Source organism: Plantactinospora sp. WMMB334 (assembly GCF_049179095.1).
Classification (GTDB): Bacteria; Actinomycetota; Actinomycetes; order Mycobacteriales; family Micromonosporaceae; genus Plantactinospora.
Genome location: NZ_JBMHME010000002.1, coordinates 2125385 through 2183055 on the forward strand (window position 1 = coordinate 2125385; position 57671 = coordinate 2183055).

The window sequence follows — 57671 nt, forward strand, 5'->3', positions numbered from 1 at the left end:
CAGATCCGGGACGGTTCGATCCTGGCCACCCTCGCCGCCAACGACGCCGACATCGGTGTGGTCGGTTACGAGATGGCCAAGCTGGCCAAGGCGGCCGGTGAGATGTTGACCCCGGCGCTGCGGGCCGAACTCCAGCAGGCGCTGCCCCGCTGACCGGTGGGCGGGGATCGTCGCCGGACCGACGGTGTGGCGCCGGCCGCCGACCGAGGTACGTCCGTCGGCGACCGCCGGACGTGCGGCGCCGACCGCCGGGCGGCTCATGCCGGCGAGGCCCGGTCGAGCCGGCCGAGCTGGGCGTCGAGCTGCTCCGCGAGCCACCGTTCGTACCCGGCCCGCTCGGGACCGTCCCAACCCCGGGTGGCACCCTCGATGCACATGATGAGAAAGAGATAGATCGTGTAGAGGATGAGCCGGCGGCGGGCCGACGCCGTCAGCTCGATCCGGTCGTGCCCGGCCGAGGCGTAACCGGCGAGGATCTCCGGTTCGTCCGCCAGGTCGCGGAAGAGCGTCATCGAGACCAGTTCGGCCAGCGGATCGCCGAAGAAGGCCCGTTCGCCGTCGATCAGGCCGGTCACCCGGACCGTGCCGGACGGGTCGGCGGCGACGAAGACGTTGCCGTCCCAGAGGTCGAAGTGGACCAGCGCGGGGCGGCGTACCTCGTCGAGGAGATCGGCATGCCGGCGCATCATCGCGCCGATCCGGTCCGGCGGGGCGGGTAGCCGGCTGCCCAGCCGGACGGCGTCGGCGAGGATGTCGTCGACCATCGCCCCGAACGCGGCCCGCCAGGACGGCTGCCAACTGCGGCTGCCGCGCAGCGGATAGCCGTACGCCGGGCCGGTGACCGTGTGCAGCCGGGCCGCGTGCGCGGCGATCTCACCGCGCACGGCGGCGAGCTGCGCCGGGGTCAGCTCGTCGCGGCTGTGCTGCAGGTCCGTCCCGGCCACCCGGCTGAGGAAGACGAAGTCGGTGCCGACCAGATCCCGGTCGAAGTCGGCGTAGACCACGTCCGGCACGACGCTCACCACCCGGGCGGCCCGCCGGTAGAAGTCGACCTCGGTACGCATCAGGTCGACCTCGTGGCTGAGCAGCTTCAGCTCCGGCGGAGGTGCGACCTTGAGTACGAGTTCGGTGCTCTCGCCGAGGGTGACCGCGTAGGCGGCGTTGTAGGTGCCGCCGGTCAGTTCCTGCCAGGAGGTGATGCCGGTCCGGTCGCCGAAGCCGCGGTGGACCAGCGACCGGAGCTCGGTCTCGGTGACGTGCCTTCTGGTGGAACTCACCATCTCCATGATCAGATGCAGTTCTGCGCGATCACCCGTCGGTACCAGTGTGCGCTGCGCTTGAGGATCCGCCGCTGGGTGGGGAAGTCGACATAGATCAGCCCCCAGCGCTGCTCGTACCCCTCGTTCCACTCGAAGTTGTCCATCAGCGACCAGACGTGGTAGCTCTCCAGCGGCACGCCGTCGGCGATGGCCCGGTGCACGGCGGCGAGGTGGTCGCGGAGGAAGGCGATCCGGCCGGGATCGTCCACCGTGCCGTCGGTGCCGAGCCGGTCCGGGGTGGGCAGGCCGTTCTCGGTGATGGTGAGCGGCACGTCGCCGTAGTCCCGGGTCACCCGGGTCAGGATGTCGTACATCCCGTCCGGGAAGATCTGCTGCCAGCTCGCCTCCGAGGTCGGCCATCTGGTGATCGTGCCGCCGTCGGCGGTGACGTAGATCGGTGTGTAGTACTGCACGGCGAGCAGGTCCACCGGTGCGGAGATGATCCCGAGGTCGCCGTCCCGGATGCCCCGGACCATCCGGTCGTCCGGGCCGAGGTCGTCCAGCACGTCCGCCGGGTAGGCGCCCCTGAAGATCGGGTCGAGGTAGAGCCGGTTCTCGTAGCCGTCGTAGAGCCGGGTCGCCGCCGCGGCCGCCGGGGTGTCGTCGGCCGGATAGCAGGGGTGCAGGTTCAGCGCCGGGCCGATCCGCGAGCCGCTGCCGGTGGCGCGCAGCGCGCGTACCGCCAGGCCGTGTGCGAGTTGCAGGTGGTGCGCGACCAGGTAGGCCGCGGCGGGCTCGCGCAGGCCGGGGGCGTGGTGACCGCCGAGGTAGCCGTTCTGTACCACCGTCTTGGGTTCGTTGATGGTCAGCCAGACCGGCACGCCGGCACCGAGCGCGTCGAAGACCGCCTCGGCGTAGTCGGCGAAGCGGTAGGCGACCTCCCGCGATTCCCAGCCGCCGATGTCCTGCAGCGCCTGCGGCAGGTCCCAGTGGAAGAGCGTGGCCATCGGGGCGATGCCCCGGTCGTGCAGGCCGTCCACCAGCCGCCGGTAGAAGTCCAGGCCGCGCTGGTTGGGCGTGCCGGTGCCGTCGGCCTGGATCCGGGGCCAGGAGATGGAGAAGCGGTACGTCCCCAGTCCCAGGTCACGCATCAGGTCCAGGTCCTCGACGTACCGGTGGTAGTGGTCGGCGGCCACGTCGCCGGTGTCGCCACCGCGGACCCGGCCGGGGGTGTGGCTGAAGGTGTCCCAGACCGATTCGCCGCGTCCGTCGTCCTTGGCCGCGCCCTCGATCTGGTACGCCGAGGTCGCCGCGCCCCACCCGAAGCCGTCCGGAAAGCGGAGTCCGAGCTGCGCCTCGGGCGCCGTGCGCCGCTCGTCGTCGGCCTCGGAGTCGGCATCGCAGCCGGCCGTTGCCGCTGCGCCGGTGACGCCAGCGGTCGCGGTGCCCATCGGCAGGCGCCCGGCCGGGACGGCACTGGCGGATAACGCGGCGTGGCGCAGCAGATGCCGCCGAGTCAGTACGGACATGCTGTCTCCTCGTGAGTGGGGCCCTCCACACGACGCCCGGGAGCGCTCCCATAGGGGAGCCTAGCGATCCACCTGGCGATTGCGTAGAGGATGTTCGGGTGGCAATGGCGGGTCTGGGCCTCGTCCATTGCCCGTCCCCACGTGCAGCACGACCACGGCGACCGCTCGTCGCGTCGCGACGATGCCGGTCGCCGTCCGTGATGCCGATGACGCAGCCGATCAACCGGTTCGGCGTCGAGACGCTGTACCGATGACCGATTTTCCCGTCGTTGGCGGGGGTTTAGTGTGGGGACGGGGAGGGCAACCCCCGTCCCCACCGCGAGTTACAAGCACGCACGAGCGGAATTGGCGTCCAGGTCGTGCGTGCCGCGCGGGAGCCGGGCCACGCGAGTGGCTCTGGTTCCACCTCCTTCCGAGCGGTGGTGGCTGGCTGACGGCGGAGTCCGGGCTGGCCCGCCGTCAGCCCTGTGGCTGAGCGGTCGGCGAGCTACGATCTGGCGTAGCTCACCCAACAGGGTCTGTGCGGTCCGGCGGGCCGGACCCTCGCAGCCCCAGGTGGTGCGATCAAGCTACTTACACCTCGATCGATGGAAGCGCTCCCATCGACGTTGGTTGGACTGTAGCCCGCGTCACGGCTTTGTGAAAGACCCAAAATAAGATCGAAACATCGGGCCAACGCCGGCGAAATCGTCCCGTGGTCCGCTCGATCGACTCTCCGGGCAGGTCAGTGCCCTTCTCCGACCGTACGTAGTGGACCGGAAATCCGGCTCTACTTGCTGCGGGAGCGCTCCCATGCAACACTGTCGAACTATCGCGGTAGGGAGCCACAAGCTGACGCGATCGTGGGCCGCCAGGGCACCCGAGTTCCTCGGTACGGCGCCCCTGCACCGTTCGGAGCCGCCACGTCCGGCGCCTCCTCCGGCCTCCGCCGACCCCCGGTCCGGGACGGGTTGATCACCACCATTCCGGCGCCTACCCACCAGCGCGCAGCCACACACCGACGCGCAGCAGGCGCCCCAGCCGCGGCAGCACCGCGGCCCGGTCCGCGAGGAGAACTCACGACATGAAGTTGAGGTTAGCGAGACGCCGAGTGGCGATGGCCGCCGCCGGCATTCTGGTGGTCGGAGGTGTTGCCGCCGTCCCCGGCACCGCCTACGCCGCTCCCGGCTGCGACGTCACCTACACCGCCAACAGTTGGGGTTCCGGGTTCAGCGCGTCCGTCACCATCCGGAACGTCGGCGATCCGTTGACCAGCTGGAGCCTCGGGTTCACCTTCCCCGGCAACCAGCGGATCACCCAGGGCTGGTCGGCGAACTGGACCCAGTCCGGCGCGAACGTGACCGCCACGAACCTCTCCTGGAACGGCAACCTGGCCACCGGCGCCTCGACCAGCATCGGGTTCAACGGCTCCTACTCGGGGACCAACACCAGCCCGACCGCCTTCACCATCAACGGCAACCCCTGCAACGGTGCCCAGAACACCGCGCCCACCGTGGACATCACCAGCCCGGCCAACGGCGCCAGCTTCACCGCACCGGCGAACGTCACCGTCTCCGCCACCGCCAGCGACGCGGAGGGGCCGGTCGAGCGGGTCGAGTTCTACCGCAACGGCATGCTTGTCGGCACCGACACCAGTGCGCCGTACAGCTACACCAACAGCGCGCTGCCGGCCGGGTCGTACACCGCCCAGGCCCGCGCGTACGACAGCGCCGGGCTGAGCGCCATCGACGAGGTGGCCTTCACCGTCACCGGCAGCAGCCAGGCCAGCGTGGTGGTCCCGGCGACGCTCACGGTGCCCGAGGGCGGCAACGCCGCGCTGAACGTCCGGCTCAGCGCCGCACCGACCGGCAACGTCACCGTCAACCTGGCCAGGACCGGCGACGCGGACGTGACGCTCGGTGCCAGCACCGCGACGATCACCCCGCAGAACTGGAACACCGGGGTCAACGTCCAGGTCAACGCCGCGCAGGACAGCGACGACGTCAACGACACCGCGACCATCACCGCCAGCGCCAGCGGGCGTACCCCCGGCACCACCCAGGTGACCGTCACCGACGACGAGGGCGGCGGGCCGGCCGGCGAGTACGGCGAGGAGTTCCTGGAGCTCTACCGGAAGATCAAGGCGCCGGCCAGCGGCTACTTCAGCCCCGAGGGCGTGCCGTACCACTCGGTGGAGACGCTGCTGGTCGAGGCTCCGGACCACGGCCACGAGACCACCTCCGAGGCGTTCAGCTACTGGCTCTTCCTGGAGGCCATGTACGGCCGGACCACCGGCGAGTGGGGGCCGTTCAACGACGCCTGGCGGATCATGGACCGGTACGTCATCCCGTCCGAGACCCAGTCCAACTACAACGCGAGCGACCCGGCGGACTACGCCCCCGAGGCGAACCGGCCGGACCTCTACCCGCAGCAGGGCGGCAAGCTCGACTCCAGCGTGAGGGTGGGTCAGGACCCGATCGCCGCCGAGCTGCAGTCGACCTACAACAGCGGCCGGGTGTACGGCATGCACTGGCTGCTCGACGTGGACAACGTCTACGGCTACGGAAAGTGCGGCGACGGCACCACCAAGCCGGCGTACATCAACACCTACCAGCGCGGCCCGCAGGAGTCGGTCTTCGAGACCGTGCCGCACCCCTCCTGCGAGACCTTCGCGCACGGCGGCCCGAACGGCTACCTGCCGATCTTCATCGGTGACTCCTCCTACGCCCAGCAGTGGCGCTACACCAACGCTCCCGACGCCGACGCCCGGGCCGTGCAGGCCGCGTACTGGGCGCTGAAGTGGGCCAAGGAGCAGGGCGCGCAGGGCCAGATCTCGGCGACGATCCAGAACGCCGCCAAGATGGGCGACTACCTGCGCTACGCGATGTACGACAAGTACTTCAAGCAGCCGGGATGCGCCTCGCCGTCCTGCGCGGCCGGCACCGGCAAGAACAGCGCCGCCTACCTGCTCTCCTGGTACTACGCCTGGGGCGGCTCGCAGGGCGGCAGCAGCAGCTGGTCCTGGCGGATCGGTTCCAGCCACAACCACGGCGGCTACCAGAACCCGTTCGCCGCGTACGCCCTCTCCACGGTCTCCGAGCTGATCCCGCGGTCGCCGACCGCACGGACCGACTGGGCGACCAGCCTCACCCGGCAGATCGACTTCTACACCTGGCTGCAGTCGGCCGACGGTGCGATCGCCGGTGGCGCGACCAACAGCTGGAACGGCGACTACAGCGCCCGCCCGTCCGGCGTGCCGACCTTCTACGGCATGGTGTACGACGTCAAGCCGGTCTACCACGACCCGCCGTCGAACCAGTGGTTCGGCTTCCAGGCGTGGAGCATGGAGCGGGTCGCGGAGTACTACCACGAGAGTGGTGACGCGCGGGCCAAGGCGCTGCTCGACAAGTGGGTCAACTGGGCGCTCGACCACACCACGGTGAGCGGGTCGAACTACGAGATCCCGTCGACGCTGAGCTGGAGCGGCCAGCCGGGTGGCAACTGGACCTCCGGCACCACCTCGGTGAACAACAGCAACCTGCGGGTCTCGGTGGTCGACTACACCCAGGACGTCGGGGTCGCGGGCGCCTACGCCCGTACGCTGATCTACTACGGTGCGAAGGCCAACCACGCCGAGTCCAAGACGACCGCGAAGGCGCTGCTCGACGCCGTCCTGCAGCACAAGGACAGCCTGGGCGTGTCGGTGCCGGAGACCAAGGCGGACTACAACCGCTTCGACGACGCCTACAACTCCAGCACCGGCCAGGGCCTCTACATCCCGTCCGGCTTCTCCGGCACCATGCCGAACGGCGACCCGATCAACTCCAACTCCACGTTCCTCAGCATCCGCTCGTTCCTCGAGGACGACCCGGACTGGCCGAAGGTGGAGTCGTACCTGAACGGCGGCCCGGTGCCGACGTTCAACTACCACCGCTTCTGGGCGCAGATCGACGTGGCGATGGCGTTGCACGACTACGACCGGCTGATCGGCTGATCCCGGTCACCGAGCGGGCCTGATTCCCACGGTCAGGCCAACCGTGGCGGGCCGGCCGGATTGGCCAACGCAGCGATCCGGCCGGCCCGCCACTCCCGCTCCGGCGACGGCGGGAGCGGCAACCACTGCCCTCCGGGCGGGCGGCACCATCCGGGTGCCGCCCGCCCGGCGCGTTCCCGGACCTCCGTCAACCCGAGCCCGCCGCATGGCGGGAATCTTCGTGGCGCGACCCGGTAAGGAACTGAGTTTTCAGTCAGCCCCGGGGTGCCCCGGAGGTCAATCCGGAGTATCCTGTCGGTAGTGGGAGGGGCCGCTTCCCCCGTGGCGGCCCCTCCCGCTTCTTGTCTTCTCCCGCCCACCGTCGGACGGTGGTGCCGCGTCAGCTGTGCCGGGTGCGTCCGATACGGTGTCCCGCGTGCGTGGCCGAAGCGTCATCCTGACTGCGTCCTGGTTGGTCCTCCTGACCGCCGCGCAGATACTCGCGTTCGTGGCCGTCTGGCGGTTCGCGGTCGGCACCGAGCAGGGCCAACTGCTCGACACGATCGCCCTGACCGGCAACTCGATCGGGCAGCGCCGGATCGAGGGCATCGTCGGCGGCGTGCTGAACGCCGTCTCGCTGCTCTCGCTGCTGGTCGCCACGGCGGTCATCGGCTTCATCGCGCTGATCCGGGTCAGGATCACCCTCGCCGTGGTGACCGTCCTGCTGATCCTGGGCGCGAACCTCAGCACGCAGGCGCTCAAGTTCTTCATCGAGCGGCCCGACTTCGATGTCGACGAGGCCCGGGAGGCGGCGGGCAACAGCCTGCCCAGCGGGCACGCCACGGTGGCCGCCTCGGTGGCGATCGCGCTGGTCATGGTGCTGCCACCCCGGGTGCGGGGCTGGGGCGCGCTGGTCGGCGCCGGATACGCCGCGGCGGCCGGCGTCGGGACCATGTCGGCCGGCTGGCACCGGCCCAGCGACGCCGTTGCGGCGCTGCTGGTGGTCGGTGCCTGGGCGTCGGCGGCCAGCCTGGTGCTGCTGCTCACCCAGCGAGACACGGCCCAGGTCGCCCCCGAGGACGGGAACCGCCAGGTCACCGCGGTGCTGGCCGTCGTCGGCCTGGGACTGCTGCTGGTGGCCGCGGTCGCGCTCGGCTGGACCGACGGGATGCGCGCGACGCCGATCCCCGACTTCGACCGGCGCCAGCTCCTGGTCGCGTACGGAGGCAGTGCGGCGGGGATCGCCGGCACCGCGGCCCTGGTGACCGCGCTGGTGTTGCTCACCCTGCACCGGGTGGTGCCCCGGCACACCGGTCGGGGCACCGTCCCGCCCGCGGACTGACGGTCCCGCCCGCCGACTGAGGTCCCGCCCGCCGACTGACGGTCCCGCCGGGGTCTGCGCTCCGGCCCGCCGGCCAACCTGGCCCGGTGCGGATCGACGGGACCGTCCGGAAACGGGCCGAGAATTCGGCGCGTATGCCCGGCGCCCGGGACGGGCGGCCCGTCAGAACTGGGCGCGCAGCTGGGACAACACCACCGGATCGATCCGTGCCGGCGCCAGTCGCTCCTCCAGGTTCTCCACGCCGGCCCAGGCGGCGAGCCGGGCATCCAACCCGGCGCCCTCCTCCTCCGGATAGCCGAGCCCGGCGAGCAGCCGCGACACCTCGTCGGCCAGGTCGCCGCTCAGATCCAGCAGCATCTCCGGGTCGGGCCGCTCGAAGAGCATCCGGTGCACCTCCAGCAGCCGGGCCAGCTCGGTCACCGGGTCGGGGTGGTCGTCGACCCTCAGGTCCACCACCACGTCGCTGCCGCCGCCGTACCCGCCGCCCCGGCCCACGACCAGCAGCGCGGCGCTCTGCCGGCCCCGCCGGTCGCCGCCGGCCAGGTCACCGGCCCGGAGCGCGCCGAGCAGCCGGTCCGGAAAGTGCCGGCCCGCACCGGCCAGCCAGGCGTCCCGCATCTCGTCGACGACCTCCGGGCCGGCCAGGATGTTGCCCTGCACCGCCCAGCCGGCGCCGGCCTGTCCGCCCGCCCAGTCGTGGCACTCGGCGCCGGTGTAGGTGGCACCCGCACCGGCCGCGTCGACCATCCCGATCTGCCGCTGCGACCGGTCCGGGTCGGCCGCGACCAGTCCGGCCAGCACGTCCCCCGCAGCCAGGCCGGTACGCAGGAAGGCGAGGCCCTGCGGCCGGTAGGCCAGGTTGGCCCGCGCCTGGGTGGCCAGGGCACCCACCTCTGCCTCGGCGGCCGGCACCAGGGCACCGACGGCGAGGAACTTGCTCGCGACCGCGACACCGTGCAGCCGGCCGTCGTCGGATCGCGCCACGATGGAGAAGGTCACCCGGCGAGGCTACAAGATCTGACGGTGCCGCTGGCCGGCCGCGATCTGACGATGCTGTTGCCCGGCCACGATCAAGCGGGGACGATCGATCCGATGACTACACGCTGGGGGATGACGGTGCCGCTGGGCGGCGTGCCGCTCGACGGGCACGACGCGATCTATGCCGCACTCGCCGAGTCGGGCTTCACCGATCTGTGGTCCGCCGAGGTGGCCGGCAGCGATGCCTTCACCCCGCTGGCACTCGCCGCCGCCTGGCAGCCGGCGCTGCGGCTGGGCACCGCCGTCGCCCCGGTCTTCACCCGAGGCCCCGGGCTGCTGGCGATGAGCGCGGCCGCGCTGGCCGAAGCCGCGCCGGGCCGGTTCTCGCTCGGGGTCGGCGCCTCCTCGGCGGTACTGGTGCAGGAGTGGAACGCGACCCGATTCGAGGAGCCGTTCCGGCGTACCCGGGATGTCCTGCGCTTCCTGCGCGCGGCACTCCGTGGCGAGCAGGTCGACGAGGTCTACGACACTTTCACCGTACGGCGGTTCAGGTTGGAGCGTCCGCCGGCGGTACCGCCGCCGATCCTGCTCGCCGCGCTGCGTCCCCGGATGCTGCGGCTGGCCGGCGCGGAAGCCGACGGAACGATTCTCAACTGGCTCGCCGACGGCGACGTGCCGACGGTGCTCGCCGCACTGGGGGAGCGCCGCCCTGGCTTCGAGGTGGTGGCCCGGATCTTCGTCTGTCCGACCGAGGACGCCGGGTACGCCCGGAAGCTCGCCCGGCGCCTGATCGCCACCTACCTGACCGTGCCGGCGTACGCGGAGTTCCACCGCTGGCTCGGCCGGGAGCCGGTGATCGCCCCGATGTGGCGGGCATGGGCGGCCGGCGACCGCCGGGGTGCCGGGGACCTGGTGCCGGAGGAACTGGTCGACGCCCTTGTCGTGCACGGCAGCCCCGAGGTCTGCCGGACGCGGGTGCGGCGGTACGTGGCGGCCGGAGTGGACGTCCCGGTGCTCGCCCTGCTGCCGACCCCGGAACTGGCGGCCGGTGGTGCGGCCGCGTTGACCACGATGATCGCGCAGCTCGGCCCGGCGACCGCTCCGGCCGGCGGATCGGGCCCGGCGGCTGGCGGATCGGCTCCGGCGTCGCTCGGCGGATGCGGTCCGGCGTCGCCTGGGCGACCAGGCCCGGGTTCTCCGGAGGCCGCCGGTGGCGGCCCGGCAGCCCTTCCGGTGGCCTGATCCGCCCTTCCGGTGGCTGATCCGCCCTGCCGTCGTCGGTGTTCCGGTCAGCGGCGCCAGCGGAGCGGGCCGGGGTGCAGCGACCAGAGCAGCCGTCGCCACCACGGCCGACCCGCCCGGAGTGCCGCCGCGTACGCCACGGCCAGCTCGCCGGCCCGCCGAGCCTGGTCGTCGGCGGCGTGGCCTGGGGCGAACGCGGCCAGGTTGACCAGCGTGGCCAGGTCGTCGACCGTCGGCACCGACCGACGCAGCGGACCCGGGACCCCGGAATCCGGCCCGGCCCGTCCGGTCCCGGGTTGTTGCCCTGCCCCCGGTTGTTGCCCTGCACCGGCTTCCTGCTCTGCCCCGGGTCGCTGTGCCGGCGTGCCGTCCAGGCTGGACCGGGCGTGCTCGGCGACCTCGGTGGCCGCCAGGTGCTCCGGAACCGGCCGCCCGGCCAGGCGTAGCGCGTCGGTCACCTCCCGCCAGGCCCCGGCGATCCGCTGTGCCGGCGACCCCTCGGCGAGCCGGCGGCGCCGCTGGGCCCGGCGCAGCCCGACGACCAGGGCGGCCAGCCCGGCCAGCAGGAGCAGCAGGCCGCCCGTGCCGCCCCCGACCAGCACCGGAGTTCCCGGACCGGTGCCCCGGCGCGGGGCCGACCGCGCGTCGGGGGTGGTGCTCGGCGTGGCCTCCGGGCTCTCCGTCGCCTCCTCCGGTGGTGGGGTCGGATCCTCGGGCTCCGGCCTGAAGTCCTGCTCCACCGGCTTGGGGCGGGTGTTCGGCTTCGGCAGCGGGTCGAACGACACCCAGCCGAGCCCGTCGAAGAGCACCTCCGGCCAGGCGAGGGCGTCCGCACCGCGTACCGGCCCGGTGCCGGACGGGGGTCGGAAGCCGACCACCACCCGGGTGGGCAGCCCGGTCATCCGGCCGAGCACGGCGAACGCGGCGGCGAACTGTTCCGAGGTGCCGCGCTGACCGCCACCGTTGACCGGGCCGAAGAGGAAGAAGTCGAGGTTGGGATAGGCATGGCCGCTGGGCGCGTCGGCGACCAGCCGGTAGTGCTCGGCGAGGAACGTCGCGATCGCGTCGGCGCGGGCGTACGGCGCCCCGTTGTCCTCGGCGAGCTCGGCGGCGAGCTGCTGCATCTGCTCCGGGGCACCCGGCTCGACCCGGAGGAACCGGGCCACCTCCGCACCGGCGGGCACGCTCGCCGAGGGCAGCAGGCCGTAGTCGGTCTCCTCCCGCCGCGAGGCGACCGAGTAGGTGAGCCCTCGGCTCAGCCCTTCCGGCCGGATCAGCGTCCCGCTCGCCTGGTCGTACGCCACCCGGGCGCCGGTCACCTCGCGCGGGGTGGGCACCGCCGGAAGCAGCCGGCCGGTCAGACCGTCGACGACGATCCGCTGCACGACCTCCGTCACCCGGGCGTCGGGCAGCGGCTCCGGCTCGGGCAGCACCCGCCCGGCGTTCCGGTACGTCGCGCCGACCCGCCAGGTCACCCCGTCGTAGTCGCCGAGCACGGCGAGCCGGATCCGGCGGCCGGCCTGCGGATCGTCCTCCCCGGCGCCGGGTTCCTCCTCACCGGTGGGTTCCCCGTCCTCGCCGTCGGGCGGCGGCGCGGCACCGCCGGCCGGCGCGGGCGCGCCCGGCCCGGCGGTGACCACGTCGAGCAGCTTCTGGTCGGGGTTCAGCGCCCAGCCGGATATCCGGATCAGCGGGTTCTCGTCGAGGCTCTCCACCTGCGGCGGCTGGACGTAACGGCGCGGGTCGACCGGGGTGGCGCCGACCTGCCGGGCCACCACCGGAGCGACAAGCGCGGCGAGCCCGAGCACCACGACCAGGCCGAGCGCGGTGCTGGCCAGCGTCCGGGCCCGCAGGGCGGCCCGCACCCCGGGTGCCAGGCCGTCGTCCGGTTCGGGCGCGCCGGTCCGGCCCGGTCCGGCCGGCCGTCCCCCGGCGGCCAGCGCCACCGCACCGGCGGCGGCGAACGCGACCGTCAGCCAGGGCGTCGAGTCGGCGTTCGGACCGACCACGTAGAGGGCGCCCGCGTACAGGGCGACGGGGGCGGTCAGCCCGAGCAGCACCCGGTCGGCCCGGATCCCGACCTCGGCACCGGCGAGCCCGGTCAACCAGGCGGCGACGACCGGCACGATCACGGTGTCCGGCATCGGCTCGACCGGAATCAGCGCGGTGAGCAGCCGGGGGATGCCGTTGCGGGCGGCATCCGCCGCCACGGCGCCGAGCGGGCCGGACAGGTCGGCCCGCTGCGCGGTGAACCAGAGCGCGGCGGCGGTGTAGCCGAGCAGGCCGAGCACCGAGAGCGGGGCGACCAGCCAGGACGGGAGCCGCCGGGCGGCCAGGCTGACCCCGACGGAGCCGACCGCCGCGCCGAGGACGAGCCGGCTCGCCAGCGGGTCGGCGTAGACCCCGCCGAGCACCACGCCGGCCAGACCGATCATCGCCACCAGGGCCAGCGGCATCGGCAGCGCCCGGAGCACCCTCACCACCGGCGCACCCCGTCCCACTCGGCCGCGAACTCCGCCCCGTCGGCCGCGTCGATCACGACCAGTCCGGCGGCGCCGGCCGGGGTCTGCCCGTCGGCCCCGAAGACCCCGGCGACCACCGACGGGTACGCCGGCCGCAGCGCGCCGACGTAGCCGAGGTCGGCGGCGGCGCCGGGACCGGTGAGGAAGACCAGGGTGTCGCCGAGCCGTTCCTGCCGCAGCCGCAGGGTCGTGGTGCGCAGCGGGTCGCCGTCGGTGCCCTGCGGCCCGCGCTCCAGGTCGGCGGCGGCGAGCCGGTCCAGGAACTCCCCGGAGCCGTCACCGTCGGCGACCAGCAGCAGAGTCACCGGCAGCTCCTCGCGGCGGGCGGCGACCACCACCGACGCGGCCGCCTCGCAGGCCGACTCGAACGTCTCGGCGACCCCGTCGACCCGCCCCGGATGGGCACCGGCCCGGTTGTCCAGCAGGACGACGATCCGGGGCAGGCTGGTGTCGAGCTGCTCCTTCACCATCAGCTCGCCGACCCTGGCGCTGGTGCGCCAGTGCACCCGGCGGAGCTCGTCGCCGACCACGTACTCCCGGAGCGAGTCGAAGGTGATGGAGCCCTGCGGCACCCTGTCGATCCGCCCGTCCATGCTCCGGGCCACCCCGGCCGGCACCGATGTCAGCGGATGGATCCGGGGGTGCACCCAGACCTGCGCGGTGTCGCCGTGCGACCGGGCGACGGTGACCAGCCCGAGCGGGTCCCGCCCGGTGACCCGCAGCGGCCCGACCGCGATCACCCCGCGCCGGGAGGTGGGGACCGGATAGCTGACCGTGGTGTCCCGGCCGGGCCGGAGCCGGAGCAGCGGCACCGGCACCGCGCGGTTGCCGCAGCGGTCCTCGGCGATCAGGTTGGCGGAGCGGAGCCGGGCGTCGTTGCGTACCGTCAGGGTCATGCTGGCCGGCTCGCCCCGGCCGACCCGGTCGGGGTCGGCGACCCGGGTGACGTCGAGCCGGGGCCGCCAGGCGGCGTTGCCGGCGGCGCAGCCGACCGCGATCGCCGCAGCGGTGCCGAGCAGGGCGAGCTCGGGATAGCCGAAGCGGAAGCCGGCGACCAGGAGGATGCCGGCACCGACGAGCAGACCGATGCCGCGCGAGGTGATCGTCATGATACGGGGTGCGCCGTCTCCGTCATGGTGCGGTCAGGTGCCGGCCGGGGCGAGCTGCCCCGAGGGGAGCGGGACCGGCACCGACGCCACCGCCTCGCGCAGCACCTCGATCGGGGTGACGCCCCGGACCTGTGCGTCGGGGGAGAGCAGGATCCGGTGCGCGAAGACCGGCTCGGCGAGCGTCTTGAGGTCCTCGGGCATGATCCAGCCGCGCCCGTCGATCAGCGCGTACGCGCAGGCGGCCCGGGTCAGCGCGATCACGCCCCGGGGACTGACGCCGACCCGCACCTGCGGGTGGTTGCGGGTCGCCGAGGCGAGCCGGACCGCGTACGCGTAGAGCGGGTCGGCGATGTGCACCTGCTGGGCCATCCGCACCATCTCCCCGACGGTGGCAGTGTCGGTCACCGGCTCCAGCGCCTCGGGGGAGCGCACCGGGGCGCCCCGGAGCACCTCGATCTCGACCAGCTCGTCGGGGTAGCCGACCGAGAGCTTCACCAGGAACCGGTCGAGCTGCGCCTCGGGCAGCCGGTAGGTGCCGTCCATCTCGACCGGGTTCTGGGTGGCGACCACGAGGAACGGCCGGGGCACCGGATGCCGGACACCATCCACTGTGACGTTGCGCTCCTCCATCACCTCCAGCAGCGCCGACTGGGTCTTCGGCGAGGCCCGGTTGATCTCGTCGGCGATGACGATGTTGGCGAAGACCGGGCCGGGGTGGAACTCGAAGCCCCGGCTCGCCTGGTTGAAGATGGTCACCCCGGAGACGTCGGCGGGGAGCAGGTCGGGGGTGAACTGGATGCGCCGCCACTGCCCGTGCACGGTCGCCGCGATCGCCCGGGCCAGGGTGGTCTTGCCGACCCCGGGCACGTCCTCCAGCAGGACGTGTCCCTGGGCGAAGAGCGCGGTGAGCGCCAGCCGGACCACGTGCGGCTTACCCAGCACCACCGAGTTGATGTTGTCAGCGATCCGGGCGGCCAGGCTGGCGAAGCCCTGCACGTGCTGCGGCGTGAGCGGCTCGTGGTTGGTCACGGTCGTGCTGCTCCCTGCGGTGCCGGAGGTGCCTCCCTGCTATCGGCCGGGCCGGTCAACAGGTCGGCAGGACGTTGATATTGTCGCCCCCCTCGAGGTTGAGCCAGGCGAACGGGATGTACGGCTTACCGCCGTTCCACTCGATCCGGACCCACCAGGTGCTGCGCTTGTCGTCGTTGTAGACGAACGCGTAGACCTCCTCGCCGGACTTCTTGCAGAGCGCCTTGATCCGGGTGCCCGGCTTGGCCCAGCCGGCCTGCTGGTCGTCGTCCTGCCGGGTCACCTTGAAGATCTCGTTGCCGTTGCGGCCCGGCCGGTCGGAGTTGCAGTAGGTCCGCTGGTCGCCGGAGGAGCCGTTGTTGCAGGTGGCGATGCCGTAGACGGCGGCGGTCGCCCGGCTGGCCGACGCGGTGCCGTTGCCGGCGGCGTTGGTCGCGGTGACCGTGAAGCTGTAGTCGGTGCCGGGGGTCAGCCCGGTGACCCGGATGCTGGAGCAGTTGCCGTTGACCTTGGCGCGACCGTTCGGGGTGACCGAACAGCTCGCCGTGCCGCCGCCGGCGTCCACGGTGAAGGTGACCGTCACGCTGGTGGCGTCCGAACTGGTGCCGGTGACGGTGACCCTGGGTGCCGCCACGGTGCTGGCGGTGTCGGTGGCGGCGGCGCCGGGGCCGGCCTCGTTCACCGCCTGCACCCGGACGGTGACGGTCTGCCCGTCACCCAGCCCTCCCACGGTGGCCTGGGTGTCGGTCACCTCGCTCTTCCTGCCGCCCGCGTCGACCAGGTATTTCGTGATCGGCCGACCGTTGTCGGCGGGCGGGCTCCAGCTCATCGAGACGGTGCCGCGCGAGCCGCCGACCGTCCTCGCCTGGAGGCTCTGCGGTGCCTCCGGCGTGGTGAACGGGACGACGCTGTTGCTGGCCGGTGAGGCGGTCGAGCCGGCGCCCTTCTCGTTGATCGAGACGACGGTGAAGGCGTACTGGTTGCCGTAGTCGAGCTCGCCGGCCGGAATCACCAGCTCGGTCTTTGTCGACTCGCCCACGGGTGCGTTGGCGCCGGCCGAGATGGCGGTCACCGCGTACTTACGGATCTTGTAGCCCTGGCCGTTGGCGGCCGGCCACCTGACCAGCACCGTGCCGTCCGGCCGTTCCTCGGCGGTGACACTGGCCGGCGGATCCGGCACCTCGGAGGTCGGCACCACCGGGTTGCTCTTCTTCGCCGGCCCGGCGCCCTTGGCGTTGACCGCCTGCACCGAGAACTGGTAGGTCTCGCCGTTGGTCAGGCCGGTCACCTCCAACGACCGCTGTTCGGCGCCCACCTGGAAGGTGCGGCCGGCGCCCTCCACCACGTACCGGGTGATCGCGGCGCCGTTGGCCGCGGCCGGTCGCCAGCTCACCCGGGCCTGGGCGTTGCCGGCGGCGGCGGTGACCGATTTCGGTGCGCTCGGCTTCCTGACGACCGGCTTCGGTGGCGGCGGTGGCGGCGGCGGGTTCGGCGGCGGGTCGCCGCCGAGGATGTCGTTGGCGTACTTGTTGACGGTCTTGACCCGGTGCTTGTCGTCGACGACCCGGGCGAGGGCCGAGTTCGGGGCGTTGATGAAGAGGTGGTTCTCCCGGACCTCCAGCTCCAGCGGCCCGTTGGCGCCCGGGATCTCGAACTTCTCGAGCAACTGCCCCGCCGGGTCGAACGAGTAGACCGTGCCGGTGTCGTCGTCGGCGCAGTAGAAGCGGTTGGCCCAGGCCACGGCCGGGCTGAGCCGGGTCCCCGCACCCGGCACCCGGAACTGCTGGCCGACGGCACCGTTGTCGGCGACCACGATGTTGCGGTCGTCGAGCACGGTCACCGGGACCCGCAGGCCGGTGGTCCGCGGCGGCATCGCGCCGGGCCCGGTGAGCGGCAGCGTGACCGGGCTGATCGCGTCGCCGATCAGCGTGGTCAGGGTGCTGGTGGTCCGGTCCAGCACCGCGACGCCGTCGTCCAGGGTGGAGATCTTCAGGTCGTGGTTCGGGTCGGCGACGGCCTCGCTGCGGATCTGCTCCGGGCTGACCCCGCCGCCCGTGCCCCCGCTGCCGGACTCCGGCAGCGTCGCGGCGGTGATGGCGGAGACCGTCCCCTCGCTGGGCACCGCGATCCAGAGTCGACCCTCGCCGTCGAACTCGCCGCCGGTGATCCCCAGTGGATAGTTGATCTGCTCGCCGACCGGGGTCAGCGACCGGGGGTCGAGCTGCCGCACGATCCCCTGCACCGCGTCGACGACGAAGGCCGCGTCCTCGTGCAGGGCCACGTTGACCCCGATCCCGGCGGTGGTCCTGGTCGTCGCCATGATCTGCAGGGTGGCCAGGTCGAGCGAGCTGACCTGCCCGGTGTTGAGGTCGCGCAGGATCAGCAACCGGTCGGTCTGCACGACCTGCATCCGGTGGCTGCGGCCCTGCGGGACCTGCACCCGGGTGTCGACCCGACCGGTGACCCCGTTGACCCGGGCCAGCTCGCTCTTGGCCGAACTCCAGAGCCAGGAACTCGCGTCGAAACTCGCCACGGCGTTGTCCGCCGCACCCAGACCGAGGACCGTCAACCCCATCGCGGCGGCCAGCGCCACCACGGTGGCGATGGTGACCACTCCGCCCCGGAGGCGGGACCGGCGGCGGGCCGGTGGCGCACCCGGCGTCACCCCGGCGGGTTCGCTTCCGCCGCCGCCGTCACTGCCCGTGAAGCCGTTGCCTGTGGTGACCACAGCCGGCCGCCTCCCCACCCCGTGGACGGTCCTGTCCGACCGCCGTCGTCAGCGAATCTCTCCCGAAACCGCGTGCCATCATAGGGCCCCGGGCTTTGCCGGCGGGGACCCGAAACGTGCCGTTGTGGACAACGCGAGCGCGAATTGTGGATATGGCTGCTGATCGTCGACCGTCTTGCCAGGTCAGTGCGGTAGGGGCGGTTGTCGAATTGTGATCAGCGCGGGCTTGCGCCCGCACCGTCCCGTTCCGTGCAGACAAGATCCGACGGCGCGAATTCGTTGGTCGAATAGACGGCGAGCACCGAGAAGCAGTAATCGAGCTTGGGGTTCAACGCGTTCACCTTGAACGTGGTCTCGCCGGCACTGAGCGTACTCATCGGCTTGGTCTGCTGGCCCGCCCGGGCGCCCGCCACGACGAACGGCACCGTCCCGCCGCTCGGATCGGACCAGGTGATGGTGATCGCCGAACCCTCGTCGAGCAGCTTCAGATCGGTCGGCGGTTCGCCCGCGACGACCGGTTCGCCGCGCTCGTCGACCGGCCCGGTCTCCGGGGAACCGCCCCGGTCGACGAGCACGGCGACCACCACGACGATCGCGGCGACCACGGCGGCGCCCGCCGCGATCGCCGCGGCGACCGTCGACGCACGACCCCGGCCCGACTCGCCGGCAGCAGCCGGTACCGGAACCGGGGCGGGTGCGGGTGCCGGGGCGATCGGGTACGACGCGACCTGCGCCGTCGACTGCGCCGAGTACGGCGGGAATCTCGACGACGCCGGCCCGGCGCTGCCCGAAACGTACGCCGAGACCGGCGATTCGGCCGGACGCTCCGGCACGCTCCCGGCGCTCGGCAGGTATGCCGGCGAGGTGGCCGCCGACCGGAACAGCCCGCCACCGGCCGGCCGGCCCGCCGACGCACCACCGGGCGGCGGCGCGACCGGTGGCGGCGCCAGTGGTGCCGGTGGTGCCGAGATCAGGGGCGGCGGTGCGACGGGTGCCGCGACCGGCGCGGGCCCGACCGGTTGCGGGTGGAGATTCGCCCCGGGGGCCTCACCGAGATAGTCGCGGGCCGCCCGGACCTGCCAGTGGTCGTCGCCGAGCACACCAGGCCCGATCGAGGCCACCCGGCCGAAGTTGCGGCGGGCTTCGTGCCGGTTGCCCAACTCCTCGGCGACCGCCCCGAGCTCGAAACTGAGCGCCAGCATCAACGGGTCGGCGTCGCCCCGGTGCTGGCCGTCCATCAGCGCCTCTTCGAGGAGGCGTCGGGCCGTCGCCGGGTCGTCGGCCTCCCGGTGCCACCGGGCCAGCACCTGGGTGGTGGCGAGCACCTGCGGGTGATCCTTGCCGTATGCGGGCCGGGCCGCGTCGAGGGCCTGTGCGAGCAGCCGCCGGGCGGCCGGATCGTCGCCGCCGTCGCGAAGTGCCCGGGCACGGTCCTGCACGGCGGCAAGTTGTGGGGGCTGAGACACGCCCGCCATGCTGCCCCCTCGACGGGGTGCCGCGCCAGCCCGGACGCCGGGCGGCCGCCGACCCGGCCGCCGCCGAACCCGGCCGCCGACCCCATCGACGCGGATGGGGCCGGCGGTCGGGTTCGGGCCCGGCACCGCCGCGCCCGGACCCGGTGCGGCTCTGCCGGCCGGTTCGGTGCTCTGCCCGCCGGCTCAGCGGCTCTGTAGCGCGTCCAGGCCGATCGCCATCGCGATGACCAGCCGGCGGTCGAGCTGCGGCAGATGGATGTCGACGACGTACCGGTCGCGCAGGCCCCACTTCTTCACCACGGAGAACGCCGGCTGGCCGTCGATGGTGAAGTCGAAGTGGTACGGCAGCCAGGAGAGCGACTCGACGAACCGGCGCAGCAGCGCGACCGGCAGGCTCCGCTCCTGGCCGACGGCCCGCCCGAGACCGGGCTGCTCGACGTGCCAGGTGGAGCGGAGCAGCGACGACTTGAAGTCCTTGCGGAACAGCCCGATCGGGGTGCCGTCGGCGTCGGTCACGTCGTACGTCGCGCCGAGGTCCATCACCTGGCGGGCCTTGAAGCCGAGCACCGGCTGCTGCTTGCTGTCGTCCGTGTAGAGCGTCACCTGCTCCTTGAAGGCGAGCCGCTTCTGCTGGGCGAAGGCCAGCAACTCGCCCTCGGAACCGTCCGGCGTGACGGCGTGCACCTGGTACTGGTTGACCATCAACCGGATCCGCTGCCGGACGTGGAACTGGCGCTGGGACTGGAGGACGTCGAGTTGCATCGCGGAGGTTTCCTTCGTCTGGAGGTGACCGGTATCCGGGTGACCGGCGCGGTGTGGCCGGCGGACCGGGATCGGGCGCAATCGCGCCTCGGAGTGTGGCACACCGGGTCATCCGCCGCGGCCCACGCCCACCGAGCGACCGACCGGGGACCGGCTGGTCGGCCGGCCAACTGCCCACCATGGTGCCGGTGTCCGCATCGACGGGTGCCTGGCGGCCTGCTTGGATGGGAGGTCGGTGCGATCCCGGTCGGTGGTGGGGCCGAGGAGGGAGCAGGGCTGGTGACCCGAGAGGACCGTTGGGACTTCTTCATCGCGTACGCGAATCCGGACCGGGCCGCCGCCGAGGAACTGTACGGCCTGCTCCGCCCGCACTTCCGGGTCTTCCTCGACCGGCGGAGTCTGCCGCCCGCCGACGGCAACGGCAACCGCCTGCCGGATGTGCAGCGGCAGGCGGCGATCACGCTGGTGCTGCTCTCGGCCGGCCCGGACCGGGCCTACGCGGAGCGGGAGGAGATAGTCCGGGCCATCGAGGTGTCCCGCCGGGAGAACGGACTGCGTCGGGTCGTCCCGATCCTCCTGGACGGTGCGGACGGAACGGGCCGGCTCCCGTACGGGCTGCGGCTCGAAGAGGCCGTTCGGGTGACCGACCCCGGCGGGCTGGCGCAGGTCGCCGAGCGGCTCCGGCACAGCCTGCGGCACCGCCTCGCGCTGCCCGCGGCCGAGTTGCTGCGCCGCTACGAGGAGCGGACGACGGTCGAGCGGGCCGTCCGCCTGGTGCCCCGGGACGGTTTCGATCCCACCGGGCACCTCGGCCTGAGCAGCCGCAAGTACGTCTTCGTCGGCGACTACGAGGAGCAGCGGCACCGTACGCTGCGGCAGATTCTCGGCAACCTCTGGATCGGGGACGCCTTCGAGCACGTCGACAACTCGAACGGGCCCTGGCTGGCCCTGACCTTCGAGCTCGGCGAGGTGAACCGGCGCAAGATGGACCTGCTGCCCGCCACCTGGAAGGCGGCGTTCCGGATCCTCTCCGACCCGACCCGGGCGGCCTGCTTCGAGGCGACCGACGAGGAACGCACCCTGCTCGGTCGCCCGCCCCGGAACTACTACTCCGACGACCAGCAGGCGTGGTACGCCAGCTGCACCACCCGGGAGCGCCGGTACACCCCGCGGGGCACCGACTACTTCATCCGGGAGGTGTTGGGCATCAGCTGGCTCTGCTTCACCGGCACCGGGATCACCCAGGGTGCCCGGCAGTCGAGCGGGCTGCCGTCGCGGATCTTCTTCGTCCGGAACCTGCCGTTGCACAGCATCGACCACCAGGTTCAGGACCTGGGCGTACCCGACGACGGCATCGTCCTCGACTGACTCCCGGCATCGCCGGTCCGGGATTGGAACCGTGCCGCACGGGTACGCGGCGGTTCTCTACGACGGGGGTGGCAGATGTCGCAGCGGCATACCGTACTGCGTTCGATGCACGATCTCGGCCTTGCTGCCTGGTTCGGTGGCTCCCTGATGGGGGCGATCGGGGTCAACGGCGCGGCGGCGACGGTGAGCGACTCGCGGCAGCGGCTCGGGGTGGCCTCGGCCGGCTGGGCCCGGTGGACGCCGGTCAACGCGGCGGCGATCGGCAGCCACGTGGCCGGTGCCGCCGGTGAACTGATCACCGAGAGTCCCCGGATGCTCGTCCAGGCCGGGGTGGGCCGGATGAGCGCCGTCAAGACCGGGCTGACGGTGGCCGCGCTCGCGGCGACCGGGTACAGCCGGATGCTCGGCATGCAGTTGCAGAAGCGCACCGAGGCGCCGGTGGTGGCCGGAACCGCACCGTTGAACGGTACGCCGCCGGACGTCGCGGCGCGGCAGCGGCAGTTGCGGGTGTTGCAGTGGGTGATTCCCGCCCTCACCGGTGGGCTGATCGTCGTCACCGCGCTCGCGGGCGAGCAGCAGAAGCCCGGGCAGGTCTTCCGGGGCATGCTGGCCCGGATGCACGGCGTGCGGGGCGGGGCGGGACGGATGGGCGGCATCGTCGGCAGGGGCATGCGCGGCGCGGTCGGCAAGGGCGGCGCCGGCCGGGCCGGCAAGGCGATTCCCCAGTTGACGACGAAATGCGTGCGGCGGATCGCCGGATCGGCGGTGCCCGGGATGGCCGGGGCGCGGGCGGCCCGACTGGGGGTCGGGAAGCTGCGCGACCGGTAGCAGACCCTGTGCGGTGCGACCCGCCGCCCTTACGACGTCGTTGTCCCCGCTGTCAACGGCCTGATGACTGCCATTGTTCGGCCCCGATGGTCTGGCATGGACACCGCTCAACGCGGTTACCTCGGAAACCGAGGGTTAACACATGCCGCGGAGGTCACGGGTGCCGGTCAGACCGCCATCGGAACCGACGGCCGCACCGGTGCCGCCGGTGCCGGGCGTCGCCGCCCTGGTCGGGCGCGCCGAGGAGCTGACCGGGATGCTCGGTCTCCTCGACCGGGACGCGACGCGGCCGTGTTTCCTGGTGCTGCACGGTGAACCGGGCATCGGCAAGAGCCGGCTCGTCGCCGAACTGGCAAGGGCGGCCGGCGACCGGAGCCGTACGGCGCTGGTCGGCCGGGCGACCGAATTCGAGCGTTCCCTCCCGTACGGGATGCTGCTGGATGCGCTGGCCGGCGTACCCGATCATCGGGCCGACCTGCACGCGCAGCTGGACGCCCTCGCCACGCGTGAGCTCGACGGGCCGGCGGGGCCGGCGACCGCCGCGGTCGAGCGGCACCAGCGGCATCGCCGGTTGCGCGGCCTCCTCGCCGCCGCCGCCCGACCGGCCGGCGCGCTGCTGGTCTTCGACGACGTGCAGTGGGCCGACGACGCCTCCGTCGAGTTCCTCGGCTACCTGCTGCGGCATCCACCGGACGCCCGGCTGACCGTGGTGCTCGCGTTCCGGTCCGAACAGTGCCCGCCGAGGCTGGCCGACGAACTCGCCCGGCTGGCGCCACCGCCGAGCTGGCTGCGGCTCGGCCCGCTGACGCTCGCGGACGTGGACCAGTGGTTCCCGGCCGAGCCCGCCGCCCGGCGCCGGCTGCTGCACCAGGTCAGCGGCGGCAACCCGCTCTACCTGGAACTGCTCGCCGGCACCTCGGACCGGGTCCTCGGCGCGCTGCGCAGCGGCGACTGCCCCGACGAGCCGGTGACCAGGGCGCTGCACGGCGCGGTGGCGATCGAGATCCGTGGGCTGGGCCCGACCGAACGGCTGGTGCTCCAGGCCATTGCGGTGGTCGGCCCCGGCCTCGACGTCGGCACCGTGGCCGCCGCCGCCGGGGTCGATACGCAGCCGACCACCGCCGCGCTCGACGCGCTGGTCGCGCGCAACCTGCTCCGGCAGGACGGGGCCGGGCTGGACTTCCGGCACTCGCTGGTCCGGGCGGTGGCGTACTGGCTGGCCGGCCCGGCGTGGCGGCTGGCCGCCCATCGCCGGGCAGCCGCACACCTCGAACGCGCCGGCGCCCCGCTCACGCTCCGGGCACACCACCTCGCCAGGTCGATCCGGCCCGGCGACGAGACCGCCGCCGGGATACTCGTCACCGCCGCGACGACCACCATGGGCACGGCGCCGAGCACGAGCGCCGCCTGGCTGCGTGCCGCCCTCGCGGCGCTGCCCGACGCCCCCGACCGGGCCGAACGCCGGGCCGAGCTGCGGCTGCTCTTCGCCAAGGCGCTCGGCGTCACCGGCCGGTTCGACGAGGCGCGGAGGGTGCTGCACGACCTCGTCCCGGTGGCCGGCCGGCATCGGCACGCCGCGGTCGAGCAGCTCGCCGTCGCGGAGCGGCTGGCCGGCCGGCTGGACGTGGCCAGTGCGCTGCTCAGCACCGAGCTGGACTACTGCCGGCCCGGCGAGCCCCGCCCGGACGCTCCGGCCGGCGTCGTTGCCGGGGCCGGTGCCGGTGCTGCGGCCGGCGTCGCCGGCCACGGGGGCGGGCAGGAGGCTCCCGACGGGTCACCGGAACCGGCGACCGCCACCGGTGCGACGCAGGCGATGCTGCGGCTGGAGCTCGCCGTGACGGAGATGCTGGCCGGTCGATGGCGGGCCGGAGCCAGACAGGCGGAGAAGACGATGGATCGGGCCCGGCAGGGTGGGCACCGGGGGATCGAGGCCGCCGCGAGCAGCGTACTGGCCGCCTGCGCGGTGGCCAGGGAGCCGCTCTCCGCCGCCCGGCTCCGGATCTCGTACGCCACCCGGATGATCGACGCGCTCGGCGATGTCGCGCTCCGGGACGAGTTGGGCGCGGTCGCCCTGCTGTCCTGGGTCGAGCTGATGCTGGACCGGTTCGACGACGGACTGGCCCACGCGGAGCGGGGCATCGAGGTGGGGCTGCGGTCCGGCCGGATCCACGTCCATCCGCTGCTCTACGCGGCACGCTCCGTGCTGTACGGCTCGGTCGGCCGGGTCGACGACGCGCTGCGGGACGCGGAGGAGGCCGAGGAGATCGCCCGGTGGCAGCGGAGTGCCGAGGCGGCGACGCTGGCGGCGGCGGTCCGGCTCCGACCGCTGCTCTGGCTCGCCGGGCCGGACGCCGTACGCCCGGCCCTGGACCGGCTGCGGGGCAGCGCCACGCCGCGCTCCATCCTGTACCGGGCGGTGGTCCGGATGCACCTGGCCGAGGCGTCGTACGCGATCGGCGACCACGCGGGCTGCCAGCGCCTGCTGGACGACGTGGAGACCTACCGCTGTCTGGGACCGGCCGAGGCGGACGTGCTCGCCCTGCGGGCGCTCTCCGCCGGTGCTGCCGGTGCCGCCGATGCGGCCGGGGTCGGCACGGCACGGTCCGGGCCGGGCGGCCCACCGCCGCAGGTCCGGCGCTGGCTGGCCCGGGCCTCCGGGGTCGCCGGTGACCTGCCCGGGCGGCTCGGGCTGGTCGGCGTGGCCGGTGCGAGCCTGGCCCTGGCGTACGGCGCTGTGCAGGACGCGGACGCGGCGGTGGCGCCGGCCGTCGGCCAGTTCGCCGTGGCCGGCATGCCGGTCGCCGAGGGGCAGGCGCGGCTGCTGCTCGCCGAGGTGAGGGAGGCGGCCGGGGATCCGCAGTCGGCCCGTGAGCAGCTCGGCCGGGCCAGGCAGTTGCTCACCGGATCCGGCGCGCGCTGGCTGGCCGGGCAGGTCGACCGCGCACAGCGGCGGCTGGCCGCCCGACTGGCCCGGCGTGCCGCCCGAACGGACGGGCCGGGTGCGGCGCCGGACGCGGCGGATCCCCGGCAGCTGTTGACCGCCCGCGAACGGGAGGTCGCCGAGCTGACCGTCACGGGTGCCACCTCCCGGATCATCGCCCGGCAGCTCCAGATCAGCCCACGTACGGTCGACGCACACCTGATGCGGATCTACCGCAAGCTCGGGGTCACCTCCCGCGCCGCCCTGGTCGGCCTGCTCGCCCGGAAGTGACAGGTGCGGGGGCCCGGCCGGCCGGGCCCCGGCATGCGCACGGTCAGTCGAGGGTGCCGGCTGGCCGGGTCAGCGGTCCGCCCGCGGTTCCGGTGTTGACCGTCCCTGCGGGCTCGATCAGCAGGACGGCGGTCTCCTCGTCGGCCACCGGGCAGTGCTGTACGCCCCGGGGCACCACGAACAGCTCGCCGGCACCGAGCGGGACCTCCCCGTCGGGCAGCCTGATGGTGAGCGGCCGGCGGGGTCGCCGTGGCGGTCGGCTTCCACGACCAGGCGCACCTGCACCGGCATTTCGTCCGGCACGTCGGCATCACCCCGGCCCGCTACGCCCGGCCGGCGGCCGGAGCTGACGGCGGTCAGCCACCGCCGAACGCGACCCGGCCGGACGGGCGCGGGCCGTCGGGCCGGGTCGCCTTCGACGGGTCGGCTGGCTGGTTCGAGCCGTCGGACAGCGACGGGTCGGCGGACAGCGACGGGTCGGCGGGCGGGCCCGAATCGTCGGCCGGCAGCGTGCCGTCGGGCGGTGCCGCGGTGGTCCCGGTGCCGCCCGCCCGGCCGGCGCAGGAGTCCTCCACGACGGCCCGGAACGCCTCGGCCAGCAGCCGGACCACGCCCTGGGTCAGCGCCGCGCTCCCGTGCTCGTGCCGCGGCGGCCGGCAGCCGGCCGGCGTGCCGCCGCGGTTGCCCGCCGGCGCCCCGGTGTGGCGCAGCGGCGCCAGCCGGGTGACGGCGGCCGGCACCAGCTCGTCGGTGACCGGGCGGAGCCGGTCCAGCATCTCGGCCAGCAGCCGCAGCGCGGCCGGCACCGGTATCCCGGCGTGGTGCAGGTCGAGCGCAGGCTGCAACGCTCTGGGCCGGGTCGCGGTGACCGCACCGTCCTCGGCCCGCGTCAGCACGCCGTGCCGGACCAGGCTGTGCAGCACGGCGGGGTGCTCGGACGCGATCCGGCCCAGGGCCGCCGTGAGCGGCTCGGCGGGCGGCGGGGCCGGGTCGCGTACTCCGAGCATCGCCTCTATGGCGACCAGGTTGAACCCCTGCCGCTGTAGCGACGTGATGCTCGCCAGCCGGCGTACGTGAGCGGCGCTGTAGTAGGCGGTCCGGCCGTACCTGGTCGGCGGCGGAAGCAGACCGCGGGCCTGGTGCGCCCGGATGTTGCGCGGCGACATCCCGACCAGCCGGGCGAGGCTGTCGATCGTGTATCCCGGGGCGGCCGGTGACGAGCCGGCGCGCTCGCCGAGCTGGGGCACAGACGCCGTCACGGCTTCTCCTCACGTCCTCGGGCGGATCGAACCTACCGATGCCACCGGTCGCGGGAGTATTGGTGAAATTACTGCCCCTCTCCTCCGGCCGGCCCGGTTTTGGCTGTTCGTGGCGCCTGCCCGCTCGATGCCGGGATAATCGGAGCTGTTGTTGGCGGTCGTGCCCCGCAAGGTGGCCGCCGCCGGGCAGGGGTTCACGTCGAAGGGAACGGGCATGTCGCACGGGCGGGTCGGTGACCTGGTGACCGGTGCGGCCGGCACCGCCGCCGGCACCGCCGTCGACCCGAAGCAGGGGCTACGCCAGCTGCGCGGCCAGATGGTCGCGCCGGCGCTTGTGGCGTTCGGGGTGCTGCTCGGCTATCTGCTCGGCCGCCGGCTGCACCGCTGAGTCCGCCGCCGCCCCGGGCGGCGGACGTCGGGTGCCGGGCAGGGCGATCGGCAGCCCGGCCGGCCACCGCCGGAACCAGGGCGTCGCCGGGCCCTCCACGATCAGCCCTGGCGGCTCTTCCACTGCGGGTTGCCGCGGTTGACCACGAGCACGCGGCCGCGCCGGCGTACCACCACCGAACCCGGCTTCCGCTTCAACGACCGTAGCGAGCTGCGGACCTTCATGACGGCTCCTTCCCGCTCGTACCGGCGGTTTCTCCACCGTTTCCACAGCTGGTCAACGCCGGGTGCCGGGGCCGGATTCCCCGGCCGAGGTTCGGCCGAGCGGCCCGGCCGGCCGGGTGTCACGTGGTAAATCTCGGGATGCGGCTCCGTCCTCGGACGGAGGCAGCTGACCGGACGGGGGACATGCGGTGAGTGATCCGTCTTCATCCCGGATGTCCGGCCGGACGACCTGGGCACACGAGATCTCCGCGCCACTGCGCCGGTTCGCGCGTACCGAGTCGGCCAGCGCCGGGGTGCTCATCGCGGCCATCGTCGCGGCGCTGGTCTGGGCGAACATCGACAACCACTCCTACGAGGCGGTCTGGACCACCGAACTGGCGATCGAGATCGACGGTGCCGGACTCGCGCTCGACCTGCGCGCCTGGGTGAACAGCGGGCTGATGACGTTGTTCTTCCTGGTGGTGGGTCTGGAGGCGCGCCGGGAGTTCGACCTCGGCGACCTGCGCGACCGGCGGCGGTTCGCCCTTCCGCTCGTGGTCGGCGTGCTCAGCATGGCGCTGCCGGTGGGGCTCTTCCTTCTGGTCACCCGGGGCGGGCCGGGCGTACACGGCTGGGGCGTGGCCATGTCGACCGACACCGCGCTCGCGCTCGGTCTGCTGGTGTTGCTCGGGCGCGGCGTCCCCGACCAGGTGCGGATCTTTCTGCTGACCGTCTTCGTGGTGGACGACCTGGTGGCACTGATCGTGATCGCCGTCGTCTACACCGAGCACGTCGACCTGGTGCCGTTGCTCGTGGCGATCGGGCTCTTCGCGGCGCTGTTCGGGCTGCGGGCGCTGGGCGTCCGGCGCGGCCTGGCCTACCTGCCGTTCTGCGTCGCACTCTGGGTGGCGCTGCTGGCCGGCGGAGTGGAACCGGTGGTCGCCGGGCTCGCCATCGGACTCACCGCACCCGCCTACACGCCGGCCCGTGGCGCCCTGGAGAACGCCAGCGGGCTATTCAAGCTGTTCCGCGAGCAACCCACCTCCGACCTGGCCCGGAGCGCGAGCGTCGGCCTGACCCGGACCCTGTCGCCCAACGACCGGCTCCAGCGGATGTACCACCCGTGGACGAGCTATCTCCTCGTGCCGCTCTTCGGCCTCGCCAATGCCGGCATCGTCCTCGACGCCGAGTTCCTCTCCCGGGCCGTCACCGCACCGGTGACCCTCGGCGTCGTGCTGGGCTTCGTCGTCGGCAAGCCGGTCGCGATCGTCGGGGTCTCCTGGCTGCTGGATCGGATGACCCGGGGCCGGATCCGCCCGGCGGTCGGCTGGGCGGGGCTCCTCGGCAGCGGCACCATCTCCGGGATCGGGTTCACCGTGTCGTTCCTGATCGCCGCCCTGGCGTTCGACGGCCCCGAGCTGGCCGAAGCCAAGATCGGGGTACTCGTCGCGGCGGCGATCGGCGCCCTGCTCACCTGGGTGGTCTTCCGGATCACCGCCGCGCTGCCGAGGGCGGCCCGGGCCCGCGCGCTGTTGGGCGACGCCGACCAGCTCGCCGACCTCGTCCCGGCGGTGGACCCCCGGCGGGACCACGTCCGTGGCCCGGCGGACGCCTCGGTCACGGTCGTCGAGTACGGCGACTTCCAGTGCCCCTACTGCGGGCAGGCCGAACCGGTGGTGCGTGAGCTGCTCACCGACGCCGACCTGCGCTACGTCTGGCGGCACCTGCCGCTCACGGACGTGCATCCGCAGGCACAGCTCGCGGCGGAGGCGGCCGAGGCAGCGGCCGCCCAGGGGGCGTTCTGGGAGATGCACGACCTGCTGCTGGACCGCCAGGACCGGTTGCGCATCACCGACCTGGTCGACCATGCCCGCGAACTCGGTCTCGACCAGGAGCGGTTCGAGGCGGACCTGATGGCGAACGTGCACGCCGCCCGGATCGCCGACGACGTCGAGTCGGCCGATCTGAGCGGGGTCTCCGGCACCCCGACCTTCTTCATCAACGATCGCCGGCACTACGGCGCGTACGACATCGAGACCCTGACCCGGGAGGTCAAGCTGGCCCGGGCCCGGGCCGGGCTCCAGCCGCGCCGGGGGCGGCGGCCGGAACGGGGATGACGTACATTCGTCCGGCCGTGATCCGCTCAGGCTCTGGCCAGCGGGACCTCGACCAGGTGCTCGGCGACGAACCAGGCCTGCAGTTCGCCGGTGCGGAGCACGTTCGAGACCAGCAGGTCGTTGCTGCCGTCGTCGCCCATCTCGGCCACCCGCCCGGCGGCGTCGCGGACGTCGATCAGGATCAGTTCGTGTGCCTCCAGCAGCCGGGAGAGCATCACCGGCACCTGCTCGGCGCCGTTCGGTGGCCGGGGGATCCGGGTGATCTCGGCGACGTGCCGGGGATCGCCGACCGCCACCCCGCCGAGCGTCTGCACCCGCTCGGCGATCATGTCGACCAGTTCGAGTTGCTCGCCGGCGTGCTTGTCGAGCAGCAGGTGGAGTTGGTAGAAGGTGGGTCCGCGCATCAGCCAGTGGTGCTTCTTGTAGAGGGCGTACAGGATCTGGGTGTCGGCCAGGACCCGGTTGAGCCGCTCGCAGGAGTACATCCGGGCGTCCGAGGAGAGCCCGAGCGGGAACTGCCGGACGGTGCCGAACTCCTGGATCCGCCCGTCCTGCTGGTGCAGCCATGGCTGGCTTCCCACGGCGTGGCCCGGACCGCTCATCGCAGGCTCCTTTCGACAGGTGACGGTGCTGGGAGACAGCCGGCTACCCGGGCGGAAGGCCGTCAAACCGCCGCGTCGGCACCCCGGGGGCGGTTCGCCGGGCCGCCGCCGCCCGGTCACCCGGTGGATGACCGTCGGGCCCCGGCGGCCTAGACTCGTGAGCATGGGGTTTCCGGCATGATCAGCGACCTCGCTCCGGTCGTGCCGTACGGTCACGTCTGCTGGGCCTACGACGACCCGGCGGTCTTCGAGCACCGCGCCCGGCACTTCCTTGCCGAAGGGCTCGCGGCCGGTGAGCGGGTCTGGTATGTCGCGACCGGGTCGCCGGAGCGGGTCGTCGAGCGGCTGCGCGGCAGCGCCGGGTTCTCCGACGCCCTGCGGCGGGGCGCCGCGCAGGTCGTCACGCTCAATGAGACATATCCGGGCGGCGTGGTCGATCCGCTCGGACAGTTGCAGAGATACGCGGCCGCGACCGACGAGGCGGTGGCCGCCGGCTACGCCGGGCTGCGGGTGGCCGCCGACGCCACACCGTTGGTGCGTACTTCCGCCCAGCTCGCGGCGTTCGCCCGCTATGAGCATGCCGTCGACAGATACATGCGGATCCGGCCACTCTCGGCGATGTGCGGCTACCACCGGGCCGAGCTGGGTGACCGGACGGTCGCCGCGCTGGCCTGCCTGCACCCGGTGAACAACGTCGCCGAGGTGCTCTTCCGGCTCTACGCCTGTGCCCCCGGTGACGGCGCCGCCGCGCTCGCCGGCGAACTCGACGTCTTCAACCACGAGCAGTTCGCCACCGCGCTGGAGCACGCCGACCTGAGCCCGGTCGGTGGTGAGCTGGTGGTGGGGGCGGGGGAGCTCCGCTTCATCGACCACCACTGCCTGACCCGGCTGCGCGACTACGCCGGAGGCCGGGCCGCCACCGCGGTACTGCGGACCCGGCGGACCGCCGCCACCCGCCTCGTCGAGTTGCTCGGTCTCACCGGCCTGCGGGTCGAGGCGGTGCGATGAGGACAGGCGCCGCCGCCGGTCACGAGGGCTACTACCACGAGGCCGTGCCGTACCACTCCGACGAGGAGCTGCTCGCCGTCGCGCTGCCCTTCCTGCTCGGCGGGGTCGCCGCGGGAGAGCCGACGGTGGTCTCCTTCGGCGAGCGCACGGCGGCACTGGTCCGGGCCGCCCTCCCCGCCGGCTCGACCGTCACGTTCCTGCCCGGTGGCGATCTCTACGCCCGTCCGGCCGTCGCGATCCGGTCCTACCAGCGGCTGCTGGCCGGGTACGTCGCCGAGGGCGCCCCGCAGATCCGGATCATCGGCGAGGTGCCGCGAGCGGCCCTCGGCGCGACCTGGGACTGGTGGGCCCGGTACGAGTCGGCGGTCAACCACGCGTACGACAGCTTTCCGCTCTGGAGCATGTGCGCGTACGACACCCGGATCACTCCGGCGCCGGTGCTGGCGGACGTGCTGCGTACGCATCCCCGGGTGGCCACGGCGGACGGGGAGCACCGGCCGAGCGAGACCTACACCGAGCCGAAGGCGTACCTCTCCGAGGAACGTGCCGTGCTGCCCGATCCGCTCCAGTCCACGACGCCGCTGCTCGAGTTGGTCGACCCGTCGCCGACCCAGGCCCGGCACGCGGTCTACGGGACCGATCCGGGCCCCCTGCGTGCCGACGAGATCGAGGACCTGGTCGTCGCGGTGAGCGAGACGGTGACCAATGCCCTGCGGCACGGCCGTCCACCGGTGCGGTTCCGGCTGTGGAGCGGCACCGACCGCATCGTCGTCGCGGTCAGCGACGGTGGTGGCGGGCCGGAGGACCCTTTTGCCGGGTTGCTGCCGGCGGCGGCCGACGGTGCGGGCGGTCTGGGGTTGTGGATCACCTTCCAGTCGTGCAACCACGTGACGTTCAGCCGCGCCCCGAGCTCCTTCACGCTGCGGCTCACCGCCGGCAATCCGCACTTCGGCGGATGATCAGGCGCCGGGGTTCCCGCGGGACCGCCCGGGTGACCGGGCCGGCGCCGGTCGGGAGGGGCTGATGCGGATCCGGGCGATGGAGCCGGGCGACGCCGCCGACGTGCTGGCGATCTACCAGGCCGGGCTGGACACCGGGCAGGCCAGCTTCGAGACCGAGGCGCCGACCTGGCCGGCGTTCGACTCCGGCCGCCTCCCCGCGCACCGGCTGGTCGCCGTGGGGGACGACGGCCGGGTGCTCGGCTGGGTGGCGGTCACGCCGGTCTCCGCCCGGGCCGTCTACGCCGGAGTCGTCGAACACTCCGTCTACGTCCATCCCGCCGCCCAGGGCCGGGGCGTGGCGCGGGCCCTGATGGCGGCGCTGATCGCCTCGACCGAGGCCGCCGGGATCTGGACCGTCCAGTCCGGGATCTTTCCGGAGAACGCGGCCAGCCTGACCCTGCACGAGCGGGTCGGCTTCCGGGTCGTCGGCGTACGGGAGCGGGTCGGGCGCCACCACGGCACGTGGCGCGACGTGGTCCTGCTGGAGCGCCGTAGTCCCGCGATCGGCTGAGGCGTTCCAGGCGCGGGGGAGCGTCGCCTTCCCCGACGGCGTGCGTGACGTTCGCGGCGCGACCCCTGTCCGGACGCCGTCGCAACGACGATACTGGGTAGTGATCAATCGGGACCGCCTGCTGATCACCCGGTTCCGGCGATATTGCATACGGTATCCAGAGCGACGTATGGTGGAGTTCCAGTCGGCGCGGATGGAGGTGGGGTTGCCATGGCCGGTCCGGACGCCTCGATGACGGATCGGGTGCACGCACTGGTCGCCGCACATCGCGGTGACCGCGGCGCACTCTTGCCGATCCTGCACCGGATCCAGGACGAGTTCGGCTACGTCGACTCCGACGTCGTGCCGGTGCTCGCCGCCGAGTTGAACATCTCCCGCGCCGACGTGCACGGCGTGGTCACCTTCTACACCGACTTCCGCGCCGAACCGGCCGGCCGGACCGTGGTCAGGCTCTGCCGCGCCGAGGCATGCCAGTCGGTCGGCGCCGAGGCACTTGTCGCGTACGCGGAGCGGACACTCGGCGTCAAGGTCGGCCAGACCACACCGGACGGCTCGGTCACCCTGGAGCAGGTGTTCTGCCTGGGCAACTGCGCACTCGGCCCGGCCGGCCAGATCGACGAGCGGGTCCACGGGCGGCTCACCCCGGCCCGGCTGGACGCCCTGGTGACAAAGGCGGTGGACGCATGAGTGAGACGAGGGTGCACCAATGAGCACGAGCGTCGACGAGGGCGGTGCAGGCATGACGGCGCCGGTGACGGTCTACGTACCCCGCGACTCGGCCGCGCTCTCGATGGGCGCGGACCTGGTCGCCGCCGAGATCGAGCGGGTGGCGGCCGAGACCGGCCGGGCGGTCCGGATGGTCCGGAACGGCTCGCACGGCATGCTCTGGCTCGAACCGCTGGTCGAGGTGGTCACGGCGCGCGGCCGGATCGGCTACGGCCCGGTCGCGCCGGAGGCGGTCGCCGACCTCGTCGCCGCCGGGCTGCTCGACGGTGCCGAGCACGAGCTCTGCCAGGGCGTCGTCGCCGAGCTGCCCTGGCTGCGCGACCAGACCCGGCTCTGCTTCGCCCGGGTCGGCGTCACCGACCCGCTCGCCCCGGACGACTACGTCGCGCACGGCGGCCTGGCCGGGCTGCGCCGGGCGCTGGAGCTGCCCCCCGCCGAGGTGGTCGCCCAGGTCACCGAGTCCGGGCTGCGCGGCCGGGGCGGCGCCGGCTTCCCGGCCGGCATCAAGTGGAAGACCGTCGCCGACACCCCCGGCGCGCCGAAGTTCGTCTGCTGCAACGCCGACGAGGGCGACAGCGGCACCTTCGCCGACCGGATGCTGATCGAGGGCGACCCGTTCACCCTGATCGAGGGGATGGCGATCGCCGGGTACGCGGTCGGCGCGACCGAGGGCTACGTCTACATCCGCTCCGAATATCCCGACGCGATCCGCACCATGCGCCAGGCCATCGGCATCGCCCGCGAACAGGGCTGGCTCGGCGGCGACGTCCTCGGCTCCGGGCTCCGTTTCGACCTGCACGTCCGGGTCGGCGCGGGCGCCTACATCTGCGGCGAGGAGACCGCGATGCTGGAGAGCCTGGAGGGCAGACGCGGCGTGGTCCGGGCCAAGCCGCCGATCCCGGCGATCACCGGGCTCTTCGGCCGGCCGACCGTGGTGAACAACGTGCTGACCCTGGCCTCGGTGCCGACGATCCTGGCCGAGGGGGCGGCGGCGTACCAGGCGTTGGGGGTGGAGCGGTCCCGGGGCACCCAGGTCTTCCAGCTGGCCGGCAACGTCGCCCGGGGCGGCATTGTCGAGACCGCCTTCGGGATGACGTTGCACGACCTGGTGCACACCTACGGCGGCGGCACCCGCACCGGCCGGCCGGTCCGTGCCGTGCAGGTCGGCGGGCCGCTCGGGGCGTACCTGCCGGCGGACGGCCTGGACCTGCCGATGGAGTACGAAGCGTTCGCCGCCGCCGGCGCGATGCTCGGGCACGGCGGCGTCGTGGTCTTCGACGACACCGTGGACATGGCGGCGATGGCCCGCTTCGCCATGGAGTTCTGCGCCGAGGAGTCCTGCGGCAAGTGCACCCCGTGCCGGGTCGGCGCGGTCCGGGGCGTCGAGGTGATCGACAAGATCACCGCCGGCCAGGACCCGGACGGCAACCTGGCCCTGCTGGGTGATCTCTGCGAGCTGATGACCGAAGGGTCGCTCTGCGCGATGGGCGGCCTGACACCGATGCCGGTACGCAGTGCACTGCTGCACTTCCCGGACGACTTCACCGCCAGAGGGGAGACGTCCGCCGGCCGATACGAGGAGGCCAGACCATCGTGAGCGCGCGTAGCGAGCGAACCAGCCAGCTCAGTGCCGATGTGCCTCATGGCGGCACGGAGCGGAGCGGAGTGGCGTCATGAGTCTGCTGAAGGAACCCGATCTCGGTACGCCGGCCCGACCCGGCCCGGCGACCGTCACCGTCGAGGTGGACGGCCACCCGGTGGCCGTGCCCGAAGGCACCTCGGTGATGCGGGCCGCCGCCATGAGCGGGATCGACATCCCGAAGCTCTGCGCCACCGACAGCCTGGAGGCGTTCGGCTCCTGCCGGCTCTGCCTGGTGGAGATCGACGGCCGGCGCGGCACCCCGGCCTCCTGCACCACCCCGGTCGCCGAGGGGATGCGGGTGACCACCCAGTCGCCGAAACTGGAGAAGCTCCGCCAGGGCGTGATGGAGCTCTACATCTCCGACCACCCGCTGGACTGCCTCACCTGCTCGGCCAACGGCGACTGCGAGTTGCAGGACATGTCCGGCGTGGTCGGGCTGCGCCAGGTCCGGTACGGCTACGACGGCGCCAACCACCTCGCCGAGAAGACCGACTCCAGCAACCCGTACTTCGACTTCGAGGCGTCCAAGTGCATCGCCTGCTCCCGCTGCGTACGGGCCTGCGGCGAGGTGCAGGGGACGTTCGCGCTGACCATCGAGGGGCGCGGCTTCGGCTCCAAGGTCTCGGCCGGCGGCACCGACTTCATGAGCTCCGAGTGCGTCTCCTGCGGCGCCTGCGTGCAGGCCTGCCCGACGGCGACCCTGCAGGAGAAGTCGGTGGTGCAGCTCGGGATGCCGACCCGCAGCGTCGTCACCACCTGCGCGTACTGCGGGGTCGGCTGCTCCTTCAAGGCCGAGCTGCGCGGTGCCGAGCTGGTCCGGATGGTGCCCTACAAGGACGGCGGGGCGAACGAGGGCCACTCCTGTGTCAAGGGGCGGTTCGCGTTCGGCTACGCCACCCACCCCGACCGGGTGCTGACCCCGATGGTCCGGGAGAGCATCACCGACGAGTGGCGCCCGGTCGACTGGGAGACCGCGATCTCCTACACGGCCAACAAGCTCAGGGACATCCAGGCCCGGCACGGGGTCGGGGCGATCGGCGGCATCACCTCCTCGCGCACCACGAACGAGGAGGTCTACGTGGTGCAGAAGATGATCCGGGCGGCGTTCGGCAACAACAACGTGGACACCTGCGCCCGGGTCTGCCACTCGCCGACCGGGTACGGCCTGAAGCAGACCTTCGGCACCTCCGCCGGCACCCAGGACTTCCGTTCGGTGGCGAAGTCCGACGTGATCATGGTGATCGGGGCGAACCCGACCGACGGGCACCCGGTCTTCGCCTCCCGGATGAAGCGCCGGCTGCGCGAGGGCGCCAGGCTGATCGTGGTCGACCCGCGCCGGATCGACCTGGTCCGCTCCCCGCACATCGAGGCCGCGCACCACCTCCAGCTCGCCCCCGGCACCAACGTGGCGGTGGTGAACGCGATGGCGCACGTGGTGCTCACCGAGGGACTGGTCGACCGCGGCTTCGTCGAGGAGCGCTGCGAGGACTTCGACGGCTGGGCCGACTTCATCGCCCGGCCGGAGAACAGCCCGGAGGCGGTCGAGGAGCTGACCGGGGTGCCGGCCGAGGAGCTGCGCGCGGCGGCCCGGCTCTACGCCACCGGCGGCAACGCGGCGATCTACTACGGCCTCGGCGTCACGGAGCACAGCCAGGGCTCGACCATGGTGATGGGGATGGCGAACCTGGCGATGGCGACCGGCAACATCGGCCGGGAGGGCGTCGGGGTCAACCCGCTGCGCGGGCAGAACAACGTGCAGGGCTCCTGCGACATGGGGTCGTTCCCGCACGAGCTGCCGGGCTACCGGCACATCTCCGACGACGTGGTCCGGGGCGTCTTCGAGAACATGTGGGGGAGCGCCCTGCTGCCCGAGCCGGGGCTGCGGATCCCGAACATGTTCGACGCGGCGATCGACGGGAGCTTCCGGGCGATCTTCGTGCAGGGCGAGGACATCGCGCAGTCGGACCCGAACACCAGGCACGTGCACGCCGCGCTGGCGGCGATGGAGCTGGTCGTGGTGCAGGATCTCTTCCTCAACGAGACGGCGAAGTTCGCGCACGTCTTCCTGCCCGGCACCTCCTTCCTGGAGAAGGACGGCACCTTCACCAACGCCGAGCGGCGGATCAACCGGGTCCGCCCGGTGATGGCGCCGAAGACCGGCAAGCACGAGTGGCAGATCGTCGCCGAGATCGCCCAGGCGATGGGCTATCCGATGCGGTACGACCACCCGAGCCAGATCATGGACGAGATCGCGGCGCTCACCCCGACCTTCTCCGGGGTCTCCTTCGACAAGCTCGACAAGCTCGGCAGCGTGCAGTGGCCCTGCAACGACGCCGCGCCCGAAGGCACCCCGATCATGCACGTCGACGGCTTCGTCCGGGGGAGGGGCCGGTTCGTGCAGACGCCGTTCGTGCCGACCCGGGAGCGGAGCACCCGCAAGTTCCCGCTGATCCTGACCACCGGGCGGATCCTGAGCCAGTACAACGTGGGTGCGCAGACCCGGCGGACCGGGAACGTGGCGTGGCACCCGGAGGACGTACTCGAGATCCATCCGCACGACGCGGAGGTCCGGGGCATCAACGACGGTGACGAGGTCACCCTGGCCAGCCGGGTCGGCGCGACGTCGCTGCGCGCGGTCTTCTCCGACCGGATGCCGGTCGGGGTGGTCTACACGACCTTCCACCACCCGGTGACCGGGGCGAACGTGGTCACCACGGAGAACTCCGACTGGGCGACCAACTGTCCGGAATACAAGGTGACGGCGGTCCAGGTGGGGTTGAAGAGTCCGCCGGCACCGGTCGAGACGGCCGGGGCGGAGCACCGGCTTCCCGCGATGGCGGACTGAGCCGATGTCGCCACAGGTCAGGCTCGCCAACGAGATCGCCGTGCAGTTCCAGCACCAGGCGCCGGAGCATGCGGCGTCGGCGATCGCCGAGCACATCCGCGCGTTCTGGGACCCCCGGATGCGGGCCGAGCTGCGGCACCGGGCCGAGGCCGAGCCGGAGGCGCTCGACCCGCTCGCCCTGGCCGCCGCCCGGCTGCTGTAACCGCGGGCCGCTGTCTCCACCCTGTCGTGGCCTCGCGCATCAGGCGCGGGGCCACGACCCGGTGACCTGCCCTCGGCAGGCCCGACGCCCCGGGTGCGTCCAGCCGCAGGACCCGCGTACCTTGACTCGTGTCCATACTGCATACAGAATACTGTAGGTAATATTGTGTCACCGAGTCGCCAGGGAGGCGCCGTGCCCGGACACCGGCTCCGCTACGACGTGAACTGCTCGATCCTCTTCACCGAACTGCCCCTGCTGGAGCGGCCGGCGGCGGCCAGGGCGGCCGGTTTCGACGCGGTCGAGTTCTGGTGGCCGTTCCCCGAGGCGGTGCCGCCGGCCTCGCAGGTGGAGGCGTTTCTCGCGGCGCTCTCCGACGCCGACGTGCAACTCGTGGGGCTCAACTTCTTCGCCGGGGACATGCCCGGCGGCGACCGGGGCGTCGTCTCCTGGCCCACCCGCTCCGCCGAGTTCCGGGAGAACGTCGAGCTGGTAACGATGATCGGCGCCGCCACCGGCTGCCGGTCCTTCAACGCCCTCTACGGCAACCGGATCCCGGACATCCACCCGGGCACCCAGGAGGAGACCGCGGTGGCCAACCTCGCCTTCGCGGCCACCACCGTGGCCCGAATCGGCGGCACCGTCCTGGTCGAGGCGGTGAGCGGACCGCAGCCCTACCCGTTGCGCACCGCGACCGACGTCGTCGCCGTCCTCGACCAACTGCTTGTCGAGCGCGACATCCGGAACCTGGCGTTTCTCGCCGACCTCTACCACCTGACCGTCAACGGCGACGACGTGCCCAAGGTGCTCACCGAGTACGCCGACCGGATAGGGCACGTGCAGATCGCCGACGCGCCCGGCCGGCACCAGCCCGGCACCGGCGAGATCGACCTCGACGGCCAGCTCGGCCAGCTCGAACGGGCCGGCTACCGCGGCTGGGTCGGCCTGGAGTACCTGCCGACCGGCCCGAGCGCGGAGAGCTTCGAGTGGCTGCCCCGAGACCGCCGGGGTGGCCCGCCGGTCGCCGGGTCGTCCGGAGCCGGATCGTCCGGAGGTCGTCGTGCCGACCAGACAATCGAAGGGATCCGCTGAGATGACAAGCATCGGGATGATCGGCCTCGGCATCATGGGCGGTCCGATGGCCGCCAATCTGATCAGGGCCGGCTACGACGTCGTCGGTCACGACGTCAGCCCGGCCCGCAACGCGGCCCTCGAACAGGCCGGCGGCAAGGTCGCCGCCGGCATCGGCGAGCTGGTGCGACAGGTCGACGTGGTGATCACCATGGTCCGCGACTCGGCCGACGTCGAGACGGTCGCCCTCGGCGACCAGGGAATCCTGGCCAACGCCCGCCCCGGGCAGCTCTACGTCGACATGAGCAGCATCTCGCCGACCACCGCCCGGCAGGTCGCCGAGGCCGGCCGGGTCCGCTCCGTGCGGGTGCTGGACGCCCCGGTCAGCGGCGGCGAGGCGGGCGCGGTCGAGGGCACCCTCTCCATCATGGTCGGTGGCGAGCCGGCGGACTTCGCGGCGGCCCGGCCGCTCCTGGAGGTGCTGGGCGGCACGGTCGTGCACGTCGGCCCGGCGGGCGCCGGCCAGACCGTGAAGGCCGCCAACCAGCTGATCGTGGCCGGCACCATCGAGCTGGTCGCCGAGGCGATCGTCTTCCTGGAGGCGTACGGGGTGGACACCGAGGCGGCGGTGAGGGTGCTCGCCGGCGGCCTGGCCGGCAACCGGATCCTGGAGCGCAAGGCGGCCGGGATGCTGGCCCGGCAGTTCCAGCCCGGCTTCCGGATCGACCTGCACCACAAGGACATGGGCATCGTCACCTCGGCGGCCCGGGAGGCCGGGGTGGTGATCCCGCTCGGCGCGGCGGTCGCCCAGCTCGTCGCGGCGCTGCGGGCACAGGGCGACGGCGGCCTCGACCACAGCGCCCTGCTCAAGCTCGTCGAACAGCTCTCCGGCCGGCCGACCCGCTGACCCGGTCGCGCCGATGGGACACGTGCTGCTGGCGCCGGACAAGTTCAAGGGCTCGCTGACCGCCGCCGAGGTCGTCCGGCACCTGGCCGCCGGCCTCCGCCGGGCCGCACCCGGCATCGAGGTACGCGGCTTCCCGGTCGCCGACGGCGGCGAAGGCACCCTCGACGCGGCGGTCTCGGCCGGCTTCCGCCGGATGCCGGTCACCGTGGCCGGGCCGACCGGCGCCCCGGTCCGGACGGCCTTCGCGCACGCCGACGGCGTTGCCGTGGTCGAGCTGGCCGACGCCTGCGGGCTGCGCCGCCTGCCGGAGGGGCGGCCCGACCCGCTGCACGCCAGCAGCCGGGGCGCCGGCGAGGTGATCCGGGCGGCGCTGGAACACGGCTGCCCGGAGGTGGTGCTCGGGCTGGGTGGCAGCGCGAGCACCGACGGCGGGGCGGGGCTGGTCGGCGCGCTGGGCGTGCGACTGCTCGACGACCGGGGCGTGGAGCTGCCGGCCGGCGGTGCGGCACTGCGCCACCTGCACCGGCTGGACCTGACCGGGCTGCATCCGGCAGTCCGGCGTACCCGGTTCGTGGTTGCCGGGGACGTGGACAACCCGCTGCTCGGTCCGGCCGGTGCCGCCGCCGTCTACGGCCCGCAGAAGGGCGCCACCGGCGAGGAGGTGGCGGTGCTGGAGGCGGGCCTGCACCGCTGGGCCGACCTGGCCGAGCCGGCCGTACGCGAGGCGGGGCTGCTCCGGCCGGCCACGGCGGCGGGGCCGCCCGCAGTGGCGGAGCCACCCGGACCGGACGCAGTGGCGGAGCCGCCCGGACCGGCCGCAGTGGCGGAGCCACCCGGACCGGCCGCAGTGGCGGGGCTGCCCGGACCGGCCGCAGTGGCGGGGCTGCCCGGACCGGCCGCAGTGGCGGGGCCGGTGCGCGACCGGCCGGGCGCGGGTGCGGCCGGCGGGGTCGGGTTCGCCGCGCTCGGCTTCCTCGGGGCGCGGTTCCGGCCCGGCATCGCATACCTGCTCGACCTGCTCGGCTTCGTGCAGGCGGTGGCCGGCGCCGATCTGGTGATCACCGGGGAGGGTTCGCTGGACGCGCAGAGCCTGCGCGGCAAGGCGCCGGTCGGGGTGGCCGGGGCGGCGGCGCGGGCCGGCGTACCGGTCGTGGCGGTCGTCGGGCAGCTCGGGGTCGGCCCGGACGGGCTCCACGAGGCCGGTATCCGGGCGGTCTACCCCCTGACCGACCTCGAACCGGATCCGGCGGCCTGCCTCGACCGGGCCGCCGAGCTGGTGGCGGCGACCGCCGCGCGGGTGGCCGCAGACTGGCTGGAGCCGGCCGCACCGTCCCGCCGCTGACGGCGACTCCTAGCCCGGCCGGCCCAGCCACCTCCGGACCCGGTCGGTCTCGTACGCCCAGATCGCGATCTCGACCCGGTTACGGGCGCCGAGCTTCGCCATCAGGCTCGCGATGTGCGTCTTGACGGTGCTGAGGCTGATGTGCAGCTCGCCGGAGATCTCGGCGTTGGTACGGCCGCGTGCGACGGCGACGAGCACCTCCTCCTCCCGTTCCGTGAGCGGGTCGACCGGCTGCCTCGGCGGCGTGCCGGGCCCGGCGTCGGCAAAGGCCCGCAGCAGCCGGGTCGTGACGGTCGGCGCGATGAGTGCCTCGCCGTCCGCGGCGGCGTGCACGGCCTGGCTGAGCAGGGCCGTGCCGGAGTCCTTGAGCAGGAACCCGCGCGCACCGGCGCGGAGCGCCGCGTAGACGTACTCGTCGAGGTCGAAGGTGGTGATGACGACCACGGCGAGCGGATCGGCGACGGTGGGTCCGGCGAGCCGACGGGTGGCCTCGATCCCGTCCATGCCGGGCATGCGGATGTCGAAGAGGCAGACGTCCGGACGCAGCCGCCGGGCGAGCTCGACGGCCCGGTGGCCGTCGGCGGCCTCGCCCACCACCTCGATCCCCGGCTGCGCGTCGAGGATCATCGCCAGCCCGGTCCGGACGATCTCCTGGTCGTCGGCGACGAGCACCCGGATGGTCATGCCGCCATCATCCGGCGGTCCCGGCGGTCCCGGCGGTCCCGGCGGTCCCGGCGGTCCCGGTGGGCGTCCCGGTGCGCGGCAGCGCCACCGCCACCGTCCAGCCCCGGTCGGGGTTGGGACCGGCCTCGCAGGTGCCGCCGAGCAGACCGGCCCGCTCCGTCATGCCGACGATGCCGAACCTGCCGGGAACGGTCGGACCGGTGGGTCGGACCGGGCCGGGGTCGCCGTCGTCGCTGACCCGCAGCCGCACCGATCCGGCGTCGGCGGCGACCCGGACCTCGATCCGGGTGGCGTGCCGGGCGTGCCGTCGCGCGTTCGTCACCGACTCCTGGGCGAGCCGGTAGATCGCGGTGCCGACGGTCGACGGGATGCCGTCGAGGTCGCCGAGCAGCTCCACGTCGACCACGGGACCGGGCGCGGCACGGCTCGCCAGCCCGGCGATCTCCGGGATGCCCGGGCTCGGCGCCAGCTCCGCCGGCTCGGCGTGGCGCAGGGCGCGGACCATCGTACGCATCTCGGCGAGCGCCCGGGTCGCCTCGGCCTCGATGACCCGGAGCGCGTCGACCGCCGCGTCCGGCCGCGCCTGCGCCACGGCGATCCCGGCCTGGGCCCGGATCGCCATCGCCGAGACGTGGTGGGCCACCGTGTCGTGCAGGTCGCGGGCGAGTCGCTCCCGTTCGCGCAGCTTGGCCTGGTCGAGCCCGCGGGCCCAGAGCCGCGCCCGGTAGCGGAACGTGGTGGCGAGGGCGAGGGCCGCGAACATCACCGCGAAGCCGGCTACCACGTCCGCCAGGCCGAGGTGGCCGAGAGCGGCCGAGAGGCAGATCTTGCCGAGCACGATCGCTCCGCCGGCCACCATCTCCGGGCCGGAACCCCAGCGGAACAGGGCGTACGGCAGCAGCAGCAGGAACGCTCCGCTGACCAGATCCGGCTCGTGGCCGAGGAGGAGCGGGGCAACACCGGTGGTGGTGAAGGCGATCGCGACCATCGGCAGCGGCCTGGTCCGGCGCCACAACAGCGTGGGCACCAGGGCGAGCGCGACGGTCAGCGCGTAGCCACGCGTCGAGACCGGCAGGTCCGGCCGGAAGAGTCCTTCGAGGATCACGAGCGGTGCGACCATGCCGACGAGCGCCCAGTCCCGCCAGACCCGCACCGGCGGGTCGGGGGCCCGGGGCTCGGTCCAGACGGAGCGGAGCAGCTCGCGCACGCCCCGATGGTACGCAGCCCGGGCGGCCGGCGGATTGGCCCAAAGTACGGCCCGGCTCCCCGACCAATGGCCGGGGCGGCTCCGGCCCGCGCTCCGATGAGTCCTGCCGCGCGTCCCGCGACCATCGACAGGCGACGACGACCCGAGTGGGCTCGCGCACCGCGTGAAGGGACTCCGCCGTGACACACTCCGCCAGGTCAGACCGGTTGATCATCACCGGCCTGCTGCTGCTCGCCGCCGTACCGGTGCTCGCCGGCAGCCTCCGGCTGGTCGAGCTGGCCGGCGGCGGCCAGGTGCTGCCGGATGGTGACCGGATCGGCTCGGCACCCGTGCCGGTGCTGCTGCACATCGTCAGCGTCACGGTGTTCAGCGTGCTCGGCGCCTTCCAGTTCGCGCCCGGCCTCCGCCGGCGCCACCGGCGCTGGCACCGGGTCGCCGGCCGCCTGCTGCTGGTCCCGGCCGGCCTGCTCACCGCGCTGACGGGTCTCTGGCTGACGCTCTTCCTGCCGCCCACGGCCGTGGACGGGGCGGCGCTGGCGACCATCCGCGTGGTGGTGAGCAGCTACCTGGCCGCGTCCCTGCTCCTCGGCTTCCGCGCGGTCCGGCGGCGGGACTTCGGGGCACACCGGGCGTGGATGATCCGGGGCTACGCGATCGCCATGGGTGCCGGTACGCAGTTCTTCACGCAGGTGGCCTGGATCGTCTCGGTCGGTGCGCTCGGCACGGCGAGCAGGACCGGCACCATGGCCGTCGCCTGGCTGATCAACGTGGTCGTCGCGGAATGGGTGATCCGGCGCCGCAGCCGTCCACTGCGGACCCGCGGGCGCCTCCTCGCCAACTCCCCGCAGTCGCACTAGGCTGGCCCGCATGTCACGCCCGGCGCCCGACACGGGTTCGCCCCGCAGGCTGGTCTGGGCCTCCGACCAGGTGATCAGCCAGATCAGGCAGCAGGTCCAGCCGCGGGTCAGCCTGCCGAGGAAGCTCGCGGTGGCGGGGCTGGCGCCCCTCGTCTTCACCTGGGTGCCGGCCTTGGCCGTCTTCGCGACCATGACCGTGGCAGCGCCGTCGACGACCGGCGGGGCCGGCGTCGGCAGGACGGCCTTCTGGGCGGTGCAGTTCGCCGTCCTGCACGCGGTCGCGGCGGTGTCGACCGCCTGGTGGCGGCACGCCACCAGGCGCGACGCGGGGGACGCGGAGCGGACAGAGCCGGCGACCCCGCTGCGGATCGCCAGCTATCTGCTGCTCACCGCTGTCTTCGCGGTGACGGTGCTGGCGCTGCAGGGCCTGTCGATCGGTCGGATCGCCTGGCTGACGGGCGTGCTCCTCGTCGTGCTGCACCTGCTGCCCGTGATCGTCGCCAGGCTGCTGGGACGACGCCGTGGGCGGGACCGGCCCGCTCCGGCTCAGCCCGAACCGCCCGCTGGCAGGTGACCTGCCGCCTGCCGTAGGCACGCGACGGCGTAGCAGGTCCGGCTACGGCGGCGCCGACAACCCGACGACGCCGTCGGAGCGGCGGGTCCTTCCGGCCGCCGGGGCGCCGACCGGTCGCGCGGCGGCCGGGCTCGGCACCGGAAGCGGTGTCGGGTCCGGTACCTCGTGTGGCGTCGGGTCCGGTACCTCGTGTGGCGTCGGGTCCGGCGCCGGAAGCGGGTTCCCGGCGGCGGGCAACGGGAGCAGTTCGACCTCGGCGCCGGCCCAGCCCGGTGGCACGACCGCGAGCGCGTCCGCCCCGGCGGCGCCCCAGAGCGAACCGGGACGGTCGTGCCCGACCGGCAGTGCCGCCGATCCGACCCGGACCACCGGGACCAGCCGGGTGTCCCGGTGGTGCCGGGCCACCGGCGCGGCGAGCCGGGCGGTCAGCGTCGGCGGTTCGGCCCGGCCGGCGAGCCGGCCGAGCAGTGGGTGGAGCAGGGTCAGCACGGCGGCCAGGGCCGCGTACGGGTTGCCGGGCAGCCCGACGACGAATCGCCCGTCCGGCAGGATGGCGAGCAGTTGCGGATGCCCGGGCCGGCAGGCGACGCCGCGTACCGGCACCTCGGCGGCGAGCGTGTCCAGGGCCCGGCGCAGGTGGTCGGCGGCCCCGGCCGAGGTGGCGCCGCAGACCACCAGCACGTCGGCGTCGGAGCGGAGCAGGGCGGCGACGAGGGTGGACGCGTCGTCGGCGATCCGGATCTCCCAGGCCGGCTCGGCCCCGGCGGACCGGAGCAGCCCCGGCAACATCGGCCCGATGGCGTCCCGGACCTGTCCGGCCGCCGGGATGCCGGCGGTGCGCAGCTCGGTGCCGGTGAGCACCGTGCCGACCCGGGGCCGGCGGTGCACGGTCAGGGTGTCGTGCCCGAGGCTGGCGGCGAGCCCGAGCACGACCGGGTTGACGACCGTGCCGGCGGGCAGCACCTCGCGGCCGGCCGGGCAGTCCTCGCCCCGGCGGCGTACGTGCCGGCCGGGCTCGACCGGGCCGTCGACGGCCCGGCCGGTGCGGGTGGCCCGCTCGTAGGGGAGCACGGCGTCGGCGCCGACCGGCACCACGGCACCGGTGCCGATCTCGACCGCCTCGCCGGGGGCCAGCGGAGTGGGCCGGCCCGGGTCGCCGGCCAGCACCCGCCCGGTGAGCTGCCACGGGCCGGGGCCGGCCACCGCGTAGCCGTCCATCGCGGCGGCGTCGTACGCCGGCAGCGGGGAGAGCGCGACGAGCGGCACCGCCAGGGTGCGGCCGAGCGTCTCGGGCAGCGGGCGTCGCACGCGGCCGAGCGGCCGGGCCGCCCCGCGGGCGTGCCGCCGGGCCTCGGGCCAGGTGACGGCGCTCATCGTCCGGCGTCCGGCCGGGGCCACTCCTCGGCCGGCCGGCCGAGCCGGTCGTCGATGGCCCACCGCGTCCGCTCGTCCAGCACGCTCATGCCGTCTCCTCGCTCTGTCCGGCCGACCTGGACAGCCGCCGGATCGTGATGGACAATACTGCACAAGACATACAGTATACAGTTGCCGGTTGGAGGCACCAGATGACGGACTCCAGCAACGACACCGCGGTGCGCGAGATCAGCGATCTCTACGGCCGCCGCTACCGGATCGGCGAGACCGACCGGACCCTGTTGGGCCGGTCCCGGAGCTGGATGCTGGTGCTGCCCTGGGCCGCGATGCTGGCGATCAGCCTGTTCCAGTACGGCTTCGGTGCCGCCCTGCCCACCCTGGTCGCCGGCAACGGCTGGCGGCTGACCGAGGCGCTCGCCGTCTTCGGCGTCTGGGTGGTCTGCCAGGCGGCCAGCTCGCCGCTGGCCGGATGGTGGTACCGGCGGGTGCGCCGGCGGCTCGCCGTGCCGATGCTGGTCGGCGCGGCCTGCTGCCTCGTCGCCCTGCTCACCCTGGCGTACCGCACCGATCTGCCCGCCGTGCTGCTCGGCTACGGGGTGCTCGGTGGCGTCGGGGCCGGACTGGTCTACCTGACCTGCATCGCCTGTGTCACCGAGTGGTTCCCGGAGCGGATCGCCGGCCGGGTGGCGCTGGTCGGCGCCGCGTTCGGCTACGGCTCGATCCCCTTCGTGGTCCTCGCCGGCTACGGCCTCGACGCCGGCAACCGGCAGGCCGTGCTCGGCGGCACGGCGCTCGCCGTCTTCGCGGTGGTGGCCGCCTGCGGCCTGCTGATGCGCAAGCCGCCGCGCAACTGGTGGCCGGCGCAGATCGATCCGCAGCGCTGGGCCGTGGACCGGCGGCTCAACCGCAGCATCCCGCACAACCGTCCCGCCGCCCGCCCCTTCCCGCCGAGGGCGGCGGTGCGCAGCGGCATGCTGCCGATGATGTTCGTGGTGGTGGTACTCACCGCGACGATGGCGCTCTTCGACATCGCGTACCTGGCCGGTGCCGCGTACACCCTGGGGCTGCCGGCGCTGACCCTGGTGGCCGGGATCGGGGCGCTGGCCGCGTCGAACGGGCTCGGCCGGGCGGTGACCAGCTCGCTCTCCGACCGGATCGGCCGGCGCGGCACGCTCGGCCTCTCCCTGCTGGTCGGCGGGGTGGCCCAGTTCGGGCTGCTCGCGGCGGCGACCAACGACAACCACCCGGTCGCCGTGGTCGGCTTCGCCACGCTGGCCGGCGCGGGCACCGGAGCCGGCTACTCGCTGCTGGTCAGCATGGTCCGGGACTGGTTCGGCGACGCCGCCACGGTGGCCAACTACGGCATCGTCTACAGCGGCAAGGCGCTCGGCGGGCTGCTCGGCATCGTGCTCGCCGCCCTGGTGGTGGGCACCCCGGAGTCGGTGGTCCCGTTCCTGGTCGCCGGCTCGCTCGGCCTCTTCGGCGCGGCGCTGACCCGCTGGATGCGCCAGCCCGGGCTGGCCGTGGTCCGGCTTCCGTCGCCGCTTCCCGCCGACCGGCTCTAGCCGATGGGACGGGTGACGAGCCGCCGACGGCTGGTCCGGATCGTCGACGGGACGGTCAGCGAGCCGGTGGACACGCTGGCGGCCGAGGAGCCGCTGGAGATCCGGGTGCACGGGCGTCCGCTGGTGGTGACCATGCGTACCCCGGGCGACGACTTCGACCTGGCGGCCGGGTTCCTGGTCAGCGAGGGGGTGGTGCGGTCCGCCGGCCACGTCGCCGGCATCCGCTACTGCGCGGGTGCCACCGCGGACGGGGTCAACACCTACAACGTGGTCGACGTGGTGCTGGCGGCCGGGGTGGCGCCACCGGATCCCTCGCTGGAGCGCAACTTCTACACCACCTCGTCCTGCGGACTCTGCGGCAAGGCCAGCCTGGACGCGGTGCGTACCGTGGCGGCCTGGTCGGTGCGGGACGATCCGCTGCCGCTCGACCCGGACGTGCTCAGCACCCTGCCGGAGACCCTGCGGGCCGCCCAGCGGGTCTTCGACCGGACCGGCGGGCTGCACGCGGCGGCGCTCTTCTCCGCCGACGGTCGGCTGCACTGCCTGCGCGAGGACGTCGGGCGGCACAACGCGGTGGACAAGGTCGTCGGTTGGGCGCAGCGTAACGGGCGGTTGCCGTTGCGCGGCACCGTGCTGATGGTCAGCGGGCGGGCCTCCTTCGAGCTGGTGCAGAAGGCGGTGATGGCCGGCATCCCGGCGCTGGCCGCGGTCTCCGCACCCTCCTCCCTCGCCGCCGACCTGGCCGAGGATGCCGGGCTCACCCTGGTCGGCTTCCTCCGTGGCGCCTCGATGAACGTCTACGCCGGAGCGCACCGGCTCCGGCGGAGCAGCCCGAGCACGCTGCCGGCCTGATCCCCGGCCAGCTCCGGCACCGCCGGGGGAGGGCCGGCGGTCCGGGATGCGCGAGGTCCGGGCGGAGGTGTCGGACTCCGCCCGGACCGGCGCCGACCTCGGGCACGCCCCGCCGGGTGCCGGTGGCGTCCGCCCGCCCCTCGGCACCCGGCGTGACCGTCGGCGGTCAGCGCGCCGGCAACGCCCCCCGGCTCAGCGCGCCGGCAACGTTCCGCGGCTCAGTGCCTCAGCGACGTTGCGCGGCTCAGCGTGCCAGCAGCGTCTCGCGCATCAGGGCGGCGGTCTCGGACGGGGTCCGCCCGACCCTGACCCCGACCGCCTCCAGGGCCTCCTGCTTGGCCAGCGCCGTGCCGGACGACCCGGAGACGATCGCGCCGGCATGTCCCATCGTCCTGCCCTCCGGCGCGGTGAACCCGGCGACGTATCCGACCACCGGCTTGCTGACGTGTTCCGCGATGTACGCCGCCGCCCGCTCCTCGGCGTCCCCGCCGATCTCGCCGATCATCACGATCGCGTCCGTTTCCGGATCGTCCTCGAAGGCCCGGAGGCAGTCGATGTGCGTGGTGCCGACGATCGGGTCGCCGCCGATGCCGACGCAGGTGGAGAATCCGAAGTCGCGCAGCTCGTACATCATCTGGTAGGTCAGGGTGCCGCTCTTGCTGACCAGGCCGATCCGGCCCCGCTTGGTGATGTCGGCCGGGATGATGCCGGCGTTGGACTGACCGGGACTGATCAGTCCGGGGCAGTTCGGCCCGATGATCCGGGTCCGGTTGCCGGTGGCCCGGGCGTACGCCCAGAACTCGGCGGTGTCGTGCACCGGGATGCCCTCGGTGAGCACCACGGCCAGGCCGAGCCCGGCGTCGATCGCCTCCAGCACGGCTCCCCTGGCGAACCGGGGCGGTACGAAGACCACCGTCACGTCCGCCCCGGTCGCCCGGACCGCCTCGGCGGCGGTGTCGAAGACCGGGATCCCGTCCACGTCCCGGCCGCCCTTGCCCGGGGTGACCCCGGCGACGATGTTGGTGCCGGCGGCGACCATCCGGCGGGTGTGCCTCGTCCCCTCGGTGCCGGTGATGCCCTGGACCAGCACCCTGCTCCGCTCGGTGAGGAAGATTGCCATGACCGTCACGCCCCCTTGCCGGCGAGTTCGGCGGCGAGCCGCGCCGCGCCGTCCATCGTGTCCACCAGCCGTACGCCGGGGAGCGCGGCCTCGGTGAGGATCTGCCGCCCCCGGGCGGCGTTGTTGCCGTCGAGCCGGACGACCAGCGGCTTGCTGATCGCCTCGCCCCGGCCGGCGAGCAGCCCGACCGCGGCGACGATGCCGTCGGCGACCGCGTCGCAGGCGGTGATCCCGCCGAAGACGTTGACGAGGACGCTGCGCACGTCGGGGTCGCCGAGGATGATCTCCAGTCCGTCCGCCATCACCTCGGCCGAGGCGCCGCCGCCGATGTCGAGAAAGTTCGCCGGCCTGACCCCGCCGTACCGCTCGCCCGCGTAGGCGACCACGTCCAGGGTGCTCATCACCAGGCCGGCGCCGTTTCCGATCACTCCCACCGAGCCGTCCAGCTTGACGTAGTTGAGGTGTTTCCCGGCGGCCCGCGCCTCCAGCGGGTCGGTGGCGGTGACGTCGACGTACCGCGCGTGCCCGGGCTGGCGGAACCGGGCGTTGTCGTCCAGCGTCACCTTGCCGTCCAGCGCCCGTACGCTGCCGTCCGCCAGCCGGGCCAGCGGGTTGATCTCGACCAGGGTGGCGTCCTCCGACCGGAAGACGTTCCAGAGCCGGACGAGGACCCGGGCGACGTCCTCGCGTACCTCGTCGGGCAGGCCGGCGGCGACGGTGAGCCGGCGTGCGGCAGCCAGGTCGAAGCCGCCGGTCGGGTCCACCCAGGTCCGGGCCAGTGCCTCCGGGTGCTCGGCCGCGACCTGTTCGATCTCGACGCCGCCCCGGGCGGAGACCAGGGCGAGGAACGACCGGTGCGAGCGGTCGAGCAGGAAGGAGACGTAGTACTCGTCGACGATGTCGCTGGCCTCGGTGACCAGCACCCGGTGCACGGTGTGGCCCCTGATGTCCATGCCCAGGATCGCGGTGGCGACGTCCCGGGCGGCGTCGGGTCCGTCGGCCAGCCGCACTCCGCCGGCCTTGCCCCGGCCGCCGGTCCTGACCTGGGCCTTGACCACCACGCGCCCGCCGATCCCGGTGGCCGCCGCGCGGGCCTCGTCCGGGGTGCCGGCGACGCGGTTGCGGCTGACCGGCACGCCGTGCGTGGCGAAGAGTTCCTGTGCCTGGTGCTCCAACAGGTCCACCGGGCCTCCCTTCTTCTCGACCTTCGGTGGGTTGCCTCGCCATCCCTCGGCGGGCCGGACGGGCGGAAAACGTCCCGCTACCCCCTAGACACTCCGCTGTTACATGGGCCACGATATTGCCTACCCCATACGGTATGCAATCCCGAGATGCACGGCGGGGCGCGCACAGGAGGTTGGCATGGGTAAGGCACTGGAGGGCGTACGGGTCCTCGACATGACGCACGTGCAGTCCGGTCCCTCGTCCACGCAGATCCTGGCGTGGCTGGGCGCGGACGTGATCAAGTTGGAGGCGCCGGGTCAGGGTGACATCACCCGCACCCAGCTGCGCGACATCCCCGAGGTGGACAGCCTCTACTTCACGATGCTCAACGGCAACAAGCGCAGCATCACCCTGAACATGAAGCACGAGCAGGGCAGGGAGGTCTTCACCCGGCTGGTCTCCGGGGTGGACATCCTGGTGGAGAACTTCGGCCCCGGCGTGGTGGAGCGGTTCGGCTTCCCCTGGGAGCGGCTCCAGGAGATCAACCCCGGCCTGATCTACGCCTCCATCAAGGGCTTCGGCCCCGGCCGGTACGCCAACTTCAAGGCGTACGAGGTGATCGCCCAGGCGATGGGCGGTGCGATGAGCACCACCGGCTTCGAGGACGGCCCGCCGACCGCCACCGGGGCGCAGATCGGCGACTCCGGCACCGGCATCCACCTGGTCGCCGGCATCCTCGCCGCGCTCTACCAGCGCACCCACAGCGGGCGCGGCCAGCGGGTCCAGGTCGCCATGCAGGACGCGGTGCTCAACCTCTGCCGGGTCAAGCTCCGCGACCAGCAGCGGCTGGCGCACGGCCCGCTGGGGGAGTACCCGAACGAGAGCTTCGGCGACGAGGTGCCGCGCTCCGGCAACGCCTCCGGCGGCGGCCAGCCCGGCTGGGCGGTGCGCTGCGCCCCCGGCGGTCCGAACGACTACATCTACGTGATCATCCAGCCGGTGGGCTGGAAGCCGATCTGCGAGCTGATCGGCAGGCCCGAGCTTGCCGACGACCCGGCCTGGAACACCCCGCAGGTGCGCCTCTCCAAGCTCGACAAGGCGTTCGCGCTGATCGAGGAGTGGACCGAGCGGCACACCAAGCAGGAGGTCATGGAGAAGCTCAACGCGCACAACATCCCGTGCGGGCCGATCATGTCGACCCGGGAGCTGATCGAGGACGAGACGCTGGCCCAGCTCGGCTCGGTGGTCGAGGTCGCGCATCCGGCCCGGGGCGCGTACAAGACGGTGGGCAACCCGATCAAGCTCTCCGACTCGCAGGTCGAGGTGGAGCGCTCGCCGCTGCTCGGCGAGCACACCGTGCAGGTCCTCGGCGAGCTGGGCTACTCCGCCGAGCAGGTCGGCGAGCTGCGCGCCGCCGGCGCCATCTGATCCCGCAGCACCTTCCTAAGGAGACGCGCACATGCCATCTTCCGACAGCAGCTACGACCGCGAGGCCGTGCGGCGGGTGCTGGACCAGGCCGGCGCGGAGGGCCGGAGTTCGCTCACCGCTCCCGAGGGGCGGCTGGTGGTCGAGGCGTACGGGATCGCCACCCCGGGCGAGGGACTGGCCGGCAGCGCCGACGAGGCGGTGGCGCTGGCCGAGCGGATCGGCCCGCCGGTGGTGCTGAAGATCGTCTCGCCGGACATCCTGCACAAGACCGAGGCCGGCGGGGTCCTGGTGGGGCTCCGCACCCCGGCCGAGGTGGCCGCCGGCTATGACACGATCATCGCCAACGCCGGGGCGTACCAGGCGGATGCGAAGATCATCGGGGTACAGGTCCAGCAGCAGCTCGACGCCGGGCACGAGGTCATCGTCGGCACGGTCACCGACCCGACCTTCGGCAAGGTGGTCGCCTTCGGCCTCGGCGGCGTACTGGTCGAGGTGCTCAAGGACGTGACGTTCCGGCTCGCCCCGACCGACACTTCGACCGCGCTGTCGATGATCGACGGGATCGCCGCGGCCGAGATCCTGCGCGGCGTACGCGGCGCCGAGCCGGCCAACCGGGAGGTGCTGGCCGACCTGATCGTCCGGCTCTCGGACCTGGTCACCGACTTCCCGGAACTGGCCGAGGTGGACCTCAACCCGGTGCTGGCCACCGCCAGCGGCGCCACCGCGGTGGACGTGCGGATCCTGGTCGACCCGGCCGCCGCCGCGCAGCCGGAGCGTTTCACCGACGAGGAAATCCTGGCCGGCATGAACCGGATCATGCGGCCCGCCTCGGTAGCGGTGATCGGTGCCTCCGCCGAGACCGGCAAGATCGGCAACTCGGTGATGAAGAACCTGGTGAACGGCGGCTACCAGGGCGAGATCTATCCGATCAACCCGAAGGCCACGGAGATTCTGGACCGCAAGGCGTTCGGGAGCATCGCCGAGGTGCCCGGCCCGGTCGACGTGGCGGTCTTCGCCATCCCGGCCAGGTTCGTGCCGCAGGCCCTGGCCGAGGTCGGCGCCAAGGGGGTCGCCGGGGCGATCCTGATCCCCTCCGGCTTCGGCGAGACCGGCAACCACGAGCTGCAGGCCGAGGTGGTCAGGATCGCCCGCCAGCACGGCGTACGGATCCTCGGGCCGAACATCTACGGCTACTACTACACCCCGGAGAACCTCTCGGCGACCTTCTGCACCCCGTACGACGTCAAGGGCGGGGTGGCGCTCTCCTCGCAGAGCGGCGGCATCGGGATGGCGATCCTCGGCTTCAGCCGGGCCGCCCGGATGGGCGTCTCCGCGATCGTCGGGGTCGGCAACAAGGCCGACATCGACGAGGACGACCTGCTGACCTTCTTCGAGAGCGACCCGAACACCCAGCTCGTCGCGATGCACCTGGAGGACCTCAAGGACGGCCGCTCCTTCGCCGACACCGCCCGCCGGGTCTCCAGGACCAAGCCGGTGGTGGTGCTCAAGGCCGGCCGCACCCAGCAGGGCGCCAGAGCCGCCAGCTCGCACACGGGCGCGCTGGCCGGCAACGACCGGGTCTACGACGACATTCTCCGCTCCAACGGTGTGATCCGGGCGCCCGGCCTGAACGACCTGCTGGAGTACGCCCGCGGCATCCCGCTGCTCCCCACCCCGCAGGGCGAGAACGTCGTCATCATCACCGGTGCCGGCGGCTCCGGGGTGCTGCTCTCGGACGCCTGCGTGGACAACGGCCTCACCCTGATGGAGATCCCGCCGGACCTCGACGAGGCGTTCCGCGCCTTCATCCCGCCGTTCGGCGCGGCCGGCAACCCGGTGGACATCACCGGCGGGGAACCGCCGGCCACCTACCGCAACACCATCGCCCTGGGCCTGACCGACCCCCGCATCCACGCGCTGATCCTCGGCTACTGGCACACCATCGTCACCCCGCCGATGGTCTTCGCCGAGCTGGTGGTCGACGTGGTCGAGGAGTTCCGGGCCAAGGGCATCCAGAAGCCGGTGGTCGCCTCACTCGCCGGAGACGTCGAGGTCGAGGAGGCCAGCGAGCACCTCTACCGGCACGGGATCGTCGCCCATCCGTACACCACGGAGAAGCCGGTCGCGGTGCTCGGCGCCAAGTACCGGTGGGCCCGCTCCGCGGGTCTGCTCAACGGCACACCGGAGGGCCGCTGAGCAATGCACGGCAGTTCCACCCGACCAGGCAGGTGGAGGGGCCACTAGCGACACGGCGACCCGCTCCGCGGCCAGGGGTCAACGGACACATGCGTCGGAACCGGCCCGTCCTCCGGTTCCGTACGACGTCACAGTCCCGAGGAGGTCCAAGCGTGGACGCTTCGAACAGCCCTTACCCAACGCAGCCGACGAGTACGACACCGGCGGCCGGCACCGCCGCGCTGCCGGAGCAGCCGCCCGGCGGTGCCGCCCCGGCGCCCGCCACCACCGAGGAACGGGTGTGGCGGGCCGGAAAGCTCGAACCGATGCCGATCCGGGAGCTGCCCAAGGCTCCGCCCTCGGTCCACCTGCTCGGCCCGACCGTCTTCCTCGTCGCGCTCGGCGTCGGCATGGGGGAGTCGTACATGTGGCCCCGGCTGGTCCTGATCTTCGGGCCGGAGATCCGGTGGCTCTTCCTGATCGGCGTGACCCTGCAGGCCTTCGTGATGCTGGAGATGGCCCGGTACGCGATGGCCACCGGGGAGAGCATCTTCTTCGGCGCCGCCCGGGTCTTCAAACCGCTGATGTGGTTCTTCTTCAGCGTGGCGATCCTGGTCTACATCTGGCCGGGGCACCTCTCCACCGGCGCCGCCGCCTTCGAGGAGGTGACCGGGATACCCTGGACGGTCAGCGCCTGCGTCGGCCTGATCCTGGTCGGCATCGTCTTCAGCCTGGCCAAGGTGATCTATCCGCTGCTGGAGAGCCTGCTCGGCCTCCTGATCGGCGTACTGGTGATCGGCACCTCGGTGGTCGCCTCGATCGTCGGGCAGTGGAGCGACGTCACCGCCACCCTCGGCGGCATGTTCCACTTCGGCTACCTGCCGGACGAGGCGATGTCGGCGGCCTGGTTCCCGGTGATCGTCGGAGCGATCGCCTTCGCCGGCCCCTCCGGGATGCAGCAGATGTGGTACACGCTGCACCTGCGGGACTCCGGCGCCGGCATGGGCGCGCACATCCCGAAGATCCGGGGGCTGCGGCACGCGGGTCAGCAGGAGGAGATGCCCTCCCGGGGCTTCATGTTCGACACCGACAGCCCGGCGGAGATGCGGAAGTGGAGGGGCTGGCGGCGCTGGGTCACCTTCGACGCCCTGCTGCTCTTCTGGGGCGTGACGATGCTGGTCACCATCTCGTTCACGGTGCTGGCCCAGACCGCCGTCCGGGAGAACCCGGGCGTCGGTGACGTGATCCGGGACGGCGAGCGGGAGGTGGCGTTGACCGCGATGGCCGAGGCGTTCGCCTCGGCCGGTGCCCCGGTGCTGCACGGGGTCTTCCTCGGCTTCATCGCGCTGATCGGTCTGAACGCCACGCTCGGGCTCTTCGACTCGTTCTCCCGGGGCCAGGCGGACATGACCTACCACTTCGTACCCGGGGCCAAGCGGTTCAGCATGTCGAAGCTCTACGCCGGCTTCCTCTGGGGTGTCATCACCTTCGGCATCCTGATCCTCAACTTCGGTCCGGCGGACGGGCCGGGGGCGATCCTCGACGTGCTGGCCTTCCTCTCCACCTTCGCGATGGGCGCGTACTGCGTCGTGCTGCTCCTGGTGAACAACCGGATGCTGCCCAAGCCGATCCGCCCCGGGATCCTGCAGAACGCGGTGATCGGTTTCGGCGCGGTCTTCTACCTCGGCATGCTCGTCTACAGCCTGGTCAGGTTCGGGGTGGTCATATGACCCGGCACGGCATCCTGCCCGAGCCGGACGGGACAGCGGCATGACCGGCAACCACGTACGCCACCTCGGTGAGCTCGCCCTGCCGGCTGCCGGCATCGGGGCGGCCGCCGGGGTGGCGGCCGCCGGGCTCGCCCTGCTGGCCGGCCAACCGATCGGCTGGGCGCTCGCCAACGGCCTCGGGCTCGGCCTGCCCCTGGTGCTGCTCGGCGGCGGGTTCGGGCTGCTGCTCGGCTCCGGCCGCGTCTCGCCGGGCGTCTTCGCCCCGGTCGCGCTCTACTGGTTCCTCGGCTTTCCGGTCGCCCGGGTGGTCCACGAGGCGCTGGTCGGCCTGCTGGTCGTCGGCCGGCCGGTCCTTCCGCCGGACCTGCTCGGCTTCCTCGCCTACCAGGCGATCGTCAGTCTCGGCTTCGCCATCGGCTTCAGTTGGCTGCACGAGCGGATCGCGCCGGGCTGGCTGCGCCGGATCCGGCACCGCAACCCGGCCGCCGACCGGCTCTTCGCCTTCTATCTGCGGCATGCCGAGGCGCAGTGGACGGCCCGGGAGAGCCGCCGGCAGGCCAGGGCCGCCCGGCGGGCCGCCGGCCGGCTGACTTCGAACCGCGCGGAGGGAGAGCTGTGAACCTGCCGCTCTGGGTGTGGGCCGTCACGATCGTCGCGTTCCTCGGGATGATCGCGTTCGACTTCTATCTGGTCGCCCGGAACCCGCGCGAGCCGTCCTTCCGGGAGTGCGTCGCCTGGGTGACCTTCTACGTGCTGGCCGCGGTCGCCTTCGGGTTGGTCCTGATGGCGACGGCCGGGGTCGGCTACGGCGGCCAGTTCTTCGCCGGCTGGCTGACCGAGTACTCGCTCAGCGTCGACAACCTATTCGTCTTCATCATCATCATGAGCCGGTTCGCGGTGCCGCTGAAGTACCGGCAGAAGGTGCTGCTCATCGGCATCGTGCTGGCGCTGCTGATGCGGGGCGTCTTCATCGCGGCCGGCGCGCAGGCGATCACCCGGTTCGACTGGCTCTTCTACGTCTTCGGCGCCTTCCTGATCTACACCGCGGTCAAGCTGGTCGGGCCGCAGCAGGAGGACGAGTTCTCCGAGAACATCGCGCTGCGTACGGCGAAGCGGATCCTGCCGACCACCGAGTCGTACCGGGGCGCCTCGGTGCTGGCCCGGGTGGACGGCCGGTTGATGGTGACCCCGATGCTGATCGTCATGGTCGCCATCGGCACCACCGACCTGCTCTTCGCGCTCGACTCCATCCCGGCGATCTTCGGGCTGACCCAGGAGCCGTACCTGGTCTTCACCGCGAACACCTTCGCGCTGATGGGCCTGCGGCAGCTCTACTTCCTGATCGGCGGGCTGCTGGACCGGCTGGTGTACCTCAGCAGGGGCCTGGCGTTCGTCCTGGCCTTCATCGGCGTCAAGCTGGTGCTGGAGGCGCTGCACCACGACGGCGTCGAGTGGGCCCCGGCGGTGCCGATCGCCGTCTCGCTCGGGGTCATCGTCGGCACGTTGACCGTCACCACCGTGGCCAGCCTGCTGAAGTCGCGGCGGGACCGGCTCCGGCGGCCGACCGCCGCCACGGAGGGGTTGGAGACCGAGGCCGTCGGTGCTCCGACCTCCGTGACGGCGGATCGGGACGGGGTCTGACCGGTGATGTCAGACCTTTGCCAGGTCACCCTCGGTGGCGGAGCCTCGGAGGAAGCGCTCGATCTCCTCGTCGCTGGGCCGGGCGGCCCGGCGCTGGGCCTCCAGCGCCGCCGCCAGACCGAGCCCGAGGGAGCGTCCGTCAGC

The 57671-nt window shown here is 73.0% G+C and carries 46 protein-coding genes and 1 pseudogene (2 of these 47 running past the window's edge); 28 read left to right on the top strand and 19 right to left on the bottom strand.

The annotated features are described in order from the left end of the window. Positions 1 to 153, top strand: partial view of a roadblock/LC7 domain-containing protein gene (locus ACN27G_RS09040; protein WP_421492321.1) — the final stretch only. The gene continues 270 nt to the left of window position 1, outside the view; 153 of the gene's 423 nt are visible here — the last part of the coding sequence; the start codon falls outside the window, past its left edge; it ends in the stop codon at positions 151 to 153. A 104-nt stretch (positions 154 to 257) separates the two neighbouring features. On the opposite strand, the gene ACN27G_RS09045 is transcribed toward ACN27G_RS09040, so the two are convergent. Together ACN27G_RS09045 and ACN27G_RS09050 are read right to left on the bottom strand one after the other, a co-directional pair. Beyond that, complete coding sequence (locus ACN27G_RS09045; protein WP_421492322.1) at positions 258 to 1277, bottom strand: phosphotransferase family protein; 1020 nt, start codon at positions 1275 to 1277, stop codon at positions 258 to 260. Positions 1278 to 1288: 11 nt separating this feature from the next. Next, positions 1289 to 2788: a GH1 family beta-glucosidase gene (locus ACN27G_RS09050; RefSeq protein WP_421492323.1), complete on the bottom strand. Its 1500-nt coding sequence runs from the start codon at positions 2786 to 2788 to the stop codon at positions 1289 to 1291. Between the two features lie 1063 nt (positions 2789 to 3851). On the opposite strand from ACN27G_RS09050, the gene ACN27G_RS09055 reads away from it, so the two are divergent. After that, positions 3852 to 6761, top strand: coding sequence for a glycoside hydrolase family 48 protein (locus ACN27G_RS09055; protein ID WP_421492324.1), 2910 nt, complete (start codon positions 3852 to 3854; stop codon positions 6759 to 6761). Positions 6762 to 7176: 415 nt separating this feature from the next. Next, positions 7177 to 8082 carry a phosphatase PAP2 family protein gene (locus tag ACN27G_RS09060; RefSeq protein WP_421492325.1) on the top strand — a complete coding sequence of 302 codons (906 nt, stop codon included), beginning with the start codon at positions 7177 to 7179 and terminating at the stop codon, positions 8080 to 8082. A gap of 162 nt (positions 8083 to 8244) precedes the next feature. Here the strand turns inward: ACN27G_RS09060 and ACN27G_RS09065 are convergent, their stop codons facing one another. Further along, on the bottom strand, positions 8245 to 9081 hold the full coding sequence (locus tag ACN27G_RS09065; RefSeq protein ID WP_421492326.1) for a DUF1028 domain-containing protein: 837 nt from the start codon (positions 9079 to 9081) through the stop codon (positions 8245 to 8247). A gap of 111 nt (positions 9082 to 9192) precedes the next feature. Between ACN27G_RS09065 and ACN27G_RS09070 the strand changes: the two are divergent. Further along, positions 9193 to 10149 (top strand): annotated as a pseudogene (locus ACN27G_RS09070) (LLM class F420-dependent oxidoreductase); the annotation flags it as partial. A gap of 200 nt (positions 10150 to 10349) precedes the next feature. On the opposite strand, the gene ACN27G_RS09075 reads toward ACN27G_RS09070, so the two are convergent. The 6 genes from ACN27G_RS09075 to ACN27G_RS09100 form a co-directional block, all read right to left on the bottom strand. Continuing rightward, positions 10350 to 12785 (bottom strand): DUF3488 and transglutaminase-like domain-containing protein, encoded by a 2436-nt coding sequence (locus tag ACN27G_RS09075; RefSeq protein ID WP_421492327.1) that lies wholly within the window; start codon positions 12783 to 12785, stop codon positions 10350 to 10352. Continuing rightward, a complete protein-coding gene (locus tag ACN27G_RS09080; protein ID WP_421492328.1) occupies positions 12779 to 13933 on the bottom strand; it encodes a DUF58 domain-containing protein in 1155 nt (384 codons plus the stop codon). Before ACN27G_RS09080 ends, ACN27G_RS09075 begins: the two co-directional genes overlap by 7 nt. A gap of 33 nt (positions 13934 to 13966) precedes the next feature. Further along, positions 13967 to 14962, bottom strand: coding sequence for an AAA family ATPase (locus ACN27G_RS09085; RefSeq protein WP_421492329.1), 996 nt, complete (start codon positions 14960 to 14962; stop codon positions 13967 to 13969). 55 nt (positions 14963 to 15017) lie between these two features. Beyond that, on the bottom strand, positions 15018 to 17627 hold the full coding sequence (locus tag ACN27G_RS09090) for a fibronectin type III domain-containing protein (protein ID WP_421497282.1): 2610 nt from the start codon (positions 17625 to 17627) through the stop codon (positions 15018 to 15020). A 278-nt stretch (positions 17628 to 17905) separates the two neighbouring features. Then, positions 17906 to 19156, bottom strand: coding sequence for a tetratricopeptide repeat protein (locus ACN27G_RS09095; RefSeq protein ID WP_421492330.1), 1251 nt, complete (start codon positions 19154 to 19156; stop codon positions 17906 to 17908). Positions 19157 to 19348: 192 nt separating this feature from the next. After that, on the bottom strand, positions 19349 to 19927 hold the full coding sequence (locus ACN27G_RS09100; RefSeq protein WP_421492331.1) for a hypothetical protein: 579 nt from the start codon (positions 19925 to 19927) through the stop codon (positions 19349 to 19351). Between the two features lie 279 nt (positions 19928 to 20206). Between ACN27G_RS09100 and ACN27G_RS09105 the strand changes: the two genes are divergently transcribed. The 3 genes from ACN27G_RS09105 (at position 20207) to ACN27G_RS09115 (ending at position 25334) form a co-directional block, all read left to right on the top strand. Continuing rightward, the gene (locus tag ACN27G_RS09105) at positions 20207 to 21295 is read left to right on the top strand and encodes a toll/interleukin-1 receptor domain-containing protein (RefSeq protein WP_421492332.1); all 1089 of its coding nucleotides are present in this window, start codon (positions 20207 to 20209) and stop codon (positions 21293 to 21295) included. A gap of 105 nt (positions 21296 to 21400) precedes the next feature. Then, positions 21401 to 22123, top strand: coding sequence for a hypothetical protein (locus ACN27G_RS09110; protein WP_421492333.1), 723 nt, complete (start codon positions 21401 to 21403; stop codon positions 22121 to 22123). 160 nt (positions 22124 to 22283) lie between these two features. Further along, positions 22284 to 25334, top strand: coding sequence for a helix-turn-helix transcriptional regulator (locus tag ACN27G_RS09115; protein ID WP_421492334.1), 3051 nt, complete (start codon positions 22284 to 22286; stop codon positions 25332 to 25334). Between the two features lie 43 nt (positions 25335 to 25377). Here the strand turns inward: ACN27G_RS09115 and ACN27G_RS09120 are convergent, their stop codons facing one another. Both ACN27G_RS09120 and ACN27G_RS09125 read right to left on the bottom strand, forming a co-directional pair. Then, positions 25378 to 25509: a hypothetical protein gene (locus ACN27G_RS09120; RefSeq protein ID WP_421492335.1), complete on the bottom strand. Its 132-nt coding sequence runs from the start codon at positions 25507 to 25509 to the stop codon at positions 25378 to 25380. Between the two features lie 181 nt (positions 25510 to 25690). After that, entirely contained in the window at positions 25691 to 26593 is a 903-nt protein-coding gene (locus ACN27G_RS09125) for a MerR family transcriptional regulator (RefSeq protein ID WP_421492336.1), read from the bottom strand. A 151-nt stretch (positions 26594 to 26744) separates the two neighbouring features. On the opposite strand from ACN27G_RS09125, the gene ACN27G_RS09130 reads away from it, so the two are divergent. Next, positions 26745 to 26981 carry a hypothetical protein gene (locus ACN27G_RS09130; RefSeq protein ID WP_421492337.1) on the top strand — a complete coding sequence of 79 codons (237 nt, stop codon included), beginning with the start codon at positions 26745 to 26747 and terminating at the stop codon, positions 26979 to 26981. A 101-nt stretch (positions 26982 to 27082) separates the two neighbouring features. On the opposite strand, the gene ACN27G_RS09135 is transcribed toward ACN27G_RS09130, so the two are convergent. Next, complete coding sequence (locus ACN27G_RS09135; protein WP_421492338.1) at positions 27083 to 27205, bottom strand: 50S ribosomal protein L36; 123 nt, start codon at positions 27203 to 27205, stop codon at positions 27083 to 27085. Between the two features lie 212 nt (positions 27206 to 27417). Between ACN27G_RS09135 and ACN27G_RS09140 the strand changes: the two genes are divergently transcribed. Next, positions 27418 to 29301 (top strand): Na+/H+ antiporter NhaA, encoded by a 1884-nt coding sequence (locus tag ACN27G_RS09140; protein ID WP_421497283.1) that lies wholly within the window; start codon positions 27418 to 27420, stop codon positions 29299 to 29301. Positions 29302 to 29327: 26 nt separating this feature from the next. Here the strand turns inward: ACN27G_RS09140 and ACN27G_RS09145 are convergent, their stop codons facing one another. Next, entirely contained in the window at positions 29328 to 29903 is a 576-nt protein-coding gene (locus tag ACN27G_RS09145) for a Dps family protein (RefSeq protein ID WP_421492339.1), read from the bottom strand. 177 nt (positions 29904 to 30080) lie between these two features. On the opposite strand from ACN27G_RS09145, the gene ACN27G_RS09150 reads away from it, so the two are divergent. The 10 genes from ACN27G_RS09150 to ACN27G_RS09195 all read left to right on the top strand — a co-directional run bounded on the left by ACN27G_RS09150 (position 30081) and on the right by ACN27G_RS09195 (position 41155). Further along, on the top strand, positions 30081 to 30911 hold the full coding sequence (locus ACN27G_RS09150) for an MEDS domain-containing protein (protein WP_421492340.1): 831 nt from the start codon (positions 30081 to 30083) through the stop codon (positions 30909 to 30911). Beyond that, positions 30908 to 31870 (top strand): anti-sigma factor RsbA family regulatory protein, encoded by a 963-nt coding sequence (locus ACN27G_RS09155; protein ID WP_421492341.1) that lies wholly within the window; start codon positions 30908 to 30910, stop codon positions 31868 to 31870. The genes ACN27G_RS09150 and ACN27G_RS09155 overlap by 4 nt, the downstream gene beginning before the upstream one ends. Before the next feature lie 64 nt (positions 31871 to 31934). Next, positions 31935 to 32423, top strand: a complete 489-nt coding sequence (locus tag ACN27G_RS09160) for a GNAT family N-acetyltransferase (protein ID WP_421492342.1) — start codon at positions 31935 to 31937, stop codon at positions 32421 to 32423. Positions 32424 to 32633: 210 nt separating this feature from the next. After that, entirely contained in the window at positions 32634 to 33110 is a 477-nt protein-coding gene (locus ACN27G_RS09165) for a formate dehydrogenase subunit gamma (protein WP_421492343.1), read from the top strand. A 19-nt stretch (positions 33111 to 33129) separates the two neighbouring features. After that, the gene (locus tag ACN27G_RS09170; RefSeq protein ID WP_421492344.1) at positions 33130 to 34746 is read left to right on the top strand and encodes a formate dehydrogenase beta subunit; all 1617 of its coding nucleotides are present in this window, start codon (positions 33130 to 33132) and stop codon (positions 34744 to 34746) included. 76 nt (positions 34747 to 34822) lie between these two features. Next, entirely contained in the window at positions 34823 to 37636 is a 2814-nt protein-coding gene (gene fdhF / locus ACN27G_RS09175; protein ID WP_421492345.1) for a formate dehydrogenase subunit alpha, read from the top strand. Positions 37637 to 37640: 4 nt separating this feature from the next. After that, a complete protein-coding gene (locus tag ACN27G_RS09180) occupies positions 37641 to 37838 on the top strand; it encodes a formate dehydrogenase subunit delta (RefSeq protein WP_421492346.1) in 198 nt (65 codons plus the stop codon). Positions 37839 to 38030: 192 nt separating this feature from the next. Beyond that, the gene (locus ACN27G_RS09185; RefSeq protein ID WP_421492347.1) at positions 38031 to 38927 is read left to right on the top strand and encodes a hydroxypyruvate isomerase family protein; all 897 of its coding nucleotides are present in this window, start codon (positions 38031 to 38033) and stop codon (positions 38925 to 38927) included. 1 nt (position 38928) lies between these two features. Continuing rightward, positions 38929 to 39813 (top strand): 2-hydroxy-3-oxopropionate reductase, encoded by an 885-nt coding sequence (locus ACN27G_RS09190; RefSeq protein ID WP_421492348.1) that lies wholly within the window; start codon positions 38929 to 38931, stop codon positions 39811 to 39813. Positions 39814 to 39826: 13 nt separating this feature from the next. Beyond that, the gene (locus tag ACN27G_RS09195) at positions 39827 to 41155 is read left to right on the top strand and encodes a glycerate kinase (RefSeq protein WP_421492349.1); all 1329 of its coding nucleotides are present in this window, start codon (positions 39827 to 39829) and stop codon (positions 41153 to 41155) included. A 9-nt stretch (positions 41156 to 41164) separates the two neighbouring features. Here ACN27G_RS09195 and ACN27G_RS09200 read toward each other — a convergent pair whose 3' ends face one another. Both ACN27G_RS09200 and ACN27G_RS09205 read right to left on the bottom strand, forming a co-directional pair. Beyond that, complete coding sequence (locus ACN27G_RS09200) at positions 41165 to 41839, bottom strand: response regulator (protein WP_421492350.1); 675 nt, start codon at positions 41837 to 41839, stop codon at positions 41165 to 41167. A 7-nt stretch (positions 41840 to 41846) separates the two neighbouring features. Continuing rightward, positions 41847 to 43046: a sensor histidine kinase gene (locus tag ACN27G_RS09205; RefSeq protein WP_421492351.1), complete on the bottom strand. Its 1200-nt coding sequence runs from the start codon at positions 43044 to 43046 to the stop codon at positions 41847 to 41849. A gap of 179 nt (positions 43047 to 43225) precedes the next feature. Between ACN27G_RS09205 and ACN27G_RS09210 the strand changes: the two genes are divergently transcribed. Both ACN27G_RS09210 and ACN27G_RS09215 read left to right on the top strand, forming a co-directional pair. Then, a complete protein-coding gene (locus ACN27G_RS09210; RefSeq protein ID WP_421492352.1) occupies positions 43226 to 43903 on the top strand; it encodes a DUF2306 domain-containing protein in 678 nt (225 codons plus the stop codon). A 10-nt stretch (positions 43904 to 43913) separates the two neighbouring features. Beyond that, complete coding sequence (locus ACN27G_RS09215; protein WP_421492353.1) at positions 43914 to 44477, top strand: hypothetical protein; 564 nt, start codon at positions 43914 to 43916, stop codon at positions 44475 to 44477. Positions 44478 to 44519: 42 nt separating this feature from the next. Here the strand turns inward: ACN27G_RS09215 and ACN27G_RS09220 are convergent, their stop codons facing one another. Then, the gene (locus ACN27G_RS09220; RefSeq protein ID WP_421492354.1) at positions 44520 to 45851 is read right to left on the bottom strand and encodes a molybdopterin-binding protein; all 1332 of its coding nucleotides are present in this window, start codon (positions 45849 to 45851) and stop codon (positions 44520 to 44522) included. A gap of 191 nt (positions 45852 to 46042) precedes the next feature. On the opposite strand from ACN27G_RS09220, the gene ACN27G_RS09225 reads away from it, so the two are divergent. Further along, a complete protein-coding gene (locus tag ACN27G_RS09225; RefSeq protein WP_421492355.1) occupies positions 46043 to 47416 on the top strand; it encodes an MFS transporter in 1374 nt (457 codons plus the stop codon). A 3-nt stretch (positions 47417 to 47419) separates the two neighbouring features. Continuing rightward, positions 47420 to 48268 carry a formate dehydrogenase accessory sulfurtransferase FdhD gene (fdhD, locus tag ACN27G_RS09230; protein WP_421492356.1) on the top strand — a complete coding sequence of 283 codons (849 nt, stop codon included), beginning with the start codon at positions 47420 to 47422 and terminating at the stop codon, positions 48266 to 48268. A 244-nt stretch (positions 48269 to 48512) separates the two neighbouring features. Here fdhD and sucD read toward each other — a convergent pair whose 3' ends face one another. Both sucD and sucC read right to left on the bottom strand, forming a co-directional pair. Beyond that, positions 48513 to 49388 (bottom strand): succinate--CoA ligase subunit alpha, encoded by an 876-nt coding sequence (gene sucD / locus ACN27G_RS09235; protein ID WP_421497284.1) that lies wholly within the window; start codon positions 49386 to 49388, stop codon positions 48513 to 48515. A 5-nt stretch (positions 49389 to 49393) separates the two neighbouring features. After that, the gene (gene sucC / locus ACN27G_RS09240; RefSeq protein WP_421492357.1) at positions 49394 to 50572 is read right to left on the bottom strand and encodes an ADP-forming succinate--CoA ligase subunit beta; all 1179 of its coding nucleotides are present in this window, start codon (positions 50570 to 50572) and stop codon (positions 49394 to 49396) included. Positions 50573 to 50750: 178 nt separating this feature from the next. Between sucC and frc the strand changes: the two genes are divergently transcribed. The 5 genes from frc (at position 50751) to ACN27G_RS09265 (ending at position 57527) form a co-directional block, all read left to right on the top strand. Beyond that, on the top strand, positions 50751 to 51980 hold the full coding sequence (gene frc / locus ACN27G_RS09245; protein ID WP_421492358.1) for a formyl-CoA transferase: 1230 nt from the start codon (positions 50751 to 50753) through the stop codon (positions 51978 to 51980). Between the two features lie 31 nt (positions 51981 to 52011). After that, positions 52012 to 54177 (top strand): acetate--CoA ligase family protein, encoded by a 2166-nt coding sequence (locus ACN27G_RS09250; RefSeq protein WP_421492359.1) that lies wholly within the window; start codon positions 52012 to 52014, stop codon positions 54175 to 54177. Between the two features lie 152 nt (positions 54178 to 54329). Continuing rightward, the gene (locus tag ACN27G_RS09255) at positions 54330 to 55886 is read left to right on the top strand and encodes an Nramp family divalent metal transporter (RefSeq protein ID WP_421492360.1); all 1557 of its coding nucleotides are present in this window, start codon (positions 54330 to 54332) and stop codon (positions 55884 to 55886) included. A 40-nt stretch (positions 55887 to 55926) separates the two neighbouring features. After that, positions 55927 to 56505 (top strand): hypothetical protein, encoded by a 579-nt coding sequence (locus ACN27G_RS09260; RefSeq protein ID WP_421492361.1) that lies wholly within the window; start codon positions 55927 to 55929, stop codon positions 56503 to 56505. Further along, positions 56502 to 57527 carry a TerC family protein gene (locus ACN27G_RS09265; RefSeq protein WP_421492362.1) on the top strand — a complete coding sequence of 342 codons (1026 nt, stop codon included), beginning with the start codon at positions 56502 to 56504 and terminating at the stop codon, positions 57525 to 57527. Before ACN27G_RS09260 ends, ACN27G_RS09265 begins: the two co-directional genes overlap by 4 nt. 9 nt (positions 57528 to 57536) lie before the next feature. Here the strand turns inward: ACN27G_RS09265 and ACN27G_RS09270 are convergent, their stop codons facing one another. Then, on the bottom strand, positions 57537 to 57671 hold the 3' portion of the coding sequence (locus tag ACN27G_RS09270) for a hypothetical protein (protein WP_421492363.1). The gene runs 75 nt beyond the window's last position; the window shows 135 of its 210 coding nt (coding positions 76–210); its start codon lies off the right edge, out of view — the gene reads right to left on this strand; the stop codon is at positions 57537 to 57539.

Excerpts from the sequence above, each read along its gene's own strand:
- ACN27G_RS09050 (WP_421492323.1), bottom strand. The coding sequence starts at position 2,788 with ATGTCCGTACTGACTCGGCGGCATCTGCTGCGCCACGCCGCGTTATCC.
- ACN27G_RS09055 (WP_421492324.1), top strand. The coding sequence starts at position 3,852 with ATGAAGTTGAGGTTAGCGAGACGCCGAGTGGCGATGGCCGCCGCCGGC.
- ACN27G_RS09080 (WP_421492328.1), bottom strand. The coding sequence starts at position 13,933 with ATGACGATCACCTCGCGCGGCATCGGTCTGCTCGTCGGTGCCGGCATC.
- ACN27G_RS09100 (WP_421492331.1), bottom strand. The coding sequence starts at position 19,927 with ATGCAACTCGACGTCCTCCAGTCCCAGCGCCAGTTCCACGTCCGGCAG.
- ACN27G_RS09110 (WP_421492333.1), top strand. The coding sequence starts at position 21,401 with ATGCACGATCTCGGCCTTGCTGCCTGGTTCGGTGGCTCCCTGATGGGG.
- ACN27G_RS09135 (WP_421492338.1), bottom strand. The coding sequence starts at position 27,205 with ATGAAGGTCCGCAGCTCGCTACGGTCGTTGAAGCGGAAGCCGGGTTCG.
- ACN27G_RS09140 (WP_421497283.1), top strand. The coding sequence starts at position 27,418 with ATGTCCGGCCGGACGACCTGGGCACACGAGATCTCCGCGCCACTGCGC.
- ACN27G_RS09145 (WP_421492339.1), bottom strand. The coding sequence starts at position 29,903 with ATGAGCGGTCCGGGCCACGCCGTGGGAAGCCAGCCATGGCTGCACCAG.
- ACN27G_RS09150 (WP_421492340.1), top strand. The coding sequence starts at position 30,081 with ATGATCAGCGACCTCGCTCCGGTCGTGCCGTACGGTCACGTCTGCTGG.
- ACN27G_RS09155 (WP_421492341.1), top strand. The coding sequence starts at position 30,908 with ATGAGGACAGGCGCCGCCGCCGGTCACGAGGGCTACTACCACGAGGCC.
- ACN27G_RS09160 (WP_421492342.1), top strand. The coding sequence starts at position 31,935 with ATGCGGATCCGGGCGATGGAGCCGGGCGACGCCGCCGACGTGCTGGCG.
- ACN27G_RS09165 (WP_421492343.1), top strand. The coding sequence starts at position 32,634 with ATGGCCGGTCCGGACGCCTCGATGACGGATCGGGTGCACGCACTGGTC.
- ACN27G_RS09170 (WP_421492344.1), top strand. The coding sequence starts at position 33,130 with ATGAGCACGAGCGTCGACGAGGGCGGTGCAGGCATGACGGCGCCGGTG.
- fdhF (WP_421492345.1), top strand. The coding sequence starts at position 34,823 with ATGAGTCTGCTGAAGGAACCCGATCTCGGTACGCCGGCCCGACCCGGC.
- ACN27G_RS09180 (WP_421492346.1), top strand. The coding sequence starts at position 37,641 with ATGTCGCCACAGGTCAGGCTCGCCAACGAGATCGCCGTGCAGTTCCAG.
- ACN27G_RS09190 (WP_421492348.1), top strand. The coding sequence starts at position 38,929 with ATGACAAGCATCGGGATGATCGGCCTCGGCATCATGGGCGGTCCGATG.
- ACN27G_RS09195 (WP_421492349.1), top strand. The coding sequence starts at position 39,827 with ATGGGACACGTGCTGCTGGCGCCGGACAAGTTCAAGGGCTCGCTGACC.
- ACN27G_RS09200 (WP_421492350.1), bottom strand. The coding sequence starts at position 41,839 with ATGACCATCCGGGTGCTCGTCGCCGACGACCAGGAGATCGTCCGGACC.
- ACN27G_RS09215 (WP_421492353.1), top strand. The coding sequence starts at position 43,914 with ATGTCACGCCCGGCGCCCGACACGGGTTCGCCCCGCAGGCTGGTCTGG.
- ACN27G_RS09220 (WP_421492354.1), bottom strand. The coding sequence starts at position 45,851 with ATGAGCGCCGTCACCTGGCCCGAGGCCCGGCGGCACGCCCGCGGGGCG.
- ACN27G_RS09225 (WP_421492355.1), top strand. The coding sequence starts at position 46,043 with ATGACGGACTCCAGCAACGACACCGCGGTGCGCGAGATCAGCGATCTC.
- fdhD (WP_421492356.1), top strand. The coding sequence starts at position 47,420 with ATGGGACGGGTGACGAGCCGCCGACGGCTGGTCCGGATCGTCGACGGG.
- sucD (WP_421497284.1), bottom strand. The coding sequence starts at position 49,388 with ATGGCAATCTTCCTCACCGAGCGGAGCAGGGTGCTGGTCCAGGGCATC.
- frc (WP_421492358.1), top strand. The coding sequence starts at position 50,751 with ATGGGTAAGGCACTGGAGGGCGTACGGGTCCTCGACATGACGCACGTG.
- ACN27G_RS09250 (WP_421492359.1), top strand. The coding sequence starts at position 52,012 with ATGCCATCTTCCGACAGCAGCTACGACCGCGAGGCCGTGCGGCGGGTG.
- ACN27G_RS09260 (WP_421492361.1), top strand. The coding sequence starts at position 55,927 with ATGACCGGCAACCACGTACGCCACCTCGGTGAGCTCGCCCTGCCGGCT.